Origin of the sequence: Pseudidiomarina sp., assembly GCF_048267825.1 — a bacterium.
Lineage (GTDB): Bacteria > Pseudomonadota > Gammaproteobacteria > Enterobacterales > Alteromonadaceae > Pseudidiomarina.
In genome coordinates this window covers 507,114-560,333 of record NZ_JBLWWR010000001.1, presented here as the reverse complement: position 1 = coordinate 560,333, position 53,220 = coordinate 507,114, and the positions used below count along the sequence as shown (strand labels likewise).

General features: G+C 48.5%; 56 protein-coding genes and 5 tRNA genes (1 of these 61 cut by a window edge). 24 read left to right on the top strand and 37 right to left on the bottom strand.

The window, feature by feature from the left end:
• From ACN0UN_RS02900 to ACN0UN_RS02870, 7 genes are all read left to right on the top strand, one after another.
• Nucleotides 1–636: translation initiation factor IF-2 (locus ACN0UN_RS02900; RefSeq protein WP_417658635.1), on the top strand; the 636-nt coding region annotated here is incomplete at its 5' end.
• A gap of 6 nt (nucleotides 637–642) precedes the next feature.
• Nucleotides 643–1,044, top strand: a complete 402-nt coding sequence (gene rbfA / locus ACN0UN_RS02895; RefSeq protein ID WP_417658634.1) for a 30S ribosome-binding factor RbfA — start codon at nucleotides 643–645, stop codon at nucleotides 1,042–1,044.
• Nucleotides 1,045–1,998 (top strand): tRNA pseudouridine(55) synthase TruB, encoded by a 954-nt coding sequence (truB, locus tag ACN0UN_RS02890; RefSeq protein WP_417658633.1) that lies wholly within the window; start codon nucleotides 1,045–1,047, stop codon nucleotides 1,996–1,998.
• Between the two features lie 115 nt (nucleotides 1,999–2,113).
• Nucleotides 2,114–2,383, top strand: a complete 270-nt coding sequence (gene rpsO, locus ACN0UN_RS02885; RefSeq protein ID WP_128351084.1) for a 30S ribosomal protein S15 — start codon at nucleotides 2,114–2,116, stop codon at nucleotides 2,381–2,383.
• Between the two features lie 177 nt (nucleotides 2,384–2,560).
• On the top strand, nucleotides 2,561–4,714 hold the full coding sequence (gene pnp / locus ACN0UN_RS02880) for a polyribonucleotide nucleotidyltransferase (protein WP_417658632.1): 2,154 nt from the start codon (nucleotides 2,561–2,563) through the stop codon (nucleotides 4,712–4,714).
• Nucleotides 4,715–4,896: 182 nt separating this feature from the next.
• On the top strand, nucleotides 4,897–5,790 hold the full coding sequence (gene nlpI / locus ACN0UN_RS02875; RefSeq protein WP_417658631.1) for a lipoprotein NlpI: 894 nt from the start codon (nucleotides 4,897–4,899) through the stop codon (nucleotides 5,788–5,790).
• Nucleotides 5,732–6,634 carry a hypothetical protein gene (locus ACN0UN_RS02870; RefSeq protein ID WP_417658630.1) on the top strand — a complete coding sequence of 301 codons (903 nt, stop codon included), beginning with the start codon at nucleotides 5,732–5,734 and terminating at the stop codon, nucleotides 6,632–6,634. The genes nlpI and ACN0UN_RS02870 overlap by 59 nt, the downstream gene beginning before the upstream one ends.
• Here the strand turns inward: ACN0UN_RS02870 and ACN0UN_RS02865 are convergent.
• The 23 genes from ACN0UN_RS02865 to ACN0UN_RS02755 form a co-directional block, all read right to left on the bottom strand.
• On the bottom strand, nucleotides 6,615–7,016 hold the full coding sequence (locus tag ACN0UN_RS02865; protein ID WP_417658629.1) for an MAPEG family protein: 402 nt from the start codon (nucleotides 7,014–7,016) through the stop codon (nucleotides 6,615–6,617). The genes ACN0UN_RS02870 and ACN0UN_RS02865 overlap by 20 nt on opposite strands.
• Nucleotides 7,013–7,978, bottom strand: coding sequence for a lipoyl synthase (lipA, locus tag ACN0UN_RS02860; RefSeq protein WP_128351079.1), 966 nt, complete (start codon nucleotides 7,976–7,978; stop codon nucleotides 7,013–7,015). Before lipA ends, ACN0UN_RS02865 begins: the two co-directional genes overlap by 4 nt.
• Nucleotides 7,962–8,627: a lipoyl(octanoyl) transferase LipB gene (lipB, locus tag ACN0UN_RS02855; RefSeq protein ID WP_417658628.1), complete on the bottom strand. Its 666-nt coding sequence runs from the start codon at nucleotides 8,625–8,627 to the stop codon at nucleotides 7,962–7,964. The genes lipA and lipB overlap by 17 nt, the downstream gene beginning before the upstream one ends.
• Complete coding sequence (gene ybeD, locus ACN0UN_RS02850) at nucleotides 8,617–8,883, bottom strand: DUF493 family protein YbeD (RefSeq protein WP_417658627.1); 267 nt, start codon at nucleotides 8,881–8,883, stop codon at nucleotides 8,617–8,619. The genes lipB and ybeD overlap by 11 nt, the downstream gene beginning before the upstream one ends.
• Nucleotides 8,884–8,887: 4 nt before the next feature.
• Nucleotides 8,888–9,736, bottom strand: a complete 849-nt coding sequence (locus ACN0UN_RS02845; RefSeq protein ID WP_417658626.1) for an aminotransferase class IV — start codon at nucleotides 9,734–9,736, stop codon at nucleotides 8,888–8,890.
• A gap of 12 nt (nucleotides 9,737–9,748) precedes the next feature.
• Nucleotides 9,749–10,924 (bottom strand): serine hydrolase, encoded by a 1,176-nt coding sequence (locus tag ACN0UN_RS02840; protein WP_417658625.1) that lies wholly within the window; start codon nucleotides 10,922–10,924, stop codon nucleotides 9,749–9,751.
• Between the two features lie 72 nt (nucleotides 10,925–10,996).
• Nucleotides 10,997–11,752 (bottom strand): septal ring lytic transglycosylase RlpA family protein, encoded by a 756-nt coding sequence (locus ACN0UN_RS02835; RefSeq protein WP_417658624.1) that lies wholly within the window; start codon nucleotides 11,750–11,752, stop codon nucleotides 10,997–10,999.
• A gap of 48 nt (nucleotides 11,753–11,800) precedes the next feature.
• On the bottom strand, nucleotides 11,801–12,802 hold the full coding sequence (gene mltB / locus ACN0UN_RS02830) for a lytic murein transglycosylase B (protein WP_417658623.1): 1,002 nt from the start codon (nucleotides 12,800–12,802) through the stop codon (nucleotides 11,801–11,803).
• Between the two features lie 20 nt (nucleotides 12,803–12,822).
• On the bottom strand, nucleotides 12,823–13,932 hold the full coding sequence (gene rodA / locus ACN0UN_RS02825) for a rod shape-determining protein RodA (RefSeq protein ID WP_417658622.1): 1,110 nt from the start codon (nucleotides 13,930–13,932) through the stop codon (nucleotides 12,823–12,825).
• A complete protein-coding gene (mrdA, locus tag ACN0UN_RS02820; RefSeq protein ID WP_417658621.1) occupies nucleotides 13,919–15,793 on the bottom strand; it encodes a penicillin-binding protein 2 in 1,875 nt (624 codons plus the stop codon). Before mrdA ends, rodA begins: the two co-directional genes overlap by 14 nt.
• A gap of 1 nt (nucleotide 15,794) precedes the next feature.
• A complete protein-coding gene (rlmH, locus tag ACN0UN_RS02815; protein ID WP_417658620.1) occupies nucleotides 15,795–16,265 on the bottom strand; it encodes a 23S rRNA (pseudouridine(1915)-N(3))-methyltransferase RlmH in 471 nt (156 codons plus the stop codon).
• Entirely contained in the window at nucleotides 16,265–16,588 is a 324-nt protein-coding gene (gene rsfS, locus ACN0UN_RS02810; protein WP_128351069.1) for a ribosome silencing factor, read from the bottom strand. Before rsfS ends, rlmH begins: the two co-directional genes overlap by 1 nt.
• A gap of 84 nt (nucleotides 16,589–16,672) precedes the next feature.
• Entirely contained in the window at nucleotides 16,673–17,302 is a 630-nt protein-coding gene (nadD, locus tag ACN0UN_RS02805; protein WP_417658619.1) for a nicotinate-nucleotide adenylyltransferase, read from the bottom strand.
• Nucleotides 17,299–18,318: a DNA polymerase III subunit delta gene (gene holA, locus ACN0UN_RS02800; protein ID WP_417658618.1), complete on the bottom strand. Its 1,020-nt coding sequence runs from the start codon at nucleotides 18,316–18,318 to the stop codon at nucleotides 17,299–17,301. Before holA ends, nadD begins: the two co-directional genes overlap by 4 nt.
• 10 nt (nucleotides 18,319–18,328) lie before the next feature.
• A complete protein-coding gene (gene lptE, locus ACN0UN_RS02795) occupies nucleotides 18,329–18,817 on the bottom strand; it encodes an LPS assembly lipoprotein LptE (RefSeq protein ID WP_417658617.1) in 489 nt (162 codons plus the stop codon).
• Nucleotides 18,818–18,820: 3 nt separating this feature from the next.
• On the bottom strand, nucleotides 18,821–21,406 hold the full coding sequence (leuS, locus tag ACN0UN_RS02790) for a leucine--tRNA ligase (protein ID WP_417658650.1): 2,586 nt from the start codon (nucleotides 21,404–21,406) through the stop codon (nucleotides 18,821–18,823).
• A gap of 43 nt (nucleotides 21,407–21,449) precedes the next feature.
• On the bottom strand, nucleotides 21,450–21,641 hold the full coding sequence (locus tag ACN0UN_RS02785; protein ID WP_417658616.1) for a hypothetical protein: 192 nt from the start codon (nucleotides 21,639–21,641) through the stop codon (nucleotides 21,450–21,452).
• 44 nt (nucleotides 21,642–21,685) lie between these two features.
• Nucleotides 21,686–23,212 (bottom strand): apolipoprotein N-acyltransferase, encoded by a 1,527-nt coding sequence (lnt, locus tag ACN0UN_RS02780; RefSeq protein WP_417658615.1) that lies wholly within the window; start codon nucleotides 23,210–23,212, stop codon nucleotides 21,686–21,688.
• Nucleotides 23,213–24,091 carry a CNNM family magnesium/cobalt transport protein CorC gene (gene corC, locus ACN0UN_RS02775; RefSeq protein WP_128351062.1) on the bottom strand — a complete coding sequence of 293 codons (879 nt, stop codon included), beginning with the start codon at nucleotides 24,089–24,091 and terminating at the stop codon, nucleotides 23,213–23,215.
• Nucleotides 24,092–24,109: 18 nt separating this feature from the next.
• A complete protein-coding gene (ybeY, locus tag ACN0UN_RS02770; RefSeq protein ID WP_417658614.1) occupies nucleotides 24,110–24,592 on the bottom strand; it encodes an rRNA maturation RNase YbeY in 483 nt (160 codons plus the stop codon).
• Nucleotides 24,589–25,578, bottom strand: coding sequence for a PhoH family protein (locus ACN0UN_RS02765; RefSeq protein ID WP_417658613.1), 990 nt, complete (start codon nucleotides 25,576–25,578; stop codon nucleotides 24,589–24,591). Before ACN0UN_RS02765 ends, ybeY begins: the two co-directional genes overlap by 4 nt.
• 12 nt (nucleotides 25,579–25,590) lie before the next feature.
• On the bottom strand, nucleotides 25,591–27,033 hold the full coding sequence (gene miaB, locus ACN0UN_RS02760; RefSeq protein ID WP_417658612.1) for a tRNA (N6-isopentenyl adenosine(37)-C2)-methylthiotransferase MiaB: 1,443 nt from the start codon (nucleotides 27,031–27,033) through the stop codon (nucleotides 25,591–25,593).
• Between the two features lie 78 nt (nucleotides 27,034–27,111).
• Nucleotides 27,112–27,996: a DMT family transporter gene (locus ACN0UN_RS02755; protein ID WP_417658611.1), complete on the bottom strand. Its 885-nt coding sequence runs from the start codon at nucleotides 27,994–27,996 to the stop codon at nucleotides 27,112–27,114.
• 174 nt (nucleotides 27,997–28,170) lie between these two features.
• Here ACN0UN_RS02755 and ACN0UN_RS02750 point away from each other — a divergent pair, with 174 nt between their 5' ends.
• Entirely contained in the window at nucleotides 28,171–29,301 is a 1,131-nt protein-coding gene (locus ACN0UN_RS02750) for an FAD-dependent oxidoreductase (RefSeq protein WP_417658610.1), read from the top strand.
• A 133-nt stretch (nucleotides 29,302–29,434) separates the two neighbouring features.
• Here ACN0UN_RS02750 and ACN0UN_RS02745 read toward each other — a convergent pair.
• The 8 genes from ACN0UN_RS02745 to ACN0UN_RS02710 all read right to left on the bottom strand — a co-directional run bounded on the left by ACN0UN_RS02745 (nucleotide 29,435) and on the right by ACN0UN_RS02710 (nucleotide 32,853).
• Nucleotides 29,435–29,521: transfer RNA gene (locus ACN0UN_RS02745), tRNA-Leu, on the bottom strand.
• An 18-nt stretch (nucleotides 29,522–29,539) separates the two neighbouring features.
• Nucleotides 29,540–29,614: transfer RNA gene (locus ACN0UN_RS02740), tRNA-Gln, on the bottom strand.
• Nucleotides 29,615–29,645: 31 nt separating this feature from the next.
• Nucleotides 29,646–29,720, bottom strand: a tRNA-Gln gene (locus ACN0UN_RS02735).
• A 29-nt stretch (nucleotides 29,721–29,749) separates the two neighbouring features.
• Nucleotides 29,750–29,834, bottom strand: a tRNA-Leu gene (locus ACN0UN_RS02730).
• Nucleotides 29,835–29,851: 17 nt separating this feature from the next.
• Nucleotides 29,852–29,928 (bottom strand) — tRNA-Met (locus ACN0UN_RS02725).
• Between the two features lie 149 nt (nucleotides 29,929–30,077).
• Nucleotides 30,078–30,797 (bottom strand): SIMPL domain-containing protein, encoded by a 720-nt coding sequence (locus ACN0UN_RS02720; RefSeq protein WP_417658609.1) that lies wholly within the window; start codon nucleotides 30,795–30,797, stop codon nucleotides 30,078–30,080.
• Nucleotides 30,798–30,813: 16 nt separating this feature from the next.
• Complete coding sequence (locus ACN0UN_RS02715) at nucleotides 30,814–31,479, bottom strand: SDR family oxidoreductase (protein WP_417658608.1); 666 nt, start codon at nucleotides 31,477–31,479, stop codon at nucleotides 30,814–30,816.
• Nucleotides 31,480–31,491: 12 nt separating this feature from the next.
• The gene (locus ACN0UN_RS02710) at nucleotides 31,492–32,853 is read right to left on the bottom strand and encodes a class II fumarate hydratase (protein ID WP_417658607.1); all 1,362 of its coding nucleotides are present in this window, start codon (nucleotides 32,851–32,853) and stop codon (nucleotides 31,492–31,494) included.
• A gap of 178 nt (nucleotides 32,854–33,031) precedes the next feature.
• On the opposite strand from ACN0UN_RS02710, the gene ACN0UN_RS02705 reads away from it, so the two are divergent.
• The 6 genes from ACN0UN_RS02705 (at nucleotide 33,032) to ACN0UN_RS02680 (ending at nucleotide 39,642) form a co-directional block, all read left to right on the top strand.
• On the top strand, nucleotides 33,032–33,712 hold the full coding sequence (locus tag ACN0UN_RS02705) for a methylamine utilization protein (protein ID WP_417658606.1): 681 nt from the start codon (nucleotides 33,032–33,034) through the stop codon (nucleotides 33,710–33,712).
• A 43-nt stretch (nucleotides 33,713–33,755) separates the two neighbouring features.
• Nucleotides 33,756–36,014: an EAL domain-containing protein gene (locus tag ACN0UN_RS02700; RefSeq protein WP_417658605.1), complete on the top strand. Its 2,259-nt coding sequence runs from the start codon at nucleotides 33,756–33,758 to the stop codon at nucleotides 36,012–36,014.
• Complete coding sequence (locus ACN0UN_RS02695) at nucleotides 36,011–36,862, top strand: DUF3034 family protein (RefSeq protein WP_417658604.1); 852 nt, start codon at nucleotides 36,011–36,013, stop codon at nucleotides 36,860–36,862. The genes ACN0UN_RS02700 and ACN0UN_RS02695 overlap by 4 nt, the downstream gene beginning before the upstream one ends.
• A 10-nt stretch (nucleotides 36,863–36,872) precedes the next feature.
• Nucleotides 36,873–37,292 carry a group I truncated hemoglobin gene (locus ACN0UN_RS02690; RefSeq protein WP_417658603.1) on the top strand — a complete coding sequence of 140 codons (420 nt, stop codon included), beginning with the start codon at nucleotides 36,873–36,875 and terminating at the stop codon, nucleotides 37,290–37,292.
• A 28-nt stretch (nucleotides 37,293–37,320) separates the two neighbouring features.
• Nucleotides 37,321–38,697: a YfcC family protein gene (locus ACN0UN_RS02685; RefSeq protein WP_417658602.1), complete on the top strand. Its 1,377-nt coding sequence runs from the start codon at nucleotides 37,321–37,323 to the stop codon at nucleotides 38,695–38,697.
• A 72-nt stretch (nucleotides 38,698–38,769) separates the two neighbouring features.
• Nucleotides 38,770–39,642 (top strand): sulfurtransferase, encoded by an 873-nt coding sequence (locus tag ACN0UN_RS02680; protein ID WP_417658601.1) that lies wholly within the window; start codon nucleotides 38,770–38,772, stop codon nucleotides 39,640–39,642.
• A 9-nt stretch (nucleotides 39,643–39,651) separates the two neighbouring features.
• Here ACN0UN_RS02680 and ychF read toward each other — a convergent pair whose 3' ends face one another.
• From ychF to lolB, 6 genes are all read right to left on the bottom strand, one after another.
• The gene (ychF, locus tag ACN0UN_RS02675) at nucleotides 39,652–40,743 is read right to left on the bottom strand and encodes a redox-regulated ATPase YchF (RefSeq protein WP_128351046.1); all 1,092 of its coding nucleotides are present in this window, start codon (nucleotides 40,741–40,743) and stop codon (nucleotides 39,652–39,654) included.
• 2 nt (nucleotides 40,744–40,745) lie between these two features.
• The gene (pth, locus tag ACN0UN_RS02670; RefSeq protein WP_417658600.1) at nucleotides 40,746–41,339 is read right to left on the bottom strand and encodes an aminoacyl-tRNA hydrolase; all 594 of its coding nucleotides are present in this window, start codon (nucleotides 41,337–41,339) and stop codon (nucleotides 40,746–40,748) included.
• Between the two features lie 6 nt (nucleotides 41,340–41,345).
• A complete protein-coding gene (locus ACN0UN_RS02665; protein WP_417658599.1) occupies nucleotides 41,346–42,017 on the bottom strand; it encodes a 50S ribosomal protein L25/general stress protein Ctc in 672 nt (223 codons plus the stop codon).
• Between the two features lie 126 nt (nucleotides 42,018–42,143).
• The gene (locus ACN0UN_RS02660) at nucleotides 42,144–43,091 is read right to left on the bottom strand and encodes a ribose-phosphate pyrophosphokinase (protein ID WP_128351043.1); all 948 of its coding nucleotides are present in this window, start codon (nucleotides 43,089–43,091) and stop codon (nucleotides 42,144–42,146) included.
• Nucleotides 43,092–43,099: 8 nt separating this feature from the next.
• Nucleotides 43,100–43,972: a 4-(cytidine 5'-diphospho)-2-C-methyl-D-erythritol kinase gene (ispE, locus tag ACN0UN_RS02655; RefSeq protein ID WP_417658598.1), complete on the bottom strand. Its 873-nt coding sequence runs from the start codon at nucleotides 43,970–43,972 to the stop codon at nucleotides 43,100–43,102.
• Nucleotides 43,960–44,592, bottom strand: coding sequence for a lipoprotein insertase outer membrane protein LolB (lolB, locus tag ACN0UN_RS02650; RefSeq protein WP_417658597.1), 633 nt, complete (start codon nucleotides 44,590–44,592; stop codon nucleotides 43,960–43,962). The genes ispE and lolB overlap by 13 nt, the downstream gene beginning before the upstream one ends.
• 100 nt (nucleotides 44,593–44,692) lie before the next feature.
• On the opposite strand from lolB, the gene hemA reads away from it, so the two are divergent.
• The 10 genes from hemA to ACN0UN_RS02600 form a co-directional block, all read left to right on the top strand.
• Complete coding sequence (hemA, locus tag ACN0UN_RS02645; protein WP_417658596.1) at nucleotides 44,693–45,943, top strand: glutamyl-tRNA reductase; 1,251 nt, start codon at nucleotides 44,693–44,695, stop codon at nucleotides 45,941–45,943.
• 15 nt (nucleotides 45,944–45,958) lie between these two features.
• Nucleotides 45,959–47,047 (top strand): peptide chain release factor 1, encoded by a 1,089-nt coding sequence (gene prfA, locus ACN0UN_RS02640; protein ID WP_417658649.1) that lies wholly within the window; start codon nucleotides 45,959–45,961, stop codon nucleotides 47,045–47,047.
• 5 nt (nucleotides 47,048–47,052) lie between these two features.
• Complete coding sequence (prmC, locus tag ACN0UN_RS02635; protein WP_417658648.1) at nucleotides 47,053–47,907, top strand: peptide chain release factor N(5)-glutamine methyltransferase; 855 nt, start codon at nucleotides 47,053–47,055, stop codon at nucleotides 47,905–47,907.
• Nucleotides 47,900–48,508: a response regulator gene (locus tag ACN0UN_RS02630; RefSeq protein WP_417658595.1), complete on the top strand. Its 609-nt coding sequence runs from the start codon at nucleotides 47,900–47,902 to the stop codon at nucleotides 48,506–48,508. The genes prmC and ACN0UN_RS02630 overlap by 8 nt, the downstream gene beginning before the upstream one ends.
• Before the next feature lie 14 nt (nucleotides 48,509–48,522).
• On the top strand, nucleotides 48,523–48,894 hold the full coding sequence (locus tag ACN0UN_RS02625; protein WP_417658594.1) for a SirB2 family protein: 372 nt from the start codon (nucleotides 48,523–48,525) through the stop codon (nucleotides 48,892–48,894).
• A 105-nt stretch (nucleotides 48,895–48,999) separates the two neighbouring features.
• Nucleotides 49,000–49,803, top strand: coding sequence for a SirB1 family protein (locus ACN0UN_RS02620; protein ID WP_417658593.1), 804 nt, complete (start codon nucleotides 49,000–49,002; stop codon nucleotides 49,801–49,803).
• A 25-nt stretch (nucleotides 49,804–49,828) separates the two neighbouring features.
• A complete protein-coding gene (locus ACN0UN_RS02615; RefSeq protein WP_417658592.1) occupies nucleotides 49,829–51,079 on the top strand; it encodes a DUF819 domain-containing protein in 1,251 nt (416 codons plus the stop codon).
• A gap of 19 nt (nucleotides 51,080–51,098) precedes the next feature.
• A complete protein-coding gene (gene kdsA / locus ACN0UN_RS02610) occupies nucleotides 51,099–51,947 on the top strand; it encodes a 3-deoxy-8-phosphooctulonate synthase (protein WP_417658647.1) in 849 nt (282 codons plus the stop codon).
• A 120-nt stretch (nucleotides 51,948–52,067) separates the two neighbouring features.
• Complete coding sequence (locus ACN0UN_RS02605; protein ID WP_417658591.1) at nucleotides 52,068–52,700, top strand: TetR/AcrR family transcriptional regulator; 633 nt, start codon at nucleotides 52,068–52,070, stop codon at nucleotides 52,698–52,700.
• Between the two features lie 63 nt (nucleotides 52,701–52,763).
• Nucleotides 52,764–53,220, top strand: partial view of an acyl-CoA dehydrogenase gene (locus ACN0UN_RS02600; RefSeq protein ID WP_417658590.1) — the 5' portion only. 1,850 nt of this gene lie beyond the right edge of the window; 457 of the gene's 2,307 nt are visible here — the first part of the coding sequence; its start codon is at nucleotides 52,764–52,766; its stop codon lies beyond the right edge, outside the window.

Genomic DNA, 53,220 nt, shown 5'->3' with positions numbered 1-53,220 from the left:
GCGAACATGCAAGAAGGCGAAGTACAAGAACTTAATATTGTATTGAAGTCTGACGTGCAGGGCTCGCTAGAGGCTATTTCTGACTCATTGATGAAACTGTCTACTGATGAAGTGAAAGTGAACATTATCGGTAGCGGTGTTGGTGGTATTACTGAAACTGACGCATCATTGGCAAGTGCCTCAAATGCTATCGTGATTGGTTTTAACGTACGTGCTGACGCATCGGCGAAACGTTTGATCGAACAAGATGCCGTTGATTTACGCTATTACAGCGTTATCTACGACCTCATTGACGAAGTTAAAGCGGCAATGGGTGGCATGTTAGCACCAGAGTTCAAGCAGCAGATTATTGGTTTGGCCGAAGTCCGTGATGTATTTAAATCACCGAAAATTGGCGCCATCGCTGGTTGTATGGTTACTGAAGGTATCGTGAAACGCTCAGCGCCAATTCGTGTACTGCGTGACAACGTGGTTATCTTTGAAGGTGAGTTGGATTCATTGCGCCGCTTTAAAGACGACGTTCAAGAAGTTCGCAACGGTATGGAATGTGGTATCGGCGTGAAGAACTACAACGACGTGAAAGTGGGTGACCAAATCGAAGTATTTGAAACAGTTCAAGTAGAGCGGAGCTTATAAACCGAAATGGGCAAAGATTTTAGCCGTACTGACCGCGTGGGTCAGCAGTACCAGCGTGAGATAGCGATGATATTGCAGCGTGAAATTAAAGATCCACGTGTGTCGATGGTCACTGTATCGGACATTGAAGTGTCGCGTGATTTGGCGTATGCCAAAGTATTCGTCACCTTTTTCAATGACGATGAAGCCTATGTAACCACCGCATTGAAGGTATTGAATGATGCGTCTGGTTTCATTCGGTCATTACTCGGTAAACGTGTACGTGCTCGGGTAATGCCTGAGTTACGTTTCGTGCATGATCCGTCGTTGAATGAAGGTATTCGCATGTCACGGTTGGTTGATGAAGCGATTCGTCGCGACACCCACCGTGATGATACCAGCGACAAGGATTCGAACGGAGACGATTAAATGGGACGTCGTAAGTCGGGCCGCAATGTAAGTGGCGTGATTTTGTTAAGCAAGCCCCGTGATATCACATCAAACGCCGCACTCCAGCAAGTGCGGCGTTTTTTTAATGCCAATAAAGCAGGGCACACGGGCGCATTAGATCCGCTCGCAACGGGCTTATTGCCGTTGTGTTTTGGTGAGGCCACCAAAGTCTCACATTTTGCGCTTGAAGCAGACAAAACCTACCGTGTGGTTGCGCAGCTAGGTGCTCGAACCACAACCAGTGACGCGGAAGGTGAAGTGGTTGAGCGTTGCCAGCCGGAAGCGCTGGCACGAATAACACGCAGCTTAATCGATGAGGCAATCGTTCAGTTCACCGGCAACCAAGAACAATCGCCATCAATGTACTCCGCGTTGAAGTATGAAGGGCGCCCGCTATATTGGTACGCTCGGCAGGGCATTGAGGTGCCCCGCAAAACCCGCACCATTGCCATCCGTGCGATTACCTTCATTGATTGGTCGACTGAACGTAATCAGCTGACGCTGGAAGTTACCTGCTCAAAAGGTACCTATATTCGTACGTTAATCGATGATATGGGGCAATGGTTGGGTTGCGGTGCGTATGTGCAAGCGTTGCATCGCACTTGGATTGAAGGGGTCGAGGGCCCGGTTCTCACGATGGATGAGATAGCCGCAATGGCAGCAACCACTAACCCTGAAGAAGGCGATTATGCTGCGGTTGATGCATTGCTGCAGCCGAATGACTGTGTGATTCGACAAGTACCTGCGGTAGAAATTGATGCCACCAATGCAATACGTTTCATCAGTGGTAACCCGGCAACACTGCCCGAAGAGCCCCTAAATTCAGAGCTGCCTATGCGTGTATTTCGAGCCGCAGACGGGGTGTTTCTGGGAATTGGCATTTGGCGCGATGGTGCTTTGGCGCCGAAGCGCGTGGTCAATTTACCAGACTGAGATTAGCTGCTGTTAGCGTTGCGTTTTAGCACGTTCATGCGTATAATCCACAGCGATTTCGTCGGTGCTGAATTAGTGATTGGCACTGACATCTTTTAACAATCAGGAGTAATATATGTCACTAACTGCGGCACAAAAAGCGGAAATCGTTAAAGAATTTGGTCAAGGCGAAAACGACACTGGTTCTCCAGAAGTTCAAGTAGCGTTGTTAACTGCGAACCTTAACGAGCTGCAAAGCCACTTTAAAGAACACGCCAAAGATCACCACTCACGTCGTGGTCTGTTGCGCATGGTAAGCCAACGTCGTAAATTGTTGGACTACTTGAAGCGTAAAGACAATCAGCGCTATGCAAGCCTGATTGAGCGACTCGGTTTACGTCGCTAAGCACTGTTCGAGCAAAGGGGCCCAACTGCGGCCCCTTTTTTGTTTAATGAAAAACTAAAGCGATATTGGATATTAGATATTGGATATTAGAAAATCGAGCCGGCATTTCGCTAGTATCTAATATCTAGTAGCTAATAGCGCTTTAGAATTTAAGAGAAAGACAAAGGAAAATAACACGTGAATCCGATTACAAAGAAATTTCAGTATGGTCAACATACAGTAACATTAGAAACCGGCGCGATGGCGCGTCAAGCAACGGGTGCAGTTCTTGCAAGTATGGACGACACAACAGTATTAGTTACTGTCGTTGCTAAGAAAGAAGCCAAAGAAGGCCAGGACTTTTTCCCGTTAACAGTTAACTATCAAGAGCGTACTTACGCTGCAGGTAAAATCCCAGGTGGTTTCTTCAAACGTGAAGGCCGTCCGTCTGAAAATGAAACATTAACCTGTCGCCTTATCGACCGCCCAATTCGTCCACTGTTTCCTGAAGGCTTCAAAAATGAAGTACAGGTTGTGGCTACGGTAGTTTCGGTAAACCCACAAATTAACCCTGATATTGTTGCCTTAATTGGTACTTCAGCAGCGCTTGCTATTTCTGGCGTGCCTTTTTCTGGCCCAATTGGTGCAGCGCGCGTTGGTGTTATCAATGACGAATACGTACTTAACCCGACTGCCGATGAATTGGCGACTTCGAAGTTGGACTTGGTTGTAGCCGGTACTGCAGGTGCAGTATTAATGGTTGAATCAGAAGCCCAAATGCTCTCTGAAGATGCAATGTTAGGTGCGGTTGTTTATGGTCACGAGCAAATGCAAAGCGTGATCACTGCAATCAGCGAATTTGCAGCAGAAGCCGGTAAAGAGAAGTGGGATTGGCAAGCTCCAGCAACCAATGACGCGTTGCTTGGTAAAATTAAAGATTTAGCTGAAGCTGGTATCGGCGATGCGTATCGCATTACGGAAAAAGCAAAGCGTTATGAGCAAATCTCAGCATTGAAAGCTGAAGTGACTGAAAAGTTACTTGCTGAAGACGAAACGCTCAGCACCAAAGAAATTGGCGACTTGTTCCATTCGTTAGAAAGTAAAGTTGTACGCGGCCGCATTATCGCTGGCGAGAAGCGTATCGACGGTCGTGAACCAGATATGGTTCGTGCATTACACATTGCTACCGGCGTATTACCACGTACCCACGGCTCAGCTGTGTTTACACGCGGTGAAACGCAGGCCTTGGTAACTGCTACTTTGGGTACTGAGCGTGATGCGCAGATGATTGACGACCTGTCAGGTATGATCAGCAATCGCTTCATGTTGCATTATAACTTCCCTCCATACTGTGTGGGCGAGACCGGCATGGTTGGTTCGCCGAAGCGTCGTGAAATCGGTCATGGCCGTTTAGCGAAGCGCGGTGTGCAAGCGGTTATGCCTTCACAGGAAGAATTCCCATACACCATTCGTGTGGTTTCAGAAATCACTGAGTCAAACGGTTCAAGCTCAATGGCTTCAGTATGTGGTACGTCACTGGCATTAATGGATGCTGGTGTACCGATTAAATCATCGGTTGCAGGTATTGCTATGGGTCTCGTGAAAGAAGGCGATAATTTCGTTGTTCTTTCTGACATTCTTGGTGACGAAGATCACTTAGGTGATATGGACTTTAAAGTAGCAGGTAGCACTGAAGGTGTAACTGCACTGCAAATGGATATCAAAATCGACGGTATCACCCGTGAAATCATGGAAAAAGCATTGGCTCAAGCGAAAGCTGCACGCTTGCATATTTTGCACGTAATGGACGAAGCCATCTCTGGCGCGCGTACTGAGCTTTCAAGCTATGCGCCGCGCTACACCACCATCAAAATCAACCCGGATAAAATCCGTGATGTAATTGGTAAAGGCGGTGCAGTGATTCGTGAATTAACTGAAAGCACAAACACCAACATTGAAATCAATGATGACGGTACTGTGCGTATTGCAGCCACCGATCAAGAATCAGCTGATGCCGCAATTGCACGCATCGAAGAGCTGACTGCTGAAGTGGAAGTAGGTCGTATTTATCATGGTAAAGTTGCGCGTATCGTCGATTTCGGTGCGTTTGTGACAATTCTGCCAGGTAAAGATGGTTTGGTTCACATTTCACAAATTGCTGAAGAACGCGTGAATGACGTAAACGAATACTTGAAAGTTGGTGACGTGGTACCTGTTAAGGTACTCGAAATTGACCGTCAAGGCCGTGTGCGCTTAAGCATGAAAGATGCGTCTGACAAGCCAGCTGCGGCACCTGCTGCAGAAGCAACGGATGCAACTGAAGAAAGCTCAAGCGATAACGCTGAGAGTTAATGAAAGACAAAACTGATATTAGATATTAGATATTAGATATTAGATATCGGATATTGGATAAGGGCCGCGCTTTGGCGACAAAGCGCGGCCTTTTTATTTATATTTCTTAACATTCCGTTTTCGTCTTTTTTGCCAATCTAAGTTATTATGCCTACATCATGTTATAGACAAGGTCGTGCTTCATGAAAATCCGTTTTGGGGCTTTGGTTTTGGTCGCCCTTTTGCTCAGCGCTTGTGCGCAAACAGGGCAATCACAAAACGCTGCGTTAACCAATTTGTTTGTGGTCACGCCACAAGCTCCCGATATGCGTTACCAGCTAGAAATCGCTAAACTTAATGAGATTGTCGCACGCGACATGGATCTGCCAGAAGAAAGCCAAGCAGAGCTTCTGTACCGGCGCGGTTCGCTCTATGACGCCTTGGGTCTGGTTACCCTTGCCCGTATCGACTTTAATCATGCCTTAGAGTACAACCCGCGTTTAGCTGATGCGTATAATTACTTGGGTATTCATTACACCCAACTGGAAGAGTTTAATTATGCGTATGAAATGTTCGATGGCGTGTTAGAACTTGAACCCGATCACCCATACGCAACGCTCAACCGCGGTGTAAATGCTTATTATGACAATCGTATTGGCCTGGCAGTTGACGACTTGACGACCTTTTACGAAGCACAACCGGATGATCCTTATCGTGTTATCTGGCTATTTTTAGCAGAGGTTGAAGAAAACCCTGCGGCCGCGCGCCTTGCTCTGGCACAACGTCGCGTTGAATATGGTAATACTGATTGGGGGTGGAGCTTAGTTGATTTAATGCTCGGTGCCATTGACGAACAAACCTTTTTAAAAGGGTTTGCGGTACGCGATTTGAAGCCCGACGAAACGCTGGCAGAGCGGATGTGCGAAACTTACTTCTACTTAGGTAAATTGAAACAGTTGGAAGGCGACTTTCAGGCGGCTTCAGTGTATTTCCGACTGGCTATGAGTACTAATGTCTTTATGTTTCTTGAGTACCGCTATGCGAATTTGGAACTGGAACGCAGTAAACAAGCGATTGAAGCTGCTTCAGGTCAGTAGTCGCATCACCAGGCAGTGGGCGGTAGTAATCGTGTGCTGCGCCAGCTTGTTGTCGACTCATGCGAATGCCACAATCATTCAGGAGGCCTTTGAGCAAACAGCGCTTGCGGCGCAACCTCAATTGGCCGGACAACAGTGTGGTGTGCATGCAGCCGTAACATTGTGGCTGCCAGAACAGCAACACAACCAACCGCTAGCCATGTTATCAAGATGGCAACATCACCCGTTGGCTGCCTTTATCAATTGTTTTTCCGTAGAAACGTATACCCCTGAACAATTAAACTGCACCACGGTTGGCGCACGGCGGCGAGCACAGTGTGCCGTGCGCGAACCGCACCATAAGCAAAACCGCCGCGTTTTGTTTGTTGCCGATGAACTCGGTATTGCGAGTAGTCAAAATCATTCTATTGTGTTGCCTACCAATGCATCGTTAAGCCTCTTTGCCCATGAAATTGCACATTGGTTGGGGTTTGTCGATGAGTACGCGATGAGCGCGGAGCTGGCTGACAACTATTGTGCTGGGCGCTACGCGCATCCAAGCCTTAATGTTGTGACCACAGCAAGCACAACACTTGATCGCGATGCCTTGATTGACTTGTGGATGCAACTACCGTGGCGTTTTGCGGTACCTGATTGGCGAGCACTAGGGCAGCCAATCGATGCCAATGAGCAGCGTTGGCGGTTGGGGTCGACGGACCAAGATGTTGGATTGTATTCAATCGCGACGTGCCAGCAAACTGACAGATATGCATGGCGCCCAGTAAATACTATGACGCCAATGCAATATTACGATATTGGCCAGTGGCCTGAATTGTATTTAGAACTTATTGCCCGGCCACGGTAATTGCCGTTTGTGCAATCATTAATACCGGGCACAACAGCGCGAATAACCACACCAAACTGCGGAGTTTATCCCAATTGGTTAAGTAGAATACGTGGTAGGCAATGCGCAAGCCAACAAAGCTCACCGCTAAGGTGATGTTTAACGCGGTAATTTGCTCAGCAACAATAACCAATAATACAGCAGCAGCGAACAGCGGGAACGCCTCGTATGCATTGTAGTGGCCTGCAACTGCGCGAGCGCCAGCTCCGGTTAAACGTTGCTGTTGCGCGCGCGGATGGCGGTTGTCGTAGCCTTTGTCGCGGTTTTGAAAGTAAACCACGGGTGCTTTAGCGGCAATGGGCAGTAATCCAGCAATAAGTAAACACCAAATCAGTGTACTCATTTGACTTCCTTCCCAGCGGCTTGCATATCAGCATGGTATGACGAACGAACCAGTGGGCCAGAAGCTATATGAGTAAAGCCCATTTTCTCGCCTTCTTCACGGAACATCTCAAACTCTGCTGGTGTTACATAGCGAGTAACTGGCAGGTGGTGGCGGCTTGGCTGCAAATATTGGCCAATTGTTAGCATCTCAACATCGTGTGCGCGTAGGTCACGCATGACGTCAAGAATCTCTTCATTGGTTTCACCCAAGCCGACCATCAGGCCGGATTTGCTGCGTACATCTGGGCGTGCCTTTTTATAACGCTGCAATAAATCTAATGACCATTGATAGTTAGCGCCTGGACGCGCTGCTTTATACATACGTGGCACGGTTTCAAGATTGTGATTGAACACATCAGGCGCTTCATCAGATAGAATATCAAGTGCAACGTCCATACGGCCGCGGAAGTCAGGAACCAAAACTTCAACTTGAATACCTGGGCTATGTGCGCGAATTTCACGAATGCAATCCGCAAAGTGTTGTGCACCGCCGTCACGCAAGTCGTCACGGTCAACCGAGGTAACGACGACATACTTCACTTTCATATCGCGTACTGTTGCGCCCAGCTTCACAGCCTCTTCAGGGTCAACCGGTAGCGGTCGGCCATGCGCAACATCGCAGAATGGGCAGCGACGGGTACAAATAGCGCCTAAGATCATGAAGGTTGCCGTGCCGTGATTAAAACACTCGGCTAAGTTAGGGCACGAGGCTTCTTCACACACTGAATGCAAACCGTGCTTACGCATGGCTTGCTTAATTTCGTCAATGCGTTGGGTTGATGCAGGCAACTTCACCTTCAGCCATTCTGGCTTACGCAGCATCTGATCGCGTTCAGTTGGGACAATTTTGACTGGAATCAACGCCATTTTATCGGCGTCACGTAATTTTACTCCAGGTTCAACTCTAACTGGCTTTGACATAATTTCTCGCGAATCCTGTTTCTTCAGTCGTGTGTTCATAACCCAGTAATTTAGCAAATATCTGGGTGACATGTTGAGCCGCTTCGCTTACGCTTTGCGGCCCATTCAAATCTATACTTTGCACCATTTCCATGCCGGCGTAGCCGCAGGGATTAATGCGTAGAAACGGTGTTAAGTCCATGTCCACGTTTAGCGCTAATCCATGAAATGAACAGCCTTTACGTATACGCAAACCTAACGAACATAGTTTAGCGCCGTTTACATAAACACCCGGTGCGTCTGGACGTGCTGCAGCTTCAACACCATATTCGGCCATCATTGCCACTATTGCGTCTTCAATCGCGTTGACCAGTTGGCGCACGCCCATTTTACGGCGACGAATATCTAACAAGAAGTAAACCACCAATTGGCCTGGACCGTGATAGGTTACTTGCCCACCGCGGTCGACTTTTACAATCGGAATATCTCCGGGTGCTAAAATATGCTCTTCTTTGCCCGCCTGGCCTTGCGTAAACACAGGTTCGTGTTCAAGTACCCAAAGTTCATCGGTGGTGTGCTCGTCACGTTCATCGGTGAACGTTTGCATCGCATTCCATACCGGTTCGTAGGGTTGCCGACCAAGATGGCGAATAATTAGTTTAGAGGACATAACGAACTTCTTCGATATCCGCAAGCGCGCGATACAAAGTCTCAATATGTTGCTGACTGGTTACCTGAACTTTAATCGATATCGAATGGTAGTTGCCTTTACTGCTTGGCTTTACCGAAGGTGAATAATCACCTGGTGCATGCTTTTGAGCAACGGCAACGACAGTATCCGGAAGTTCTGGTGTGGCAAGTCCCATTACTTTAAAGGTAAAGTGGCATGGAAACTCAACCAATTCGTCAAAGCTAGTTTTTTGCATGCTTTTACTCCTGAATTAGGTGTCGTTTGCTGGCTTGAAACGCTTCAGCTAAACGTGCGGTAACTTCACCGCACTGACCATTGCCGACAATTATATCATCAATTTGACCAACCGGCTGCACTTCGCGGCTTGAGCTGGTGAGGAACAGTTCATCGAAGTGGTGCAATTGGTTGACATAAATCGGTTCTTCAACAGCTTCAATGTGTAGTTGTTGCGCAAGGTGCAATACCCATGTGCGGGTAATACCCGACAAAATCAAGTGATCAGCGGGTGGGGTAAGTAATTTACCTTGGTGTACGGCGAAGTAATTGCACGACGCGCCCTCAGTAATACGCCCATCTCGATGCAGAAGTGGCTCGATTGCGCCCCGCGCAGCGGCCTCACGCTTTAACATGATATTGCCTAGCAAACTGATACTTTTAATGTCACAACGCTGCCAACGGATGTCATCGAGTACCGCCACTTTGGCTGGTTGAGGTACCTGCCAATGCACCTGCAATGGTGAAACACAGGCGAATATAGTGGGTTGCAAATCGCTTGTCGGTAAATGCGAACGCTGGGCTTCTGCCCCCATGGTCACTTGAATATATACCAAGCAGTCAGGGTCTGCATTGCGTTGTATCAATTCAGCAACCAAGTTGTTCCAAAAGTCTTCGGTGGGCGCTTGAATGCCGATTGCGGTAAGTGACCGGTGCAGGCGTTGCAGATGCAATTGGAGTAAGAAGGGGTGGCCTTGATAGACGGGAACAACTTCATAAATGCCGTCTGAAAACAAAAAGCCTCGGTCGAAGACCGAGACTTTTGCTTGTTCACTGGCGAGCCATTCGCCATTCAAATAAACCGTTGTGGTCATACAAATGGTGACTTACGATTCGTCGCTGAATTGTTGTTTTGCCCAATCCATGAAGCGCTTAAACATACCGCCTTGTTCAACACTGGAGAGGGTGACTAGCGGGTAGCTGGCAATGTCCTCGCCTTCAAGTTGCAAATAAACAGTACCTACTTGGGTACCCTTTGCAATGGGCGCTTCGAGGGTTTGATTGAGTTCGAAATTGGCTTTCAGATTATTGCGCTGCCCTTTGGGTAGCGTAATAACAACAGCTTCAGTGACGCCCAACTGCACAGTATCTTGTTCACCACCCCAAATGCGGTGATCGACAAAGCTTTCGCCAGCTTGGTAAGCGGTAACTGTTTCGTAATAACGGAAGCCATAGTTAAGCAGTTTCTTGCTTTCAACTTTACGGGCTTGCTCACTTGAGGTACCCATAACTACAGCAATGAGGCGGGTGTCGCCTTCGGTTGCAGATGAAACAAGGCTGTAGCCTGCTTCATTGGTGTGGCCAGTTTTGATACCGTCCACGTTCATGCTGCGATCCCACAACAGTGAGTTGCGGTTGTATTGCTTAATATTGTTGTAGGTGAATGATTTTTCCGCGTACAACGAATATTCTTCCGGCACGTCACGAATTAGTGCGCGTGCCAAGGTGGCCATGTCACGTGGTGAGCTGTATTGATTCGGATCAGGCAGGCCATGGCTGTTGGCAAAACTGGAGTTTGACATGCCCAATTCAGCTGAATAGGTATTCATTAAATCGGCGAATGCATCCTCGCTGCCAGCAATGTGCTCGGCCATCGCTACGCAAGCGTCGTTGCCTGATGAAATCACAATACCGCGATTCAAGTCGGCAACAGAAACTTCTTTACCAACTTCGATAAACATTTTTGATGATTCAGGGAAGTTCTTCGCCCAGGCATTGTTGCTAATGGTCACTAAGTCATCGTTGTTGATGCGACCAGCCTGCAACTCGCGACCAATAATGTAGCTGGTCATCATTTTGGTCAAACTTGCCGGAGCTAATGATTCGTCTTCATTACCCGCGGTAATGACGTGACCGGTGGTGTAATCAATCAGAATGTAACCTTTGGCATTGATTGATGGTGCCGGGGGAACAATTGCGGCTTGTGCGACAGCTGTAAAAGCGGCTGCAGTGAAGACAACTGTGCGAACAAAATGACGGAGTACACGACGCATAGTATTCATTCTCTGGTTTGTTTAGCTCTAGATGAAAAAAAGGGTGCTGAATATAGCACAATCAATGGTAAAACGCAGCGATTAGGGCACTGCAACCCGAAAAGCATCGGGGTAGCCTGCATTTCGCAACTGTTCCAGCAATTCATTCGTTTGTGGTTCAGCGAACGGCCCCAAAACTACACGATATAGACCATTGTTTGGCTGAGTAGTTGCAGGAACTTGGTATAAATCTTGTAATTGTTGCGCTTCGGCCTTTAACCGCTCGGCATCGCTACCGGCATGAACCTGAATATAGAACTGTTCAATGTCGTCCAGTTTCAAAGGAGGCGTAACGGCCAACATCTCATTGTTGGAGCTCGGCTGCAGGGCTTCGACACGTACACGGGCAGTACCGGAATCCAGCATATTGAGTTTGTAAGCCGCAACATATGAAAGGTCGATGATGCGGTTGCCATGAAAAGGCCCGCGGTCGTTTACACGAACCACCACAGATTTGTTGTTATCAAGGTTGGTGACCCGCACGTAGGTTGGCAGGGGTAATGTTTTGTGTGCAGCACTCATGGCGTACATGTCATAAATTTCGCCATTGGAGGTCAGATGACCATGAAATTTTTCACCATACCAAGATGCTGTGCCTTCTTGACTAAATGCAGACACGTCATCAAGGATGTGCCAAGTATTACCAAACAGTGAGTAGGTACGGTTGCCTTGGCGACTTGGTGCTTCAAACGTGGGTTCTGGCTCAATTAATTCGTTCGCGGTAGGTAAGCGGGTTGGAATCGAGTCATATTTTTGGCTATAACGCGAATTCGAGGCGGTTGAGCATGCACTAAGCACGCTCACCAGCAAAAAAATGAAAACGAAACGAAGTCCAACCATAAGTAATTAGCGCGCTTTTTGTAATTGTTGACTAAATTGGTAAACCGCCATGGCATATAACGGACTGTGATTATATCGCGTGATCACATAGAAATTATGCAAGCCCAGCCAGTATTCGTTCTTTTCAGTCTGTTCAAATTCGAATACTTTACCAAGCATATCATCGCTCAACGCATGACCTTCGGGTAATTCTAGACCGTCTTGCAAAAGGTTAGCAAGCGTCGCTTCAGGCTTTAAGCCTTTGTTGACCAATTGTGCATGGGTGTCTGTGGTTGCCAGCTTGAGTGCTACCGGAGCATTTTGCTTCCAGCCGTGGCGCGCAAAATAGTTGGCCACACTGCCAATCGCATCAACGGGGTTACCTAATAAGTCACGCACGTCATCGCCGTCGAAATCGACAGCATAATGTCGGTACGACGATGAAATGAATTGTCCATACCCCATGGCGCCCGCATACGAGCCCATTAGCTCGGTTGCTGGCAGCGACTCTTCGCGTGTGAGCAACATAAATTGTTCCAATTCAGAGCGAAAGAACGTTGCGCGCGGTGGGTAATGAAAACCGAGTGTATAGAGCGCGTCGAGCACACTGTATTTGCCACGGTATTCACCATAAAAAGTTTCAACGCCAATAATGGCGACGATGATTTCCGCAGGAACGCCATAAGTTTGTTCTGCACGTGCGAGCGTGTCAGCATGCTCTTGCCAAAATTTGAGCCCAGCACTAAGACGCTTTTCAGTAAGGAATATAGGATAGTACTGGTGCCATGGTTTGGCTTCCCAAGGGCGTGCAATCGCTTCAAGAATAGTTTCGTTACGTTCTGCCTGGGCGAGTAGCTGCTCAACTTCAGCACGTTTGAAATTGTGCTTAGAGACCATTTGGTCAACAAATTGTTTGGTTTCGTTGGCTGTTTCGTCCATAGCTACCGCTGTTTGAGCGAATAGCCCAAAACTGCAGAGCGCAATGATTGTTTTAGCGATGCCTACACGTGAAGTTACGAAGCCGCCCATTACATTACTCCTGTGATGTTTTAATCATGCATAACCAAGCGCTGGTTAGTCGCTATAGCCATAAGTAAACCAAACCCGGCTAGCAATGTCACCATTGACGTGCCGCCGTAGCTGATTAACGGTAAGGGTACACCAACCACCGGCAATAAGCCGGAAACCATGCCGATATTTACAAGAACATAAACAAAAAATGTCAATGTTAAGCTGCCAGCCAGCAATTTTTGGTACACACGTTGCGCTCGCATGGAAATAATCATGCCGCGGAAAATGATAAACCCATAAATCAAAAACAGGCCGATAACGCCAACCAAACCGAATTCTTCGCTAAATACGGAGAAAATGAAGTCAGTATGGCGCTCAGGTAAAAACTCGAGTTGGGATTGCGTGCCTTGCATCCAGCCTTTGCCCTCTACACCACCTGAGCCGATAGCAATTTTTGATTGGATAATTTGATAGCCAGCACCGAGCGGATCCCGTTCAGGATCTAAAAAGGTTAGTACGCGCTGACGTTGATAGCCATGCATCAAAAAGGTCCAAAGAATTGGAATGAAAGCACCAATAGCAACAGCAAAAAAGGTAATTAACCGCCAACTGATGCCCGCCAGGAACAATACAAAAATACCCGAACAAGCAATAAGCAATGAGGTGCCTAAGTCCGGTTGTTTGGCAATCATTAACGTTGGCACCATCAATAAAATGAAAGCGGCTGCCATACGGCGCTTGGTTGGGGGAATGCCGTGCTCTGCAATGAACCATGCGATGGCCATAGGTACAGCGAGTTTCATGATTTCGGAAGGCTGAATGGTAGCGACACCCAGATTTAGCCAGCGCTGCGCACCTTTGCTGGATTCACCAAACAACAGCACCCCCAGTAACAACACCACACCAATGGCGAATAACGGCAATGAGAAGCGCTCAATGGCGCCCAGAGGTATTTGTGCGATAACCAACATGCCAATGAAGGCAATACCGATACGCACAATTTGGCGCTGGGTCATGGCCCATTCCTGGCCGCTGGCCGAGTACACGGTGGCCGCGCTAATAACTGCTAATAGCAGCAGGGCAACGAACAGAGGCCCGTCAATGTGAAAGCGGGTTAACCACTTACTTTTTTGATCAGCGCTTTGCATCGGCCTGCTCCTGTTGGAAATAGAAGTCCAGTAACTTTCTAGCCATTGGCGCGGCAACACTGCCGCCACCGCCAATGGTATTCTCAGCTGCAATCACGACCACCACCTCCGGGTCTTTAGCCGGGGCATAACCTACATACATAGCGTTATCACGATAACGTTCATCAATTTCTTCCGCGTTGTACTCTTCTTCCTGGCCGATGCTGCGCACTTGCGCGGTACCAGTTTTACCACCACTGGTGTAGGTTGCATCGGCGAAGGCTCGGTGCGCAGTTCCTTTAATAGAGCTTACTGTTAGGTTCAATGCATTGAGCACAACGTCCCAGTTTTCAGACTTTTTGAGTGTGACGGGTTCGCGTGTTTCGACCACCGCTGGTAATACAACTTCACCTTCTTGCAACGCGTGCAACAGCCTTGGCACGGGGCGTTCGCCTTTATTCACAACAACTGCGGTACCCACTGCCAACTGAATAGGGGTGGTGGTCCAATAGCTTTGACCAATCCCAATAGAAACGGTTTCACCGGCATACCAAGGTTGATTAAAACGCGCACGCTTCCAGCCACGGGATGGCATCACGGCCGTTGATTCTTCCGCGATGTCGATGCCGGTACGCTCGCCAAAACCATAACGAATCATATCATCATGAATCGCATCGATACCGAGTTTCAGGGCAAGGTCGTAATAAAATGTATCACAGCTCTCAACAATGGCTGAGGTGACATCGGTCCAACCGTGCCCCCATGCTAACCAGTCACGATAGCGGTGATCGACACCGTCAATTTGAAACCAACCGGGGTCCCAGATGCGTGTTTCTGGAGTAATGGTGCCTTTTTCCAGCGCTAATATTGCAAGCTGGGGTTTAATTGTTGATGCCGGTGGATAGCCGCCTTGCGTTGAGCGGTTTAATAATGGCGAATGCTTTGAATTGAGTAGGCTTTGATATTGCGCGTACGAGATGCCTTGCGCAAACCAGTTGGGATCGTAACTGGGTTTACTCACCATGGCACGAATCGCACCATCACGTGGATCCATCAGGATAATTGAACCACGGTCTTCAGCCAGTAAGTCATAGGCAAATTGCTGCAGTTCAACGTCGAGCTCCAAGTATAAATCTTGGCCCGGCACGGGCGGTTCAATCGATAACGTACGAATGGCGCGGCCATGAATATCTACTTCTACCTGCTGGTAGCCGATGCTGCCGTGCAGCAACTCTTCGTAATAACGTTCGACACCCAATTTCCCAATCACACGTGTGGCGGCATAGTTGGCCTGTCGGCCTTGCTCGCTTAAGTTGATTAAGTCATTGCGATTGATTTTTGCCACATAGCCTAAGGCGTGGGTAATGGCATCGCCGTAGGGATAATGGCGCACTAAGCGTGCTTCAATACTTACCCCCGGGAACTCATGTTGGCGGACGGCAAAACGGGCCGCTTGCTCCTCAGTGAGTCGGTCGAGCAAAATCACCTGATTAAAACGACGTTCGCGGCGGCGGTTATCGTGAAAAGCCTGTAACGTTTGCGCATCAATGTTGAGTAAAGCTTGTAAGTCAGCCAGCGTTTGCTCGAGATCGCTGACCTTTTCTGGGGTTACTTCAAGACTCAAAACCGGCCTGTTTTCAGCCAAAATACGGCCATGTCGATCGTAAATGATGCCACGATTAGGTGCCAACGGAACAATCTTAATACGATTGTCATTGGAACGGGTTTGGAAACTTTGGTGATCGACCACTTGCAGGTGATACATGTTGGTCAGCAGCACCCCGAAGGCAATCACAACAAGAATCAGGCTTACGAAAACACGTCGCCCAAAGAGCGCGGATTCGGCGTGATGGTCTCGGATAGTTACGCGGCGATGCTTCATATTATTCGCGATGATACGGGTGGTTAGCGGTTACGCTCCAAGCACGGTATAAACTTTCAGCAATCAGCACCCGCACCAACGGGTGCGGCAACGTTAATGCTGATAATGACCAGCGCTCATCTGCAGCAGCGACACATTCTGGTGCAAGCCCTTCAGGGCCGCCCACCAGTAAGCTGATATCACGACCGTCCATCAGCCAGTGTTCAAGTCGCGCCGCCAGTTGCGGGGTAGTCCAACTTTTACCGGTTACTTCAAGCGTTACAATTCTATCGCCTTTTCCCACGGCGGCGAGCATGGCTTCACCTTCTTGCCGGAGAATACGCGCAATATCTGCATTTTTGCCGCGCTTGCCCGCTGCGATTTCAACCAGTTCAAGTTGGCAATCGGCGGGGAAACGTTTGGCATAGGTTTGATAACCGGTGCTGATCCAATCGGGCATCTTCTGCCCAACCGCTATCAGCTGGATCCGCATTACTTGCGTCCCCAAAGCTTTTCGAGCTCGTAAAAGTCTCGGATTGATTCTTGCATGATGTGAACGACCACGTCAGCCAAATCAACCAATACCCACTCTGAGTGTTCGTGACCTTCAACGCCAATTGGTGGCACGCCATGATGCTTCGCTTCAGCTGCAACATAGTTCGCTAAGCTGCGTACATGCGTTTTTGAGCTACCTGAACAGATGATCATGTATTCAGCTACATCGGTTTGTTCACGCACGTCCATCACTTTGATGTCACGGCCTTTAAGATCTTCTAACTTTTCTACAACGAAATCGCGTAATTGTTCTGCTTGCAAGAGTTCAACGCTCCAATTTATACGGCAAAAATCTAATTTAATGAAAACCGCGGTAGTTTACCACGAAGGCGATGCAAAAAGCAGCTAGCGATATAGCTCTTCTGCCTGGATATAGTCGGCCACACTCGGCGGTACCCAATGTTGCCAGGGTTGATTGGCTTGTATGGCTTGACGTATCGCTGTTGCCGAAATATTTACTGCCGGTGTTTCGGCAAGGTAAACATGGCCATGCGTACTTTGATGCAGGGCACTTACGGTATCAACCTGAACCTGTGCGAGCCATTGCTGCAACGCAGGTGAAAACGTATTTTGTGCATGCGGGCGACGCATCACTACAAAATGCGCATGATCCAGTAATTGCTGCCAATTGAACCAACTTTGCAGTCCGGCAAAGGCATCTTCGCCAAGTAGAAAAACCAAGGTGTCGTTTGGCCAGCGTTGATGCAGTTGTTGCAACGTAAGTTGGGTGTAAGATTTACGCTGTTGTTGCAGCTCCCAGCCTTCAGCGCTGCAATTAATTAATTCACTGGCGGCTAATTTGACCATTGCCAAGCGCTGTTCCGCCGTGGCGCCAGGATAACTGCGGTGCGGTGGCTGTGCGCTAGGCATTAAATGCAAGTGCTGTGCTTCAATGTGAGCAGTCACAGCAACTGCGGGGCGTAAATGTCCCCAGTGAATAGGGTCAAAGGTGCCACCCAGTATTGCCCGCATCATTGGGGCAATTCACCAACCGCATCAGGGCGGCAGTAAAGGGTGACAAGGTGCGTTGCCAAGGTACTGTAATGCTCGCCGGAGTCACGTTTAAAAGCGTATTCCATTCGCGCCAACAGCTGGGCCGCTTTGCTTATCGCCGCTGGTGACATACGCTGGCAAAAATTTCGATAGGCCGCTTCTTGATTTCGCCATACGCCGTTTTTACGGCATGCATCGGCATAATTATCAGCATTCTGTAAGGTGCTGACCAGTTGCCATTCCCGTTGTAACATCCAGTTGAGAATTGCCTCTTCAACACTGTCTTCAAATAGCCGGGCGAGGCGATGTAAGGCGGTGTCAAGATCGGCCTGTACAATAGCCTCCTGCAATGCGAATACATTAAATCGACTTTGATCTTCAGCCGCGCGCTGAATGTCAGCCATGCTAAGCGGCTGCGGTAAGTCCGAAAGCGCAAGTTTTTGCAGTTCTTGATCTAACGCCAGCAGGTTGCCTTCAAACCAATCTGCCAACAGCTGCGTCGCATCCGGTTGCAGTTGTACCTGATGCAGTTGCGCACGCTGTTGAATAAATCGGGGTAGGGCACTGCGCTCTGGGCTATTCGCGGTTATGACTGGGCCCGCTGCCGTCAATTCTTTGTACCACTTAGCTTTGAGTTGTTCTTGCTTCAGCTTCGGGCCGACGATGACCAGTATCTGGTCCGCTATGGGAGCTTGGGCATAGTTGCGTAATGCTTCACCGCCCTCGCGGCCGGGTTTCCCTTCGGGCAGCTCTAACTCCACCAATTTAAGGGTTGAAAACAAACTCAGGCTGGCACTTTGATCGTTGAGTTGCTGCCAATCAAATTGGTTGTCTTGTAACCAGCGTTCACGCTCATCAATGCCTTGCTCACGTGCAAAACGTCGAATTTGTTGTAGCGCGTCGTCAATCAACAAGGGGGTGTCGCCGAACACACTCATAATGGCCGGCAAACCGTGGCTGGTTAGGTGGGCGCTAAGTTGTGCTGGCGTAAGTTGCATAGGTTACTTACTACTCGCTGAGTTGGGCGATAGTTTGGCGTAACAGTTGTCGCGCTGCGTCGTCACGCATTTCCCGAATCAAGACTTCCCGTTCGCGGGTTTTTGCTAATGCGAAATTGGGGTCATCCTGATAATCCCGATACACTTCTACTTGCAATTTCTGGGGCTCAGAACCCTGCTGAATGATCTGATAATTAACGGTATAAATCATCTCGTATTCGGCAACTTGGCCCGATTGCGAAAGCGATAGCGTGCGTCGGTCAAGTTGATCACTAAGAACTTCGATGGTCATATCAGCTTGCGCACTATCAACCAGTTCAGCACCGGCCAAAGTAAGGCGCCTTTGAAGCACCTGACTAAATTCGCTAAAGGCAGGCGCCTGCACTGAAACGGCTTGCATTGCAGCCGGCAACTGGTAGTTGTCACGCAACTGAAAACCACAGCCGCTAAGAGCTGTGGTTAAAATGACAAGGCCGATATAGTGCAATAGTTTAGTCATCAGTTAGTTCGCTACGATATTAAACAGCTTGCCGGGCACGTATATTTGCTTGCGTACTGTTTTATCTTCTATGAAGCGCAGTACATTTTCATCGGCCATGGCAACTTGGGTAACCAGCTCTTGCGTGGCATCGGCTGGCACGGTGATCTTGCTGCGCACTTTGCCGTTTACCTGAACCACAACCAGTATCGATGTTTCAACCATAGCTGCTTCGTCAAACTCTGGCCAGGCAGCGAAGTTAATATCACTGTCGTGCCCTAAGGCTTGCCATAATGCTTCGCTTAAATGCGGTGTAACCGGGGCCAACATCAACACCACGGCGTCCAGTGCTTCGGCCATAATGCCACGGTCAAGCTCGGTTTCCAGCGGCGCTTTTTGCAGGCGATTCAACAGTTCCATGATGGCGGCGATTGCAGTATTGAAGTGCTGACGGCGACCCATATCATCGGATACTTTCTGAATGGTGCGATGCACCTCACGGCGCAGCTCTTGCTGTGCGTCGTTGAGATCTGCCCACGTCGAGCTTTGCGGCTGATCGGCAACATCTGCATAGTCAGCGACTAAACGCCAGACCCGACGCAAGAACCGTTGTGCGCCTTCGACACCTGAGTCGGCCCATTCCAGGGTTGCTTCTGGTGGGGCAGCGAACATCATAAATAAACGCACGGTATCGGCGCCGTATTTATCAATCATGACTTGAGGGTCAATACCGTTATTCTTTGACTTCGACATTTTGGTCATGCCGCCGTGTTGCACGGGCTGACCGTCTGTGCGCAATATTGCTTGGTTGATTCTGCCTTTTTCGTCGCGCGTGATGTCGACGTCTAGCGGCGAATACCACGTGATTTTTCCAGATTCATCTTCGCGGAAATAACTATCAGCTAAAACCATGCCTTGCGTGAGTAAGCGCTTGAATGGCTCATCTGAATTAACCAAGCCGGTGTCACGCAAAAGCTTATGGAAGAAGCGCGCATATAACAGGTGCAGAATCGCGTGCTCGATACCGCCAATGTACTGATCAACAGGCAGCCAATAGTTGGCTTGTTCCGGGTTGAGCATGCCATCGTGATAATTGGCGCTGCAGTAGCGAGCGTAATACCAGGAAGATTCCATAAAGGTATCAAACGTATCCGTCTCATGTTCCGCAGGCATGCCATTGTAGGTGGTTTTGCGCCACTCTAAATCCGCTTTGATCGGTGAGTTGGTGCCATCCATGACAACGTCTTCTGGTAGCAATACCGGCAACTGGTCTTCTGGTACGGGTACCGACTCACCATTGGGTAAATTCAACATTGGAATTGGAGCACCCCAGTAACGCTGACGAGAAACGCCCCAGTCACGTAAGCGGTAATTCACTTGACGCCGCCCAATATTGCGCTGTTCCAGATGTGCTGCTATTGCATCAAACGCGGCATCGCTGCTCAACCCGTTGTAGTCACCGGAATTAATGGTTGTTCCTTTGGCAACAATGGCACCCTTGTTGATATCTTCGTCGCCTGACTCAGCCTCAATCACAACGCGAATTGGCAACTTATAGGCTGTCGCAAACTCCCAGTCGCGCTGGTCATGAGCAGGCACGGCCATCACAGCACCAGAGCCGTAATCCATGAGTACAAAGTTTGCCACCCACACCGGAATTTCTTCGCCAGTCATTGGGTGAATAGCGCGAACACCGGTGTCCATCCCTTTTTTCTCAATGGTTGCTAAATCAGCTTCGGCCATTTTGGTGGTTTTAATGGACTCAATAAATGCTGCTAAATCGGGATTTGATGCAGCAGCCTTTTGCGCCAACGGATGCTGCGCAGCCACGGCCATATAGGTTACGCCATAGAGTGTGTCTGGACGCGTGGTGTATACAGTGAGTTGTGCATCACTTTGTGCAATTGAGAAGTCGATTTCAACGCCTTCAGAGCGGCCAATCCAATTGCGTTGCATGGTTTTTACTTGTTCTGGCCAGCCGTCAAGCTGGTCCAGGTCAGTCAATAACTCATCTGCATAGTCGGTAATTTTGATAAACCACTGTGGAATTTCTTTTTGTTCCACCAATGCGCCCGAACGCCAGCCGCGACCGTCGATGACTTGTTCATTGGCAAGTACGGTTTGATCGATAGGATCCCAGTTGACCGTGGCGTTTTTCTTATAAACTAAACCTTTTTCGAACAGCTTCGTGAAAAACCATTGCTCCCAACGGTAATACTCGGGCGTACAGGTTGCTAATTCACGTGACCAGTCGTAACCAAATCCTAAAGACTTTAGCTGATTACGCATGTAATCGATGTTTTGATAGGTCCACTTTGCAGGTGCCGTTTTATTCTGAATTGCAGCGTTTTCTGCTGGCAACCCAAAAGCATCCCAGCCCATGGGCTGCAATACGTTTTTACCTTGCATGCGGTGATAGCGGGCAACCACATCACCAAGGGTGTAATTGCGCACGTGACCCATGTGCAATTTTCCACTTGGGTAGGGGAACATCGCCAAACAATAGAACTTCTCTTTGTTTGGATCTTCGGTAACTGTGAATACCTGATCGCGTTCCCAGCGCTGTTGAACGGTAGGTTCAACCACGGATGGATCGTATTGTTCCGCTATATTTTTTGACATCTGGCTTTCCGTTTAACTGCTCGGTTAAAAATTAAAGTGCGTACCACATCATTAGCATCACAACGACGCCAAATAGACCAAAGAAAGCGTATTCAAGACGCTCGCGTTGTTGGGTGTCACGGTTTTCATGACGGTGAAACGCAAACATACCTAAGCTAGTAACACCTAAGGTGCCCGCAGCGACTAAAATGGCAAATAACAACGCGGCAATGATGTTTTCCATGGCGACTCTCCATGCAGTGGTTAATTTATATGAGATGAATGCTGTTAGTTTACTGATTTTGAACGCGCTTGACCATGCCGAAATGCGGCCAAAATACTGCATAATGCAATTAAAAGCGCAATCAACCAAGCGCCGATGGAACCGTAGCGGTGGTAAGCCGTTTGTCCGGTTACTACCGGTACGTGGGCGCTTAGAGATGTTGCTGAAAACTGCGGTGCGCGCGCAATTTCGTGGCCATTGGCATCAACAACTGCACTGATGCCATTGTTGGTAGCGCGCAATAATGGGCGGCCTAACTCCAACGCCCGCATGCGCGCGATTTGCATGTGCTGCGCTGGGCCGTGTGATGCACCGAACCAGGTATCATTACTGACTGTTAAAATATAGTCGGTGGTCGGCAAAACGTTAGCACGCACTTGGCCCGGAAAGGCTATTTCGTAGCAAATAGCGCCGGCTAAGTGAAACCCTTTCGCCCGCAAGTTTTGCTGCTGGTAATTGCCCCGTGAAAACGAGCTCATCGGTAAATCAAATAAAGGAGCAAGTGGGCGCAATAAGTCCTCAAACGGGACAAACTCACCAATAGGTAGCAATTGATGCTTCTGGTAGCGGTTGGTATGGCCGTGAGTATAGGGCTCAACCGGTTGGTATGGCGCATCAAGCCCCAACACAATCATGGTGTTGAAGTATTCATTTTGCTGATAATCGATGATGCCAGTTATCAGTGCGGTGTCCGTTTCAACCAAGGCCTTATGAATATTGCTCAACACATCGTCGGTGTATGGCTCGGGCATGGTTACTGCTGACTCAGGCCAGATAATAATATCGTGGCTGAGATAATGCGGTCGACTTAAATCGAGGTAGGTCATTAGCGATTGCCAATGCTGATCAGGGTTCCATTTAATCGACTGCTCAATATTACCTTGCACCAACAAAACACGGGCTTGTTCACCGGTTTTCTCAATGGTGCTTACCCAAGGCAGGGTGAACGGAATGATCAATAGGCCAAAAGCGACTAATCCGAATTCTTTACGTTTGCGGTCAAACCACACGAACAAGGCAATGGCAATTGCCCAGAGCATCACGGTCACGCCCACACCGCCTAACCATGGGGCGTAGTTGCCTATCCAGCTGTCAGTTTGCGTGTAGCCCAGTTCTAGCCACGGGAAGCCGGTAAGAAACCAGCCACGAATGGATTCACTGATTAACCAAGTTAGCGGCAACAGGGCTATCGCGAAGTAACCAAACCAGCGCTCACTGTATTTCCATAAGAATAATGCTAGCGCGGGAAATAAGCTTAAATAAAGGAACAACACCGTGAGTACAGCCAGCGATGCGATGACGGGTAAACCGCCAAATTGGTCAATGCTGACGTAAATCCAACTGAGGCCGGCGCTGAACCAGCCGAGGCCAAAGTAAAATCCAATACGCCAAGCCATGCCTGCCGAGGCTTTGCTGGTAAGCAGTAACAGCCCAAATAACACCGGCAATACGAGCCATGCGTGTTGAAAAGGTGCGTAACTGAATATCAAGCTACCGCCGAGTAGTAGGGCAGTGATCCGATAATTCTTCATTTAGTCGGCATCTGCAGCATTGTTGGTATCCGTAATGGTTACCTGTAGTTGTTGAATGCGGCGCTTATCGGCACCGGTTATTTTGAACAAAATGCTGCCTAAAGTGAGCTCTTCACCCACTTCAGGTAGATGCCCGAAACCATGTGCAACCATGCCACCAATAGTGTCATATTCCTCATCACCAAAGGTGGTGTTGAAATAGTCGTTGAAGTCTTCAATGGTGGTCAACGCTTTAACCGAGTATCGCGACTTGTTGATGCGGCGAATATCGGCTTTGTTGTCCTCGTTATAATCGGTTTCGTCTTCAATTTCGCCGACAATTTCTTCTAAAATATCTTCAATGGTTACCAGGCCAGAAACACCGCCATACTCATCGACCACAATGGCCATATGGTAACGTTGCGAGCGGAACTCTTTAAGTAATACGTCAACGCGTTTACTCTCTGGAACGATAACCGCTGGGCGAATAACATCGGCAAGGGCAAACTCTTGGTCGGTCATGCCGAAACCGTATGCGAGCAAGTCTTTTGCCAGCAGGATACCTTCAATGTGGTCTTTGTTTTCACTGACGACAGGGTAGCGGCTATGTTGTGAGTCAATCACAATAGGTAAAAATGATTCAACGCTTTGATTGATATCGATCGTGACCATCTGTGAACGTGGCACCATGATATCGCGGACCTTGAGTTCGGCAACATCGAGTACACCTTCAATCATTTCTTTGGTGTCGTTGTCGATAAGATCGCGTTCTTCGGCGTCTTGGATTAAATCAACTAACTCTGCGCGGCTATTCGGTTCTCCGGTAAAAAGTTGCAACAGTTTGGTTGCCCACGTTTTACGCGCAGAACCGTTGGTAGAGTGTGGATTGTCATCGCTCATTTGCTGTTATTGCTCCAGTTAATGCTGATCATCAGCGTGGTCATCAGCGTAAGGGTCAGCATACCCTAAGGCTGCAAGAATATCTTTTTCGAGCTGTTCCATGTGCTCGGCTTCGTCGTTGTTAATATGGTCATAACCTAGCAAATGCAAGGTTCCGTGTACAACCATATGCGCCCAGTGTGCGACCAATGGCTTATTTTGAGCCTTGGCTTCATCGGCAACAACAGCTGCACAAATGACAAGATCGCCGAGTAGATTGACCGGCAAGGGCACGGGAGCTTCAAAGGGGAAGGACAATACGTTGGTGGCGTAGGCTTTACCGCGATACTGATGGTTCAAGGCTAAACCTTCTTCGGCATCGACAACGCGTACCGTAAGTTCGGTTTCTGTATTGCAATTTAAATGTTGCAGTACTGCCTCAATCCAGGCTTCAAACGAAGCGTCTGAGGGCAAATTGTCTGCGTTACAGGCAATTTGCAGGTCAACAGTTAAGTTTGTCATGATTTTTCGTCAAACGCCTCGTAGGCTTGAACAATGCGTTGCACCACTGGGTGACGCACAACATCGGATGCTTGAAAGAAGGTGAAGCTAATTGCATCGATATCTTTGAGCACTTCAATAACATGGCGTAAACCTGACTTCTGCCCACGCGGCAAGTCAACTTGCGTGATGTCGCCAGTAATCACTGCGCGCGAATTAAAGCCAATACGGGTAAGGAACATTTTCATTTGTTCACAGGTAGTGTTTTGGCTTTCATCCAGAATAATGAATGCATCGTTGAGTGTCCGGCCTCGCATGTACGCGAGCGGTGCCACTTCAATGACATTGCGTTCAATAAGCTTTTCAACTTTTTCAAAGCCCAACATCTCAAACAGGGCGTCATACAACGGGCGCAGATATGGGTCGACCTTTTGCGCCAAATCACCCGGTAAGAAACCGAGCTTTTCGCCAGCTTCGACGGCTGGACGCGTCAGTAATATTCGTCTGATTTCTTGCCGTTCAAGTGCATCAACCGCGCAAGCAACAGCCAGATATGTTTTACCGGTACCGGCTGGGCCGACACCAAAATTAACGTCGTGCGTCAATATGGCACGAACATACTCAGCTTGATTATGATTACGCGGCTTAATTAAGCCACGCTTTGTTTTAATGTGAGTCATTTTTTCAGCGGCGGGGTCGTCGGCTGGTGTCTGTTCAAGCACTTTTGCTTGTTGAACCGCCAGATGCACCATTTGCGGGGTAACCTTACCCTCGTCGCCTTTCACTGTCGCAGTTTCGACATAGAGATCGCGTAAAATCTTGGCACCAGCTTGAGCAGTATGGCTGGGGCCGATAATACGAAACGCGTTATGGCGATGGCTTATTTCAATGCCTAAGCGCCGTTCGATGTGCTTTAGGTTCTCATCTAAAGCGCCACATAAGTCCGCAATTCGGCGGTTATCTGCAGGTTCTAAATCGATGTCTATGGTGCTAACAGATGGACTCAAATTTACCTCGCTTTAATTGGTTGCTGGTGGAACAAAGGTTGTTACACCAAGCTCATCGGGCTGTGTACGTGATTGACGTGCTAAAATAGTTTGCGGTGCGGTATCAACACGTAAGCCCATGTCTGATTCAACGCGCAGCACATCACCGCGCAAAGAGTTCACAAACACATCAGTGACTTTTACATCAACAAATTTACCGATCATGTCGGGTGTTCCGACAAAGTTCACCACACGGTTGTTTTCCGTACGGCCGCTAAGCTCCATCGGGTCTTTTTTCGACGGGCCGGTAACTAAAATACGTTGCTCAGTACCGAGCATACGCCGTGCATGTGCATGTGATTGTTGATTCAAACGCTGTTGCAATAGCTGTAAACGCTGCTTTTTGGTTTCTTCACTTACGTCATCAGGCAGGTCAGCTGCTGGTGTGCCAGGGCGCGCACTGTAAATGAAGCTGAAGCTCATATCAAAATCAACCGCCTGGATTAAATCCATCGTCGCTTCAAAGTCGGCATCACTTTCGCCTGGAAAGCCGATAATAAAGTCGGAACTCATGGCGATATCTGGACGAATCTTTTTCAGTTTACGAATTTGTGACTTGTATTCGAGTGTGGTGTGACCACGTTTCATCATGGCTAGAATACGATCTGAACCGCTTTGTACCGGTAGGTGTAAGTGGCTGACCAATTCAGGAATGGTTGCATAAGCCTCAACGATATCATCAGTAAATTCAACCGGATGCGACGTGGTGTAGCGGATACGATCAATGCCATCAATTGCCGCAATCATATGTAATAGTTCCGAGAAGCGGCAAACGCTGCCGTCGTGGTAATCACCGCGGAAGGCATTAACGTTTTGCCCCAACAGATTTACTTCGCGTACGCCTTGCTCGGCCAATTGCGCAATTTCAAACAATACGTCATCCACAGGGCGACTAACTTCTTCACCACGGGTATAAGGCACCACACAGAATGTACAGTACTTGCTGCACCCTTCCATGATGGAGACAAAGGCGGTTGGGCCGTCAGCTTTTGGTTCAGGCAAACGATCGAATTTTTCAATTTCTGGAAATGAAATATCAATCATTGGGGTGTGATGCGTTTGCACTTGCTTCACCATTTCAGGTAAGCGATGCAACGTTTGTGGACCAAATACGATATCAACGTATGGCGCGCGTTCACGAATATGATCGCCTTCTTGCGAGGCAACGCAGCCACCCACACCAATAACCAGGTCTGGATTTTTATCTTTCAGGGTCTTCCAGCGGCCCAGTTGGTGGAAGACTTTTTCCTGCGCTTTTTCGCGAATGGAACAGGTGTTGAGCAGGATCAAGTCAGCCTCTTCAGGCTCAGCTGCGACGTCATAGCCATGAGTTGCCTTAAGTAGATCAGCCATTTTTGCTGAGTCATACTCGTTCATCTGACAACCCCAAGTTTTAATGTATAACTTCTTACTCATAAATCTTCGCACTCACTTGCTCAATTGCGTTAAATACACCACACATAAAAAGGGCTGTTATTTTAGCCTGAACAGCCCCTAACTGCCAACTTTGCCGCCAGTTTCTGCTTTGCGGCGGGTACGAATGGCTAAATAGCCTGCGACAGTGATAATGGTGGCACCTAAAATCATACTTACGGTAATGGGTTCATCCCAAAACCAATACCCCATCAAAGCGGCGAATATCACCGAGCTGTAGGTAAAAACGCCAACCCGTGCTGCTGGCGCTAAGGCAAACGCCTTGGTCATGCCCAGTTGGCCAGCCACGGCGAGTGCGCCCATCACCATGATGCCAAGCCAGTGTTCACTGGCAATGGACTCGCCGCGCCAAATGAGTGGTAGCGCCGAGATCACAGTGGCGAGGGTCGCGAAATAGAAAACAATTTTACTCGACGACTCAGTAGCAGACATCTGCCGGATCAATGTTTTGGTGAATGCGGCTAAACATGCCGCAATAAACGCAATACCAACAATGGGTGACAATGTGGTTTGCGCGGGGTTTAAAAAAACAAAAACCCCGATAAAGCCAATCGCAATCGCGAGCCAGGTTTGGGCTAGTACACGTTCTTTAAGCCATACCCGCCCAATTATTGGAATCAGGAAGGGCGACAGTAAAAGTACTAAGGTTGCTTGCGCCAGCGGCAAATTAGCAATCGCGTAGAAAAATAGATACATGGCCGCAAGGCCTGCTAAACCGCGGGTTATATGAAATCCCCAAGCTTTGGTTTTAAAAGCACTCGGCCCTTTACGCCATATCCATGGTAACAGCACTACAAACGCCATCAAATTTCGGAAAAACACCAGTTGTGCAGATGGTAAGTCGGTGCTCAGATACTTGACTAATGCGCTTACGCCAGCAAAGCAAAGCTCAGCGCCAAGTACTAGCGCGGAGGCAATAAACACCGTTCGTTGTGGGGTGTCCATAGAATCCTTACACGGCTTGCGTCGCCGCTGAAAAGATGAGAGCCAAATATGGCGTTATCTTATCACGTTCACAATGCCGGCGTTTAGCAATGTTTTTTTAGCGTTGTTGGTGTATTTGTGGCGCAGTATTTTCTATGATGCGCAATAAGTTAAATGATTCGGTGGATAATTGAGATGCAAATTGTCGTAATCGGTGGTGGCATGGTGGGTGCTTCAGCTGCATTGGCTTTGGTGCAACGTGGCCATGACGTAACCGTGATTGAGGCGGGTAAACCGGCGACCAGTACCGGTGACTGGGATTTGCGAATTTCTTCAATTCATCAACGTAACGTGGCGTGGTTGAATGAACTTGGCGTGTGGGTCGATGTGCGCCCTGAGCGGCGGTTTTTTTACACCGATTTAGCGGTTGAATGCCGTGATGGTATGCGCGTTAATTTTGCGGCCAGCGACGTTAACGCCGAAGCACTCGGGGCAATGGTTGAAAACAATGCATTGCAACAGACCTTGTGGCAGCTTCTGGACCAACATGGCGTGCGCTGTTTAAGCTCAACGCGCGTAACCAAGGTGAATCTGTCGGCGCAGCAGATTGAACTCGATACGGGAGAGCAACTTCCTTATGACTTACTGGTTGGCGCTGATGGTTCAAATTCGCAAGTTGCGAAAGCCGCAGGTATTGCCATGCGCGGCTGGGATTATGATATGCGCTGCATGTTGGCAATTGCTGATGTCAGTGAGCCGATACCGCCAGCTACATGGGAAGTGTTTCGTGAGGCTGGGCCATTTGCATTATTGCCGCTGGGCACTCACCAAGCGTGCCTGATTGATTACCGCAGCGAGCAGGCGTGGCAGCAACTTAGCGGCGATGCGCAGCAGGTTCATCGCACGTTGCATGAAACCTTTGCGCCCCATATCGGGGACCATAAGGTAACGCGATTCGCGAGCTTTTCACTGCGGCGTCAGCGCGCTTTAAGGTATCACGCACACAACTCCGTCGTACTGATTGGCGACGCCGCACATAGTATTCACCCATTGGCTGGGCAGGGCGTTAATATTGGGTTTGCAGATGTTCAAGAATTGCTTAACCAGCTTAATAATCAACAATCGCTAGCGGTAGCATTGCGTGCTTATGAACGTGTACGCGAGCGTGAAAATCAACACATGATGCGCGTGATGGATGCGATTCACTTTGGATTTCGCTCACAGCACCTGATACCACGGGCATTGATTGCGGGCGGTTTAGCGTTGGTTAATCGGGTGAAGCCCCTGAAGCGAGCGTTAATCAAGCAAGCAATAGGAATGAAGTGAGGAAAAGCGGAAAAGCGTTATTAGTTATTGGTTATTCGTTAATGGTTATTCGTGTTTAACGAATAACGACAAGCGAAGCGATCGAATAACGAGTAACGACTTTAAAGGTTTGTTGCGGTTTTCACCACCGAAGTGGTGCGGAGGGGGGGACTTGAACCCCCACGAGCGTTAGCTCACTAGCACCTGAAGCTAGCGCGTCTACCAATTCCGCCACCCCCGCAACAAACAGGGGAAAAAATGGCTGGGGTACCAGGATTTGAACCTGGGAATGGCGGGATCAAAACCCGCTGCCTTACCGCTTGGCTATACCCCAACACTGGGTGCATCACGAAGAGAAGGGCGATTGGCTGGGGTACCAGGATTTGAACCTGGGAATGGCGGGATCAAAACCCGCTGCCTTACCGCTTGGCTATACCCCAACTTGTGTATACCGCCTGACAGTTTGAGTTGGTGCGGACGGAGAGACTTGAACTCTCACGCCGTGAGGCACTGGAACCTAAATCCAGCGTGTCTACCAATTCCACCACGTCCGCCCAAAAAGGGATTTGATTGGTGGCTACGGCGAGATTCGAACTTGCGACCCCAGCATTATGAGTGCTGTGCTCTAACCAGCTGAGCTACGTAGCCAATATCAAATTTTCTATCAAACTGCACTCGTTGAGTGCGGCGCGTATTATGCAAATCAGGGGGGAAACCGTCAACCTCTTTTTCCTAAAAAATCCATGATTTCGGTGCGATTGCTTAAAAAACGGATAGTTTGCCTATTTAATCGACGACTAATCGACCAGTTGATACGCAACAGTCGACACGACGCGTACAATTTTTAGGTGCGGAGTATTCGAGTCGCGATCATAAATAGTAAATTGACCTTGATTGGCACTGCGAATCTTTCCTAATTCACTGTCTGAATGCTCAGCGAACCTTAATGCGACCTCACGGGCATTGCGCGCAGACTCTTCAATCATGCTCGGCTTAATCGCATTGAGGCCGTTAAAATGGTACTCAACCTGCGTATCGTAGCCGTTACTGCTCAAACTCACCCCTTTTTTGCCAAGTTCGGACAATTGTTGGCGCAGTTCACGCACTTGGTTCACCTTTTCAGTGTACACAGTGATGGTTTGATCGCCGGTAAAACGCAGGCCAACATCTTCGGTCGCCCAGCGCTCAGCCAGCTTATCTAATACGTTAGGTGCAGAAACAGACAATTCACTCTCATCAAAGCCATTAACCAGTAAAAAGGCACGAATCGCCTGAATGTCCTGGTCGAGTTCTTGATAAATGGTGTTTTGAGTATTACCCGCTCGCGTCACTTTTAAGGGCCAGATTGCGGTATCGGCCGCCACCTCGCGCTCGGCGAGGCCTTTGACTTCAACCACCCGGTCAAAAGTACGAAAGTTATTTATGCTGCTAGTCAGCCCTGAACTTAATAGCGCCGCACTAGCAATGGCAGCGACCGCAAAAATAATGGCATTAACGCTCGAGCGCGAGGTTGACATAATTATATCCTCAAAGTTACCACGGCAACGAATCGCCGTTGCTATGCCTAAATTGACCTGTAGATGCGATGTTAAGTTCATCCATGCGGGCAATGAGACGTTCAGCTGCTGTATCGGCGCTTATATCGCCAGCGTTATTGACCATTTCGGTTTGCACAAAACCGGGGTGCAACATCGCTACGGCAATGCCAGCGTCTTTTAAGTCGTTGGCGAGTGACACACCGGCGGCGTTGAGCGCAGCTTTACTCATACGATATCCATAATAGGCGCCAGAACCGTTATCCGCCATTGACCCCATGCGGCTGGTAATTAAAATCACTTTACTGCCTTGCTTGAGATTATCGCGTAGCGCATCGGTAACCAATAACGGGCCCATAGCATTCACTCGAAATTGTGCTTCGATTGTTTGTGGGGTTAGGTTGCCTAAAGATTCGCGCTCCAGCAGGCCTGCATTATTAATCAGCATATCAATGGGCTGGCCACGCAACTGCTTCGCTAACTCAGCAATGCTGTCGGTGTCGGTCACATCAATATTTTCAATAATGTTCACACCCAATTTTTTTAAGGCATCTGAAGTGGTTCGGCATACCGCCGTAACTTTCTCACCGCGCTGATGCAATTGGGTTGCTAAGGCAAGACCAATGCCGCGATTAGCGCCCGTAATAACACTATGTTGTGACATGTTTGCTCCTTTCTAAATTAAATTTTTGGGGTTCAACAACTGCGCCAATTCTTCTTTTGACAGGTCGGTCATTTCGATTGCCACGTCAAGAATTGGACGTTGTTGCTGGTAAGCTTGTTTGGCGATTTGGGCGGCTTTGTTGTAACCAATTTTACGGTTCAATGCCGTCACTAAAATCGGATTACGTGCAAGCGCTTCATCAATGCGTTCGTGATTTACAGTGAAATCAGCGATGGCTTGGTCAGCCAGAGCCCGCGCTGCATTACTGAGTAATTCGATGCTTTGTAGTTGGTTGTACGCAATAACGGGTAGCATGACATTCAGTTGAAAATTGCCTTGCTGGGCACTGACCGAAATGGTTTGGTGATTTCCTGCTACTTGCGCTGCGACCATTGCTACCGCTTCAGGAATGACAGGGTTAACTTTGCCCGGCATAATACTGCTGCCCGGCTGCAAAGCTTTAAGGCTTATTTCGCCAAGGCCAGCCAAGGGGCCGCTATTCATCCAACGTAAGTCGTTGCTAATTTTCAGCAACACTGTCGCCAAAGCATTGAGCTTGCCACTGAGTAATAAATTAACCTCTTGCCCTGAAATACCCGCAAATGGATTAGCCGCTGCGGTAAAATGTTGTGCGGTGCGTTGGCTCAAAAAATGACAGAAGCGTTCGCCGAAGTTATCAGGTGCGTTAATGCCTGAGCCTATTGCGGTGCCGCCTTGTGGTAATTCTGTTAGCTGCGCTAAACCTTCGGTGAGTGCGCGTTCAATATTGGCAACCTGACTGCCCCACGCCGACAACTCCTGCGCCATACTTAATGGCATCGCATCCATGAGGTGGGTGCGTCCCGTTTTGATGGTACCGGTTAAGGTTTCGGCTTTGGTTGTTATGGTTTGGCGTAAATGTGCTAACGCTGGCATCAAGTGGGTTTTTAGCGCGATGGCACTGCTAACTAAAATAGCTGTTGGAATCACATCATTACTGCTTTGACTTGCGTTGACGTGGTCATTCGGGTGAACTTCAACAGCATGCTCGCGTAAGGCTAAGCTGGCCAGCACTTCATTCATATTCATATTGGTGCTGGTACCAGAACCGGTTTGAAAGATATCCAATGGAAATGCATCATCTGCTTTACCATCTAAAACCATTTCAACCGCTTGACTGATCGCTTGCGCTTGCGCATTGCTGATTATATCCGCTTCGGCATTTGCCGCCGCGGCCGCAGCTTTAATATGGGCCAGAGCATGAATAAACGCTTGCGGAAAACGTAACGCGCTGAGTTGAAAGTTTTGACGGGCGCGCTCGGTTTGGGCGCGCCACAACGCCTGTTCCGGTACTTCAATATCACCCATACTATCGGTTTCTATTCGTGTTGCCATGGTCTGACTCCTTTTTTGTCAGTATGGATATCGGCAATTAATACGTGCAATATGTTGATAAATATCAGTACACTCTGATCCAGCCCAAATGAGTGTCGTACTAACTAAATGGGCTTAACACGTTGGACCGACCGCAACCTGCGATCGTCTGCCGACTTAAAGATAGCATGGGGTCAGTATGACCAAGTTTCAAATTCCTGCGGTGCTTTTTACTGCTTTCATTGCAGTTGTTGCTGTTCTAAACAGCCCAACAAGTGCCGCTCAGACGCAGGCTCCGCTAACGGTAACTGTACTGGATGCCAACGGTGAACCGCTGCCGCACGCCATCGTAAGTGTCGCTGGCGCGGCAAAAGAAAACACAATTATTACTGATGCGGTGATGGATCAGGTCGACAAACTGTTCTCACCCTTTGTGCTTAACGTGGCGCAAGGCAGCTCAGTGAGCTTCCCGAATAGTGACAATATTCGTCATCAAGTTTACTCATTCTCACCGACTAAACCATTTGAATTACCGCTTTACAGTAACCAACAAGCACCGGAGCTTCGCTTTGATGAACCGGGTATTGTGGTGCTGGGATGCAACATACACGACCACATGAAAGCCTACATTTATGTTAGTCCGCACGGTTATAGTGTGCAAACGAATGCAGTTGGGCAGGCTGAATTACCAAGCGGAGTGTCGCAGTTTCATGTTTGGTACCCCGGCTTAACCGATACCATTACTGACGAACGGGTGGTTGAGGTCGTAAACGCACAAACTAACGTGACGGTCAATTTGCCGGTACAGCCACAGGCACAAAATCCACCGCCACCATCCGCGTTGCAGCAACGATTTAATCGTCGAAAAAATAACAACTAACATGATGATAAAAAGCTTTCGGTCACGATTATTAGTAAGTTTTATGACGCTGGCTGGCGCGGTATTGATTATCTCGCTGGTAGCAGTATGGTTAGCCACGTCACAACAATCCGAGCGTACACTGGAACGTGAACTGGACGTAAGCGAGCGGGTGTTTGCCGAATTGATGGACGTGCGCGCTCAACAGCTGCAACAGGCTGCAGAAGTATTAACCACCGATTTTGGTTTTCGTGAGGCGGTTGCCAGTGGCGACGAAAATACGATTATTTCTGCCTTGATTAACCATGGCGAGCGCATTGGTACCGACCTGATTGTGCTGCAGTCGCCCAACGGCGAAGAAATAGCAGCAACGCACACCAGCCAACTTTTACCCAGTATCGAGAATCTGACCGCAGGCCAATCGGCCGCGCAGTTGGTGTTGGTTGACGATGAAATTTTCCAAATTGTCACGGTGCCAGTTCGCGCCCCCGATTTAATAGCTTGGGCAACGTTGGGTTTCGGTGTGGATGATGATTTCGCGGTGTTAATGCGCCAATTAACGCATGCTGATATCACTTTTATGAACCGCCAGCAGCGCACCGTGTTTGCGAGTAGTCTTGATGAGGAAATACTCGCGCAAATTGAAGATCCTGCAATAGCGCTAAACACGGCGTTGGATAACCTAAATTTAGCGGCCAATGTTTCCGGTTTTAATGCTATTCAATATGCTCTGAGTAACGATCCTAATTTGGTGATTTTATTCAGTACCGATGAATTTGCAGCGACCAGTGAATTTGTTACGTTGCAACAACAATACTTGGTCATTGCGTTGGCGACGCTGATATTTGCCGTGTTGTTAGCAATGATCACCGCTCGGAAAATCAGCCAGCCTGTGGCAAGTTTGACCCGCGCAGCCGAGCAGCTTGGGGCCGGTGACTATAATCAACCGATTACATTGCAGCGCAGTGATGAATTTGGTGCTCTAGGCGCGGCGTTTGAAACCATGCGACAAGGTATTTCGCAGCGTGAACAGCAAATTATGTATCAACTGCAGCACGACTTGTTAACCGGACTGCCTAACCGCGTCTCATTGCGGGACTATTTATCACGGGCCATTCAATCGAAGCAAAGCGGTTATGTGGTGTTGTTAAATGTTGCGCGCTTTGGTGAGGTGAATGACCGTTTTGGTCAACAAGTTGGCGACCGGTTATTGCAAATGATTTCGCAGCGCTTACGCGACAGTGCACCGCAGCAGTGGTGGATTGGGCGCTTGGCAGGTGATGAATTTGTACTCATTGGCGAAGGCCAGTCTGAACCGCAAACGAAGGCTTTGCTTCGTGACGTTGAACAAACACTGTCGCAGCCTTGGTGGCTTGATGAAACCAGTTACTTGCTTGAATTTCGTGCTGGGTATTTAACCTTTCCCAATATTGGCGACGACGCCGATAGCATTTTACGCCGTGCTCAAATTTGTGCGCGTCAAGCCAAGCAGCGCAATGCTTTTGCGGTGGCTTACGAACAGGGTATGGACGAACAGCACTTGCGCCGTTTGCAAATTGTGCAGGCACTGCCAAGCGCGGTACGCGAACAACGCTTGCAGTTGCACTACCAACCTAAGGTGAACTGCAAAGACGGCCGTATATTGGGTGTGGAGGCGCTGCTGCGCTGGCGTGATGAACACCTCGGCGTGGTGCGCCCAGACGAATTTATCCCGTTGGCCGAACAAACCGGTGAAATTAATCGGTTAACCCGCTGGGTCTGCACGGCTGCGTTCGATCAATTGCAGTTGTGGCATGAACAGGGGCGGCAACTGGCGCTGGCCATCAACTTATCAGCATTGGATTTACAATGGCCGGATTTGGTTGAATTTTTGCGTGAAGCCGCGCAGAAGCGTGGATTATCGCCACATTCCATTACCTTAGAAGTAACGGAAAGTGCGGTGATGGTAGAGCCGGAACAAGCGATTAAACGGCTGACCCAACTGCGCGAGGCCGGTTTTAAAATTGCTATCGATGATTATGGCACGGGCTATGCTTCGCTGGCTCAGCTGAAACGTTTACCCGTTGATGAGTTAAAACTGGACCGTTCTTTCATACAAGATATCGCCAATAGTCATGCCGACTTAACCATTGTGCGCTCAACCTTGGCGCTGGCGCATGAATTGCAATTAACCACTGTTGCAGAGGGCATCGAAGAGGAATCGGCATGGCAGATTTTACAGCAGTTGGGCTGTGATACGGTACAAGGGTATTATTTCAGTCGACCATTAGCAGCAACTCAGTTCGAACAGTGGCTGCGCGATTATCAAGGAGTTTCACCATGAGCCGTAGCAGAATGCTGGCCAAGTGGATTGCGCTAACTGCGGGGTTAATTGCATCCGGCCCTGCAGTTGCAGACTTTGGCAAACTATTGGCAACCGGTGGGTTAACCAGTGTGGAAGGCAGTGGCGGCGGTGGTTTAGTGCCGTGGGCTACGCTGTCCAGTTATGCCGAAGAAGGGCAGTGGGGCGGAACCGTTGCTTACAATTATGCCAACGTGGACGACTATGAACTCGGTGTCAGTGCACTCACGTTAAACTACGACAATCGTTGGGAATTCAGTTATGCCCGGCAACAGTTTGATTTGGTGAGTTTGGGCGGTGAACTTAAACAAGATATCTACGGGGTTAAATATCATCTTTATGGCGACTTGGTTTATGGCACTGAACCGCAGCTGAGTATTGGCGTGCAGCACAAACGCAATAAAACTTTCGCGTTACCAGAAGCTGTTGGTGCGCGTGATGACAGCGGCACTGATGTGTACTTCAGCGCAGCCAAAGCTTGGTTGGATGGGCCGTGGCATCGAACCTGGCTGGTTAATTTGACGCTGCGGGCGACCAAAGCCAATGAAATGGGGCTGCTTGGCTTTGGTGGTGATGTAAATGACAGGTATAAATTACAAGCGGAAGCCTCCGTGGGCATGTTCGTGAACCGCCATTGGATTGTGGGCCTGGAGTACCGCCAAAAACCGAGCAACCTTAGCTTCGCCGAAGAGCATGATTGGCATGATGTGTTTATCGGATGGTTTCCGAATAAGCGGGTTGCGGTAGCCTTGGCTTACACCAATTTGAAGTCGATTGCCGGCGCTGATAACCAGACCGGTATGTACGGCAGTATTCAAGTCACATTCTAAGGGGCGCATCATGATGTTACGCATAGCAATACTGGCTCTTGGATTGTTAATGACGCCACTGGCACAGGCGGACAAGGGCTCGCTGTATCAAGAATTGGGTGAATATGAAGGCATCAGCAAATTAATGGAGACGTTCATACTCGAAATTGCTGAAGACGACCGTATTATTCATCACTTCGAAAATGTCGATATTGATCGCTTCCATAAAATGCTGACCGAACACATCTGTGAATTAAGTGCAGGGCCGTGCGAATACACCGGTAAGCCTATGCCAGAAGTACACCTTGGAATGAACATTACCCGCGCGGAATTTAATGCATTGGTGGAAGATTTGATCCAGGCCATGGAGGCAGAACAGATACCCGTTAGCGCACAAAACAGATTACTTGCTATACTCGCTGCAATGCATAAGGAAGTGATTCATTTATAACAATTAAAGAGAGTAGGTTAGTTCTCCCATGATAAAAATAAAAATACCGCACACCTTAGTTCTCATGATGTACATGATGGTTGCCGCACTCGTGCTGACTTGGGTTATTCCAGCTGGAGAATTTGAGCGTAGCGTAAATGACATTGGGCAAACGGTGGTGCAGCCTGGTACCTATAGTGTGCTAGCAGACCAACCCATATTGTCGCCACTGACACTGTTTACTGTTATTCCACAAGCTCTGGGCGATGCGCAAGCCGTGATTTTCTTTGTCTTGCTGATAGGCGGCGTCATGGGCATGCTGCGCGCAACAGGAATGCTTGATGCAGTGATTGGCCTGCTCTTGAAAAAATTTGCAGATAAAACCGGCTGGCTTATTTTGGGCGGCATGCTGACGTTTGGTATTTTTTCAGCCTTGATTGGGGTAGCCGAAGAATATCTGATTTTTGTGGCTATGCTGGTGGCATTATGCCGCGCTTTAAAGCTCGATGGCATTACCGCTATGGGAATTCTCATTGTTGGTTATGGCATTGGCTACGGCTTGTCGTTGTTCAACCCATTTACGCTCCTCATTGCACAAGCCATTGCTGAAGTGCCGCCGGCCTCTGGATTATGGTATCGCCTTGCACTGTGGCCGGTGTTATTCGCCATTGGCTTTCACCATGTGTACCGCTATGCGAAGCGTGTGGCTGCGGACCCAAACAATTCGCTACTGGCTGATATAACTCCTGCTAAAAGCACTGATGCCGAGGACTACCCAGCACTTACAGGACGCCATAAAATCATCTTGATGGGCTTTGTCGTAGTGCTCGGTCTATTGGTGTGGGGTATCAAAGAACACGGTTGGTATCTGGTTGAGCTCAGTGCGCTGTTTCTTGGGTTTGGTTTATTTGCCGCTTTAGTGGCTAAAATGGGAGCCAACGATGCCGCCAATAAGTTTATTGAAGGCGCTGCAGAGCTCACTGCAACTGCACTACTCATTGGTTTCGCACGTTCAATTGCAATGATTATGGAACATGGGCAAGTACTCGATACCGTTATTTACTATCTGGCTATGCCAGTTGAGGCTTTTGGTGCGCATTTTGGCGCGGTTAGCATGTTAATTATCCAGAGCTTGCTGAACCTATTTATTCCGTCTGGCAGTGGGCAGGCGTTTGTGACCATGCCGATTATGATTCCGATTGCCGATACCGCCGGTATTGGCCGACAAATAGCCGTGCTGGCGTTTCAAATGGGCGATGGCTTAATGAATATGATTGTACCCACCAACCCAGTATTGATGGGGATATTAGGCTTAGCAGGTGTGCCTTACGAACGTTGGTTTAAGTTTGTGGCGCCGCTGATGCTGAAGCTGATTTTTGCCTGTGCGATTGCGATGTTGATTGCTGTTTCTATTGGTTATCAATGATTGATAACTTGAGCTTCGCGCACGGCAATTAAGTTGTAAGTAAACAACCTTTAGCAAATGGAATGATAAGGTATGAGTACGTCAGATAAATCGTGTCTCGTAACAACCAAGTGGTTGGCTGAACATAAAACGCAACCTAATGTGCATGTTCTTGATGCAAGTATGAAAAAAGTTGCGGGGCGTACTCCCCTTGAATACAACGAGCTAACTGTCATACCAGATTCTCTGGATATGGCTTTAGAGAAAAATTTTACTGACACTACCGCGAGTTTGCCGAATGCGTTTCCAACGGCTGAACAGGTTACCTTAGCAACGCAAGCCTTAGGCATTAATAAAGACGATACCTTGGTGCTTTACGATAATCAGGGCATTTATTCTTCGCCACGCGCTTGGGTGATCTTCAAGTCAATGGGCTTCAAACAGGTTTATATTTTAGACGGCGGGTTACCGCAGTGGCTCGCGGACAATTATCCTGCGGATACTGAACATGCGCGCCCGAAATCATCCCGTGGAAACTTTGTCGCAAAGCTTGATAAAGAATGGCTGGTTACGGCCAAACAAGTTTTAGCAGCAACCCAAAGCGGCGCCAGCAGTATTATTGATGCACGTTCGCGCGAGCGTTATTTGGGCAAAAAAGAAGAGCCGCGCAAAGGGATGCGCAGTGGTCATATTCGTGGGTCGTTTAATCTGCCATTTCTTGATGTGCTGGATGACAACAGATTTAAAAAGTCGGCGGAACTCGAAGATATGTTTGTGTCGCTAGTCGGCCCAAAATCCCCACATTTGGTTTTAACCTGTGGTTCCGGTATTACTGCGTGTATTTTGTTGGTTGCGGCGCGCATTGCGGGCTTCAGTGAAGTGCAGCTTTATGATGGGTCATGGTCCGAATGGGGTGCTAATCCGCAGCTCCCCATCGGCCCAAAATCTTCTTCGAATAACGATTAACGGTTTTTTCTACACGTTAAATCGGAATAAGATCACATCACCGTCTTTTACAATATACTCTTTGCCTTCTTCGCGACGCTTACCGGCTTCTTTCGCACCTTGTTCGCCTTTGTGCGTAATGTAGTCGTCATAGCCAACAACCACAGCACGAATAAAGCCTTTTTCAAAGTCGGTGTGAATTTTACCGGCCGCCTGCGGTGCCGTAGCGCCAACAGGAATAGTCCATGCACGCACTTCTTTCACCCCAGCGGTAAAGTATGTTTGCAAGTTGAGTAACTGATAACCACCGCGGATAACACGGTTTAAGCCCGGTTCAGTTAACCCTAAATCAGCCATGAACTCTGCTTTTTCTTCGTCGTCAAGTTCAGCGATTTCAGATTCAATTTCGGCACAAACAGGCACCACAATGGCGTTTTCGGTGGCAGCAATGGCGCGTACTTTATCTAAGTAAGGGTTATTCTCAAAACCGTCGTCATTCACGTTAGCGATGTACATGGTTGGTTTCATCGTTAACAGGTTGTAGCTGCGAATAGTGGCTTTTTCATCATCGCTAAGCGCAACTGAGCGGGCCATTTCGCCATTCTCGAGTGCGGGCAATAATTTTTGTAATACGGCAATTTCGGCAGCTGCTTGTTTGTCGCCGCCTTTCGCTTTCTTACCTTGACGATGAATTGCTTTTTCAACACTATCCAAGTCTGCCAACGCCAACTCTGTGTTGATAACTTCAATGTCTTCAGCAGGGTCAACTTTACCAGCAACGTGCACAATATTGTCATTTTCAAAACAACGCACAACGTGACCAATCGCATCCGTTTCACGAATGTTCGCAAGAAATTGGTTACCTAAGCCTTCACCTTTCGACGCGCCTTTAACAAGGCCAGCAATGTCGACAAACTCCATGGTGGTTGGTACCACACGTTGTGGGTTCACAATGGCTGCCAGCTCGTCTAAACGCGGATCAGGTACTGCAACCACGCCAGTATTTGGCTCGATGGTACAGAAAGGAAAGTTAGCTGCTTCAATACCAGCTTTGGTCAGCGCGTTAAACAGCGTTGATTTACCTACGTTCGGCAAGCCGACGATACCACACTTGAATCCCATGCTTATTTCTCTCTCTGTGCTTTAAAACTGTGTAAATGCTGTTGTGCCGCGCGCATACCTTGTTGCAGCAAGATATCAATGCTGCGGCAGGCCTCCGTAATGGTATCATCCATCAACAGTTGGTCAGCTTGTGATGCTTTTCCCAACACCCATCCGGTTACTTTACTTTTATCACCAGGATGACCGATACCAATACGTAAGCGATGAAAATCATGGCTACCTAAGCAAGCCACAATGTCCTTAATGCCATTATGTCCGCCTGTACCGCCGCCAGTTTTGAATTTAGCAACGCCAGGAGGCAGGTCTAATTCGTCATAAGCGACCAAGATTTCTTCAGGTGCAATTTTATAAAAATTAGCCAGGCTGGCTACTGCGTTACCACTGCGATTCATAAATTGCATAGGCTGCAAAACGCGCAAGTCCATGCCGCTTTTCTGAATGCGGGCGCTGTTGCCAAAGAATTTGGTGTCAGGCTGGAGTGTATGGCCGTGCATACGAGCGTACTGCTCGACTAGCCAGAAGCCTGCATTGTGACGTGTTTGGGAGTATTCGGGGCCTGGATTACCCAGGCCCACGAGTAAGCGAATTGTCGACATAAGACCTTATTCAGCGTCTTTGTCTTCTTCTTTCGCTTCTTTAGCAGTAGGAACTTCAGCTGATACTTCTTCAGTTTCTTCCGCTTCTTTTTCTACACGTGGCGCAGTGATTGAAACAACTGCTTGGTCGTGATCTTCACCTTTAGTCAATTCAACCAGTTCAACGCCTTTTGGCATGTTCAGGTCGGTTAAGTGCAAGGTTTCGCCTAACTTCAAGTTCGCGATATCAACTTCAACGAACTCAGGCAGATCTTTTGGCAAGCAAGAGATTTCTAAATCTGCAACGTGGTGAACAACAACACCACCTTCTTCTTTCACGCCAACAGCTGTTGCTTCGTTAGTGAAGTGAACAGGTACGTGAGTGTGCAGTTTCTGACCTTTAACAACACGTTGGAAATCCAAGTGAGTCAATTTAGGCTTGTACGGGTGACGTTGAACGTCTTTCAAGATCGCTTCGTGCTTCTTGCCGTCGATAACCAAAGTCAGGATGTGTGAGTAGAACGCTTCGTAGTCAGCCATGTTGTTCACTTTGTTGTGATCCAACGTGATTGAAATCGCTTCTTTATCAGCACCGTATAAAATTGCAGGCAGTTTTTCCGCACGACGCAGGCGGCGGCTCGCACCTTTCCCTGTATCCGTACGCAATTCTGCTTGGATAGTAAAATCGATAGTTGACATATGGAGTGTCTCCGTTAAATAAAAATAAGCCGGATATTCGCGACCAAATACCCGACAAGTTCCTCAAAAATATGTCTTGCTCATTCGAGGGCGCGGAATAGTACCACTGAAGCCCTCGAAATTCAATCAATACTCGAACATCGCTGAGATAGATTCTTCATTACTGACACGGCGCAGCGCTTCAGACAACATGCCACTTAACGTCAGTTGATGAACCTTGTCCAGGCTCTTCATTTCTTCACTGAGCGGGATACTGTCAGTGACAATGACGCGGTCAATTTGCGAGTCGCGAATGTTCTCAAATGCGTTGCCCGAAAAAACTGGGTGCGTGGCGTATGCAAATACGCGGCGTGCGCCATTCTTTTTCAGTGCATCTGCGGCTTTGCATAAGGTGCCGCCGGTATCAATCATGTCATCAACAATAATGCAGTCACGATCTTGAATGTCGCCAATGATATGCATAACTTGCGATTCGTTAGCACGTGGACGACGTTTGTCGATAATTGCTAAGTCGATGTCGTTTAGTAACTTTGCGATAGCGCGCGCACGCACAACACCGCCAATGTCAGGCGAAACCACCACAGGGTTATGGAATTCTTGCTGGCGTAGATGTTCCATCAACACAGGGCTACCAAACACGTTGTCTACCGGCACATCGAAGAAACCTTGAATTTGCTCGGCGTGTAGGTCGACGGTTAATACCCGATCGACACCAACGCTGGATAAAAAGTCAGCAACTACCTTTGAGGTAATCGGCACTCGGGCAGAACGTACGCGGCGATCTTGGCGGGCATAACCGAAATATGGAATGACAGCCGTGATGCGGCCAGCAGAAGCGCGGCGGAGCGCATCGACCATAACCACCAACTCCATCAGGTTGTCGTTGGTTGGTGCACAGGTTGATTGAATAATGAAGACGTCCGAACCACGAACATTTTCGTTGATCATGACGCTGATTTCACCGTCACTAAAACGGCCAACATCGGCGTCACCGAGTTTGATAAATAGGCGGTCGGCAATTTTTTTCGCGAGTTCTGGCGTCGCATTGCCAGCAAAGAGCTTCATGTCAGGCACACTAAACCTCAATCTTGGTTGGTTAGGTTCACAGTTGAAGCCTGCCGCAATTGCTGGCAGACCGGGTTTTCATTGAGACCTCGCGCGACAAATCCTGTCCACTGTGCAGGCATCCTTTGCAGCGCAGCACGGGCATCTAATTCGTTTTCGAAATGACCGAAAAGGCATGCACCGGTGCCGGTCAATCGAGAAGGCGCGTATTCTACCAACCAGTCGAGGGCCTTGGCAACTTCTGGGTAAAGTTTACGGACCAGAATTTCGCAGTCATTGCTGGTAGTTTCCCAGCTCCAGTGCGGCCATTGCAGTGGTGGGTGGTTACGAATTAAATCTGGATGCTTAAAAATACTCGGGGTACTAATTTGCACGCCCGGGTGAATAATCAGGTACCAAGGGCAGGGCGGGGTGGCCGGTGTTAATTGCTCACCAATGCCTTCGGCAAAGGCTGCGTGGCCACGCAAAAAAACAGGAACATCGGCACCAAGTTGCAGGCCTATCTGTTCAAGTTGGCTATTAGAAAGCGGCAATTGCCAGAGATGTCGCAGCGCCAATAACGCGGTGGCAGCGTCGGATGAACCGCCGCCTAAGCCGCCGCCAAAGGGCAGTTTCTTGTTGATATGAATACGAACGCCGGGTAACGGGCTGTGTGCGTGCTGGCGAAGTAATTGAGCGGCCTGTACCACCAAGTTATCAGGGCTCTCCAAAGCTGGTTCCGAACAACTGAGCGTGATTTGATGGCCGTTCGTTAATTGAAATGACAGTTCATCGCCGTAGTCGACAAACTGAAACAGGGTTTGCAAATTATGGTAGCCGTCGGCGCGTTGCCCAACAATGTGCAGAAATAGATTGAGTTTAGCGACCGCGGGTAAGGTTAAAAGCTCCATGCAGACACCTTGAGTTTGAGGCGCCACGCATCAGTTGTTAAATCAATACTGTGTGGCATGAACGTGCCATCAACGATGGTGTAATCTCGTAACTGCGCGCGCCACAGCTGATCGGCGGCAATCATAACAAAGTCTGATAGCAACGCCAGTTGCTGTTGTTCATGTCGGCGCAATTGATAGTGGGTGTCAATCATGCCCGGCAGCTGTTTGCCCATAACAATGGAGTTAATCACCGTTATCGGTAGATCCATTTGAAAATACTCTAATAACAGCTGCTCGGCGGATTCGGCTTGGTATTCCTTTCCGTCTTCGTCAGTCAGTACTGCTAATCCATCTTGTTCGTGCAAGCGCGCTAAGGTGCCACGCAAAGGATGAGAAAACCGCATGGTGAGGGTTGAAGCACTTGAAAACCAGTCCACATAAACCCCGTGACGGTTGTCCTCACGCAAGTCGAACAATGCCATTTGCCCTTTTAGTCGCCACTGGTCACGTTGTTCCAATTGCTGTTGTTGCGCCGCAACTGCGCGGTCATCAACGTCGCTGTAAGTGACAGGTTCCGGTACCGCGCTACAGGCAGCTAACCAACCGCTTGTGAGTACTACTAATAGAAGACGTTTCATTCGCTAAGCTATCCCTCTTCGTGTGCTTTTCATCATGCGGGCTTTCACGTACAATTGCCAGCGTTTAGCAGTAGCCAGAGGCTCGCAATTTTTTGCTATTATGACCATTTTCGCACTTGGTGTTAACCATAAAACAGCTTCCGTGGCATTACGGGAGCAAGTCGCCTTTTCGCCTGAGCAGTTGCATCAGGCGTTGCCAGCGCTACGTGAGCAAACAGGCGTGGCTGAAGCGGTCATTCTGTCAACGTGCAACCGCACCGAACTTTATTGCCAAGGCGCAACTTCAATAGACATGCTGATCGGTTGGTTAGCCGGCTACCATCGCTTACCACTAGAGCAATTGCGTGAGCATTGTTACATCTACGAAGACAACGCAGCCATTGAGCATTTAATGGCTGTTGCCAGCGGGCTGGACTCGTTGGTGTTGGGTGAGCCGCAAATTTTGGGGCAAGTGAAGCAGGCGTATCAGTTTGCGCGTAATCAAGCCAGTGTCGGCACCGTGCTCGAGCGTTTGTTTCAAAACACCTTTCGCGTCGCAAAAACGGTGCGTAATGAAACCAAAGTGGGTGAAAATGCCGTTTCAGTGGCTTACGCGGCAGTAAATCTTGCACGTCAAATTTTTTCAGAGCTTCCGCAATCCAGTGTGTTGTTAGTTGGTGCGGGAGACACTGCCGAATTGGTGGCGCAGCATTTAACTGAACATGGCGTGAAGCAATTGATGGTGGCTAACAGAACACTGGCACGAGCAAGTGCTGTGGCAGATAAATTTGCGGGGCAAGCGCACACCTTAGGTGAGCTGCCTGAGCTGTTACCACAAGCTGATATTGTGATCAGCTCTACGGCCAGTCCGTTGCCAATTATCGGCAAGGGCTTGATTGAATCGGCTTTGAAAATACGTCGGCGACAGCCCATGTTGTTGATTGATTTAGCGGTGCCGCGTGATATCGAAGAACAAGTTAACGAACTCAATGATGCTTACTTGTACACCGTTGATGATTTGCAGGGCATTATCACTGAGAACCTTCGTAACCGCGAAGAAGCCGCAGCAGAAGCCAAAGTTATCATCAGTGAACACAGCCAAGCCTTTACTGCGTGGCTGCGACAGTTAGACCATGTTGATGTGATTCGTGACTTTCGCCAACGTACTCAGTGCATGAGCGATGAGCAGTTACAACGTGCTCGCAATCAACTTGCTGCGGGAAAAGATCCAGAAGACGTCATGAATGAATTGGCGCAACGACTGACCAAACAATTTTTACATCAGCCAACGCAAATGATGCGTGAAGCTGGGGCTGCCGGTGATTACGAAACCTTGGCAGTATTTCAACGATTAATAGCAGATGACGAGTAAGGTCCTCACCGCATGATGAATCCTTCGATTATTCGAAAACTAGAAGCTTTATTAGAACGTTATGAAGAAGTTCAGCACTTATTGAGTGATCCTGGTGTCATTAGCGATCAAGATAAGTTTCGTGGGTTGTCGCGCGAATATTCGCAACTCGAAGAACTGGTAAAATGTTTTACGAGCTATCAGCAGGCGCAAGCTGACGAAGCCGCCGCTAACGAAATGATGCAAGAAGACGACGCAGAAATGCGTGAAATGGCCAAAGCAGAATTAGACGAAGCGCAAGCGAAGCAAGAACAGCTTGAGCAAGAACTGCAGGTTTTGCTGCTGCCGAAAGATCCAAACGATGATCGTCCTTGTTATCTCGAGATACGCGCTGGAGCAGGTGGCGATGAAGCCGCCATATTTGCGGGTGATTTATTCCGTATGTATAGCCGTTACGGTGAGCAGCACGGCTGGAAAGTTAGTATTGTGAGCGCAAGCGAAGGTGAGCATGGTGGTTACAAAGAAGTCATTGCGCACGTGTCCGGCGATGGCGCTTATGGCCGATTAAAGTTTGAATCTGGGGGCCACCGCGTGCAACGGGTACCCGAAACAGAATCGCAGGGGCGTGTGCATACATCAGCCTGCACTGTGGCCGTGTTGCCAGAGATACCCGAAGCGGAAGCCATCGAAATCAACCCGGCTGATTTGCGGGTTGATACCTATCGCGCATCCGGTGCCGGTGGTCAGCACGTTAACCGAACTGATTCCGCCATTCGAATTACCCACATTCCGACAGGGTTTGTGGTGGAGTGCCAGGACGAACGCTCTCAGCATAAGAACCGCGCCAAGGCTATGTCTGTATTGCAGGCCCGTATTCAACAAGCCGAGGACGAAAAGCGTCGGTTAGAAGAACAAACAACGCGCCGCAGTTTGGTCGGTAGTGGTGACCGTTCGGAGCGAATTCGCACGTATAATTACCCGCAGGGCCGGGTCAGCGACCACCGCATCAACTTAACGTTATATCGTTTGGATGAAGTGCTCGCCGGTTCACTTGATTTGATTTTAGATGCAATTGTTCAAGAACATCAGGCCGACTTATTGGCAGCATTGTCTGAGAATCAATGATCACCATGCAAGCGCCGGTTAGCATAGCTGATGCACTCGCCACCGCAACCCGAGCACTGAGCCATAGTGAGTCGGCCAAACTTGATGCCGAAGTATTACTCGCTTTTTGTCTGCAGCGTGAACGTATTTATTTATTCACTTGGCCGGAGCGTCAGTTAACTGCTGCGCAAATTCAGCAGTTTGAACAGCTGTTAGCCAAGCGTCAACAGGGCACACCAGTGGCCCATTTGGTGGGCGAGCGCGAGTTCTGGTCGCTGCCATTACGCGTGAACGATAGCACCCTGATTCCACGGCCAGATACTGAAATTTTAGTTGAACACACCTTAGCCTTGGGCCTTGCCGATGATGCACAAGTGCTTGATCTTGGCACCGGTACTGGCGCAATAGCACTGGCCTTGAAATCGAGCAAGCCGCATTGGCGCATCACAGCGGTGGACAAATCACCGGCTGCGGTTGAACTCGCACAAACCAATGCTAGTGCATTGCAGTTGTCAATAAACTGCCTGGTAAGTGACTGGTTCAGCGGCTTGTCGGCGAATGATAAATTTGATGTGATTGTCTCTAATCCACCCTATATAGATGCTGCCGACCCGCACTTACAGCAAGGCGACGTGCGTTTTGAGCCTCGCAGTGCACTAGTGGCTGATAACCAAGGCCTTGCAGACATTGAACACATCATTAGTCAGGCGGGGGCATTTTTGCGTGCCGATGGCTGGCTGCTGGTAGAACATGGATGGAATCAAGCGGCAGCGGTTCGCGGCTTAATGGCATCGTATAAGTTCGAAGCCGTTAACAGCGTGCGCGATTATGCTAATCTTGAACGCATAACTGTGGGGCAATGGAGAGCAACTGATGGATAACAATTTTATCTTTGCCGACGAACATGACAGCGATGATGAAACGCGTGATCAAACGACAGAAGCAGGTTGGAAGATATTAATCGTTGATGACGAACGCGAAGTGCACGCTGTGACTCGATTGGCGTTAATGGATTTGGTGTTCGAGGGCCGTGGGCTGAATTTTCTCAGCGCCTATTCACGTCAGGAAGCCCAGCAAATGGTTGATGAAAATCCAGAGATTGCCATTGTTTTACTCGACGTGGTGATGGACACCGATGATGCCGGCTTACAAGTGGCGCGCTATATTCGTGAAACCGCTGGCAACCGCACCAGCCGTATTGTGTTGCGTACTGGCCAACCCGGCCAGGCACCGGAACGCTCGGTGGTCATTAATTATGATATTAATGATTACAAAGCGAAGACTGAGCTTACCGCGCAAAAATTATTTACCTGTGTGATGTCGTCGTTGCGATCGTATCGCGATATTATCCGGGTTGCTGATCAGCGTGATGCGCTGGAACATGAATTAAGCTTTTACCAAAATTGGTTGTTAGAACACCAACCTCAGTTGCGTCAGCAAATTGCTGCCGCGTATCAACGTTTAACCGATAATAACGATTAAAAAGGACGTTTTTGATGTCATTTGTAGCCTTAAAACACCTCCATGTCACTTTTGTAGCCATAAGTGTGGTATTATTCATGCTTCGATTTTTTTGGGTGAGCATTGGTGCCAACATTAGTCGCCAAAAGTGGGTCAAAATAGTCCCACACATCATTGATACAGGCTTGTTGCTGACTATTATGGGTATGCTCATTCATTGGCAAATGTGGCCTTGGGAAACTCCATGGTTGATCAATAAAGTTATCGGCTTAGTCGGTTATATTTTGTTTGGTCTTGTCGCAATGAAAGCCAGTGTGAGTTGGTTACGTTATGTCGGCTTTATTGGGGCGTTAAGCTGGATTATGTTCCTGCTACACATCGCCTTCAGTAAGCAAGCACTTATTTAAAGCAAAAGCGTTATTCGTTAATCGTTATTCGTTATTCGAGTAACGAACAGGAAGCGAAAGCGACCGATCGAATAACGAATAACGCAGTTTATATTTTAGGGGTTTATGCGTTTTTCATACTTAGAACATATCGCTCACGAAATGTTACCTACCATTGAAATTGTGTGGGAAATAAGTCGCACCTTTCATTCGGACAGTGACCAGTACGTTAGTGATTATTATCAGCTTATTCGTGAAATGGCTGAGCGTCATGAGAACCTTGACGGTATGGATAAACTGCAAGCCGTGATTCAGGATTTTTATTTTGAATTAGGGTTTAGTGATGCGCCCGAGCCTGTGGTTGGGGCGCAACGCATTCTGCTTGACCGTGTCATTAGCTATCGTACCGGTTTGCCGATTAGCTTGGCGCTTTTACTTCAAGAAACAGCGGCTTATGCCGGTATTCAGTTAGAATTGGTCGACTTTCCAGGTTATCCATTGTTGCGCTTTGATCATGAACAAGAAAGCTACTTTGTTGATCCGCTGCACGGTGAATTACTGGAAGACAAACAAGTGCAAGAACGCTTTGAAGATGTTACCGATGATGTACTCGAATTCTCGTGGGATATGTTTGAAGCAGCCGATCAAAAGACCGTTCTGGTACGCTATCTAACTGAATTAAAGCACGCCATGATTCATGATCAAGAATTTGCGAATGCATTGACCGTAGTGCATATGTTACTGGCGATTATGCCCGATGACCCGTACGAGATTCGTGACCGTGGTTACGTGCTTGAAGAACTTGACTGCAAACAAGCTGCTGTTGACGACTACCAGTATTTTGTCGAACAATGCCCAGATGACCCAAGTGCACAAATGTTGCGCTTGCAATTAGAAACGTGGGCGGCCCCCCAGCACGTCCTTCACTAAAAAAAATTAAAAACAAGGGGTTCCTGTGGAAAACACTGCATTGATCACCAATGACGGTATCATTTTTGGCTTGCTTGCTGCCATTCTTGGTTTGATCTTCTATACCCAATCAAGTTCGAGTTCGTTTTGGCAAAAATTCTACAAATGGGTGCCAGCACTGCTGCTGTGTTACTTCATTCCGTCGTTATTGAATACCTTTGGTATTGTTGATGGTGCCAATACCGCGATTTATCCGCTGGTTATGGATTACTTGCTGCCAGCTTGTCTGGTATTGCTCACGTTAAGCTTAGACTTAAAAGCGATTTTTCGGCTTGGTCCAAAACTGCTGATTCTATTTTTAACAGGTACGGTCGGTATCGTTATTGGCGGGCCTATTGCGCTGCTATTGGTGAGTGTAATCTTCCCGGAAATGTTAGGTGGCGCAGGCCCAGACGCCGTATGGCGCGGTATGACAACCATTGCCGGTAGCTGGATTGGCGGTGGCGCAAACCAGGCAGCTATGAAAGAAGTGTATGAAGTTGGCGGTGAAATTTTCTCGGCCATGGTTACTGTAGATATTATTGTTGCGAACTTATGGATGGCGGTGCTGCTCTACATGGCAGCGAATCATAAGGCTATCGACAAGCGCATTGGTGCGGACACCAGCGCGATTGAAGCGATAAAAGAGCGCATGGAGCATTATGAAGCGGAACATCGCCGTGAATCGAAACTGCCTGATTTGATGTTCATTGTGGCGGTGGCCTTTGGCGTAACAGGGTTAGCGCATTGGGGTGCTGATGTTATCGCACCATTTATTGGCGATAATGTGCCTGCACTTAAAGATTTTAGTTTGGACAAGAAGTTCTTCTGGTTAATCGTTATTGCAACAACCGTTGGTGTGGCGTTGTCGTTCACGCGTGTGCGGCAGTTAGAAGGCGTTGGCGCTTCAAAATACGGCTCAATGTTTGTTTATATCCTGGTCGCAACCATTGGTTTGCATATGGATGTTACCGCCATTGTCGACGTGCCTAAATACTTCTTAATTGGCGCGATTTGGATGATCATCCACGCCAGTTTAATGTTGATTGTGGCGCGGTTGCTGAAGGCTCCTGTGTTCTATATGGCTATTGGTAGCCAAGCCAATGTTGGTGGTGCTGCTTCAGCGCCTGTGGTTGCTTCGGCATTTCACCCATCGTTGGCGCCAGTTGGCGTGCTCTTGGCTGTATTTGGTTATGCACTCGGTACTTATATGGCCTATATTTGTGGGCAAATCTTGCGCGTCATCGCCGCAGGATAATTGAAAGGACAACAACGTGATTAATACGCAAGTGATTAAGGTAGGCGATGTGCAAGTGGGTAACCACTTGCCGTTTGTTTTGTTTGGCGGTATGAATGTGCTGGAGTCGCGTGACTTAGCCATGCGTATTGCTGAGCACTATGTTGAAGTTACCACCCGTTTGGGCATTCCATATGTGTTCAAAGCAAGCTTTGACAAAGCAAACCGGTCGTCCATTCATTCGTATCGCGGACCTGGTCTGGATAAAGGTTTAGAAATTTTTTCCGAGATAAAGCGCACCTTTAATGTGCCAGTGATCACTGATGTACACGAGCCGTATCAAGCGAAGCCGGTTGCGGAAGTTGCTGATATTATTCAGTTACCCGCATTTTTGGCGCGCCAAACCGATTTGGTTGTGGCGATGGCAGAAACCGGTGCCGTGATTAACGTAAAAAAACCACAGTTTTTAGCACCGCACGAAATGCGCCATATCATCAAGAAATTTGGTGAAGCGGGGAACCACAAGGTTATTTTGTGTGAGCGCGGCAGTTGTTTTGGTTACAACAATTTAGTGGTTGATATGCTGGGTATGGACGACATGAAGCACATGGCGCCAGTGATATTTGATGCAACCCATGCATTGCAACGGCCGGGTGGCCGCGCAGACTCGGCTGATGGCCGTCGTGCGCAAGCTGCAGTATTAGCGCGCTCAGGCATGGCGTTGGGTTTAGCTGGACTATTCATTGAAGCGCATCCAGACCCGGAACAAGCGAAATGTGATGGCCCCTGCGCATTGCCACTGAATAAGTTAGAAGCTTATTTGCAGCAGATGAAAGCTGTTGATGAGATGGTTAAAGCCTTTCCAGAATTAGATACCAGTTCAATTTAAGGCGCTCAGCGAGCGCCTTTTTCTTTGCTTGCGCTTCCGTATCACATGCTTTAAATTAAAACGCATGTTTAAAATGCACGTTCTAAACGTGTGCGTGCGTGAAAAGTGAGCGTGATTGGTATGTCAAAACGAATTACCACCAAAGATAAAATATTGAATGCGGCAGAGGCTTTGTTTGCGGAGCATGGCTTTGAGCAAACCTCGTTGCGTCAAATAACTGCTGATGCAGAAGTAAACCTAGCTTCTGTTAATTATCATTTTGGTTCCAAAAAAGCGCTGATACAAGCCGTTATGGCCCGTTATCTTGAGGTGCTCATGCCAGCACTCAATAAAGAACTCGATGGCCTGTCGCAAAAAACGCAAATTACCACGCGTGATGTTTTTGATTGTTTTCGTAATCCATTGAATGAATTACGCCATGTGCGTAAGCATGGGCCAACGATATTTCTAAGTTTACTTGGCTTTGCGTATGCAGACATTCAGGGGCATTTGCGTCGCTACACCATGGACCATTTTGGCGATGTGATGCAGAACTTACTCGCGGCCTTGCATGTGGCCAATCCGAACCTTAGTCCGGTGGATATGTTTTGGCGGTTGCACTTTGTATTGGGCGCGACCGTTTTCGCTCAGGTTTCCGGGCCAGCTTTACGTGAAATAGCGGCGGCAGACTTCGGTGAAGCCATTGCAGCGGACCAGATGATTGATAGGTTAATTCCATTCTTGGCGGGTGGCGTGGATGCGCCATCGCGATAATCGACTATGCTTGTAGCAGTGTCATTTTTTGCACGTTGTACCCAGTAACAAAGGTGTTGTGAAATGGAAATTATTATTCTTTTAGTGGTTGTGGTAGTGCTGTTGTTTGCGGTTCCAGATATCCGCCGCAGTTTGATTACACGTCCGGCATTTGCGTTTTTTAAACGCGTTTTACCGCCATTATCACCAACCGAACGTGAAGCCATGCAAGCCGGAGATACCTGGTGGGATGCTGACTTATTCAGTGGCCGTCCCAATTGGCACGAATTTCATCAAACCAAGGCACCTCAGTTCACCGAAGATGAGCAAAAGTTTATTGATAACCAGCTAGAAACCTTGCTGGGTATGTTGGATGACTTCAAAATTGTTCAACAAGATACCGATTTGCCGAAAAAAGTATGGGACTACATTCGCAAAGAGAAGTTTTTTGCGATGATTATTGGCAAAGAGTTTGGCGGCCTGGATTTTTCACCGGCGGCGAATTCCCATATCGTTTCACGCATTGCAACGCGCTCAATCA

Excerpts from the sequence above, each read along its gene's own strand:
- rbfA (WP_417658634.1), top strand. The coding sequence starts at position 643 with ATGGGCAAAGATTTTAGCCGTACTGACCGCGTGGGTCAGCAGTACCAG.
- truB (WP_417658633.1), top strand. The coding sequence starts at position 1,045 with ATGGGACGTCGTAAGTCGGGCCGCAATGTAAGTGGCGTGATTTTGTTA.
- rpsO (WP_128351084.1), top strand. The coding sequence starts at position 2,114 with ATGTCACTAACTGCGGCACAAAAAGCGGAAATCGTTAAAGAATTTGGT.
- nlpI (WP_417658631.1), top strand. The coding sequence starts at position 4,897 with ATGAAAATCCGTTTTGGGGCTTTGGTTTTGGTCGCCCTTTTGCTCAGC.
- ACN0UN_RS02870 (WP_417658630.1), top strand. The coding sequence starts at position 5,732 with ATGCGAATTTGGAACTGGAACGCAGTAAACAAGCGATTGAAGCTGCTT.
- ACN0UN_RS02865 (WP_417658629.1), bottom strand. The coding sequence starts at position 7,016 with ATGAGTACACTGATTTGGTGTTTACTTATTGCTGGATTACTGCCCATT.
- lipA (WP_128351079.1), bottom strand. The coding sequence starts at position 7,978 with ATGTCAAAGCCAGTTAGAGTTGAACCTGGAGTAAAATTACGTGACGCC.
- lipB (WP_417658628.1), bottom strand. The coding sequence starts at position 8,627 with ATGTCCTCTAAACTAATTATTCGCCATCTTGGTCGGCAACCCTACGAA.
- ybeD (WP_417658627.1), bottom strand. The coding sequence starts at position 8,883 with ATGCAAAAAACTAGCTTTGACGAATTGGTTGAGTTTCCATGCCACTTT.
- ACN0UN_RS02845 (WP_417658626.1), bottom strand. The coding sequence starts at position 9,736 with ATGACCACAACGGTTTATTTGAATGGCGAATGGCTCGCCAGTGAACAA.
- ACN0UN_RS02840 (WP_417658625.1), bottom strand. The coding sequence starts at position 10,924 with ATGAATACTATGCGTCGTGTACTCCGTCATTTTGTTCGCACAGTTGTC.
- mltB (WP_417658623.1), bottom strand. The coding sequence starts at position 12,802 with ATGGGCGGCTTCGTAACTTCACGTGTAGGCATCGCTAAAACAATCATT.
- rodA (WP_417658622.1), bottom strand. The coding sequence starts at position 13,932 with ATGCAAAGCGCTGATCAAAAAAGTAAGTGGTTAACCCGCTTTCACATT.
- mrdA (WP_417658621.1), bottom strand. The coding sequence starts at position 15,793 with ATGAAGCATCGCCGCGTAACTATCCGAGACCATCACGCCGAATCCGCG.
- rlmH (WP_417658620.1), bottom strand. The coding sequence starts at position 16,265 with ATGCGGATCCAGCTGATAGCGGTTGGGCAGAAGATGCCCGATTGGATC.
- nadD (WP_417658619.1), bottom strand. The coding sequence starts at position 17,302 with ATGATGCGGGCAATACTGGGTGGCACCTTTGACCCTATTCACTGGGGA.
- holA (WP_417658618.1), bottom strand. The coding sequence starts at position 18,318 with ATGCAACTTACGCCAGCACAACTTAGCGCCCACCTAACCAGCCACGGT.
- lptE (WP_417658617.1), bottom strand. The coding sequence starts at position 18,817 with ATGACTAAACTATTGCACTATATCGGCCTTGTCATTTTAACCACAGCT.
- ACN0UN_RS02785 (WP_417658616.1), bottom strand. The coding sequence starts at position 21,641 with ATGGAAAACATCATTGCCGCGTTGTTATTTGCCATTTTAGTCGCTGCG.
- lnt (WP_417658615.1), bottom strand. The coding sequence starts at position 23,212 with ATGAAGAATTATCGGATCACTGCCCTACTACTCGGCGGTAGCTTGATA.
- corC (WP_128351062.1), bottom strand. The coding sequence starts at position 24,091 with ATGAGCGATGACAATCCACACTCTACCAACGGTTCTGCGCGTAAAACG.
- ybeY (WP_417658614.1), bottom strand. The coding sequence starts at position 24,592 with ATGACAAACTTAACTGTTGACCTGCAAATTGCCTGTAACGCAGACAAT.
- miaB (WP_417658612.1), bottom strand. The coding sequence starts at position 27,033 with ATGAGTAAGAAGTTATACATTAAAACTTGGGGTTGTCAGATGAACGAG.
- ACN0UN_RS02755 (WP_417658611.1), bottom strand. The coding sequence starts at position 27,996 with ATGGACACCCCACAACGAACGGTGTTTATTGCCTCCGCGCTAGTACTT.
- ACN0UN_RS02750 (WP_417658610.1), top strand. The coding sequence starts at position 28,171 with ATGCAAATTGTCGTAATCGGTGGTGGCATGGTGGGTGCTTCAGCTGCA.
- ACN0UN_RS02720 (WP_417658609.1), bottom strand. The coding sequence starts at position 30,797 with ATGTCAACCTCGCGCTCGAGCGTTAATGCCATTATTTTTGCGGTCGCT.
- ACN0UN_RS02715 (WP_417658608.1), bottom strand. The coding sequence starts at position 31,479 with ATGTCACAACATAGTGTTATTACGGGCGCTAATCGCGGCATTGGTCTT.
- ACN0UN_RS02710 (WP_417658607.1), bottom strand. The coding sequence starts at position 32,853 with ATGGCAACACGAATAGAAACCGATAGTATGGGTGATATTGAAGTACCG.
- ACN0UN_RS02705 (WP_417658606.1), top strand. The coding sequence starts at position 33,032 with ATGACCAAGTTTCAAATTCCTGCGGTGCTTTTTACTGCTTTCATTGCA.
- ACN0UN_RS02700 (WP_417658605.1), top strand. The coding sequence starts at position 33,756 with ATGACGCTGGCTGGCGCGGTATTGATTATCTCGCTGGTAGCAGTATGG.
- ACN0UN_RS02695 (WP_417658604.1), top strand. The coding sequence starts at position 36,011 with ATGAGCCGTAGCAGAATGCTGGCCAAGTGGATTGCGCTAACTGCGGGG.
- ACN0UN_RS02690 (WP_417658603.1), top strand. The coding sequence starts at position 36,873 with ATGATGTTACGCATAGCAATACTGGCTCTTGGATTGTTAATGACGCCA.
- ACN0UN_RS02685 (WP_417658602.1), top strand. The coding sequence starts at position 37,321 with ATGATAAAAATAAAAATACCGCACACCTTAGTTCTCATGATGTACATG.
- ACN0UN_RS02680 (WP_417658601.1), top strand. The coding sequence starts at position 38,770 with ATGAGTACGTCAGATAAATCGTGTCTCGTAACAACCAAGTGGTTGGCT.
- ychF (WP_128351046.1), bottom strand. The coding sequence starts at position 40,743 with ATGGGATTCAAGTGTGGTATCGTCGGCTTGCCGAACGTAGGTAAATCA.
- pth (WP_417658600.1), bottom strand. The coding sequence starts at position 41,339 with ATGTCGACAATTCGCTTACTCGTGGGCCTGGGTAATCCAGGCCCCGAA.
- ACN0UN_RS02665 (WP_417658599.1), bottom strand. The coding sequence starts at position 42,017 with ATGTCAACTATCGATTTTACTATCCAAGCAGAATTGCGTACGGATACA.
- ispE (WP_417658598.1), bottom strand. The coding sequence starts at position 43,972 with ATGGAGCTTTTAACCTTACCCGCGGTCGCTAAACTCAATCTATTTCTG.
- lolB (WP_417658597.1), bottom strand. The coding sequence starts at position 44,592 with ATGAAACGTCTTCTATTAGTAGTACTCACAAGCGGTTGGTTAGCTGCC.
- hemA (WP_417658596.1), top strand. The coding sequence starts at position 44,693 with ATGACCATTTTCGCACTTGGTGTTAACCATAAAACAGCTTCCGTGGCA.
- prfA (WP_417658649.1), top strand. The coding sequence starts at position 45,959 with ATGAATCCTTCGATTATTCGAAAACTAGAAGCTTTATTAGAACGTTAT.
- prmC (WP_417658648.1), top strand. The coding sequence starts at position 47,053 with ATGCAAGCGCCGGTTAGCATAGCTGATGCACTCGCCACCGCAACCCGA.
- ACN0UN_RS02630 (WP_417658595.1), top strand. The coding sequence starts at position 47,900 with ATGGATAACAATTTTATCTTTGCCGACGAACATGACAGCGATGATGAA.
- ACN0UN_RS02625 (WP_417658594.1), top strand. The coding sequence starts at position 48,523 with ATGTCATTTGTAGCCTTAAAACACCTCCATGTCACTTTTGTAGCCATA.
- ACN0UN_RS02620 (WP_417658593.1), top strand. The coding sequence starts at position 49,000 with ATGCGTTTTTCATACTTAGAACATATCGCTCACGAAATGTTACCTACC.
- ACN0UN_RS02605 (WP_417658591.1), top strand. The coding sequence starts at position 52,068 with ATGTCAAAACGAATTACCACCAAAGATAAAATATTGAATGCGGCAGAG.